Consider the following 57,671-nt stretch of genomic DNA (forward strand, 5'->3'; position numbering starts at 1 on the left):
TATTATCGCAGCGGCCTTGGCAAAAAATAATAAAGTTGTTCAGTTTACTTATTTGCCATTGAGTCGTCACTTGGATGTGTTCCACAGTCGAGAATTTGATGGTATTACCACCTTAGGCGAAAATGAGAAAGAGTGGGGGTTATGTTTATCAAAGCCTTATATTATTTATCAAAACGTAGTGGTTACTCTGGTTAGTTCAAACTTAAATATTAACCAACTTTCTGATTTATCGAAACTAAAAGTAGCTGCTTTTCAAAACGCCACTCGATTTTTAGGCGAAAAATACAAGGCTGTATTTGAGCATTCGGTAGATTATGTTGAGTTAGCTGAGCAATCAAACCAATTAGAGTTGCTCTTGTCAGGTAAAGTTGATGCGCTGATCATCGATATTAATATTTTTAAATTTTTATTAGCAAATAAACGTAGAGAAAATCCCACCAGCCAAATTTATAATAAAGATTTTTTAACTTATTTCTTTTTTGAGCCTAAGGCCTATAAAGCGGGGTTTAAAAGTAAGCAACTTTGTCAGCAATTTGATCAAGGGATCAGTGCTATTATTGCTGATGGTAGCTATCAAAATATTATTGATAGCTACCTAGCGTTATAGCAAGGTGTGAATATTATTTTTTATTAGCGATAAAAATTGCACGTTGCGGCGCAGGATAACCTTCAATTGTTTTACTATGATCATTGGGGTCTAAAAAGTCTGATAATGACTCAGTATCAATCCAGTCGGTTTTACGTTGCTCTTCTAAGGCGGTTATATCGGTATTAACTACGCGAATATTGGTAAAACCACAACGTTCAAGCCAAGCACACATGGCTTTTGCGCTAGGTAAAAACCAAACATTACGCATTTTAGCATAACGTTCACCGGGCACTAATACGGTATTTTCATCACCATCAACAATTAAGGTTTCTAATACTAATTCCCCCCCTGGTGCTAGCTGTGCTTTTAATTGGTAGAGAAAGTCAATTGGTGAGCGTCGATGATATAAAACACCCATGGCAAACACAGTATCAAACGATGCTAATTCAGGTAACTGCTCAACACCTAAGGGTAATAAGTTAACCGTTTCATCTTGAATAAAATGTTGCACAGCGCTAAATTGCATTAAAAACAGTTGTGTAGGATCTATTCCTACCACAAATTTAGCCCCTGCACCGCGCATTCGCCATAAATGATAGCCACTACCGCAGCCAATATCTAATACATATCGACCGGATAAGTCACTGATGTGTTTTGCTAATCTATCCCATTTAAAATCGCTACGCCATTCGGTATCTATGTGTAAACCATGAATATGATATGGACCTTTACGCCATGGTTTGAATTTTTTTAGCAAGCTCTCTAAACGTTTATGTTCGCCTTCATTAAAATCAGCTTTTGTACCAACCGTAACGCTGTTGGTTAAGTCAATAGATGGTGAAGAGGCATGAGGGAGAGCCTCTAAGGTTTTTTGCCAATGTTTATAGTCACCATGTAAATTATTTTTGTGCCAGTGATCCAATTGTGCAGGCAGGGTATTTAACCAATGGCTTAAACGGTTTACGGCTATTTGTTGGTAAAACTTACTGAAATTATTCATAAAATTTCTATATTTAGGAGTTGAAAGCTTAGGTTGCTACTATTTTATGGCAATAAATGAAATAAAATTAAAACATTGAAACCAAGGCGAAACGTGGCTGAAGCCTGCACCGGTTAAGCGAGCAACATGTTGCTCTACCGTGTCAGTCAACATAACATTCTCTAATGCGGTACGTTTTTGTGCGACTTCTAATTCACTATAGCCATTAGCGCGTTTAAAATCATGATGTAAATCAGTTAAGTTTTCATCAATAACTCGGTCGCCATGAGATATTTTTTCAGAGATAACTAAAATACCACCAGAGTTGATACCGTTGGCGATGTCGCGAATTAAGGTTTGTCTATCAGCTTTATCAATAAACTGCAGAGTAAAGTTCAGCACAACCATTGATGCATTTTCAATTGTTACTTCTTGAATATTGGCTTCAACAATATCAACAGGAGTATCGCCCTTAAATGCGTTAATGTGCATTTTACAACGTTCAACCATAGCGGGTGAATTATCCACAGAAATAATTTGGCACTGTTTGGCAGTTATGCTTTTACGCATAGCCAAGGTTGCAGCGCCTAACGAACAACCCAAATCATATATTTTGGTGTTCGGCTTGACAAAGCGTTGGCTAAGACGACCAATAGTATCAATAATCGTATTATAACCAGGCACGGATCGTGAAATCATATCAGGGAAAACTTCCACCACCTGGGCGTCAAAAGCAAAATCTTTTACTTGAGCTTTTGGGTTTGAATAAATTAAATCAGTATCAGAGCTGTGCATAATAAATAATGCTTATTAGTGATTGTTTAGGTAAGTTTGCTTATTTTAACCGAAATTGCAGCAGATAAATAACTCTATTTTGTATAAATCGTGACTCTAAGCTAAATTTTAATCAATAAAAATAATCACACCCAGTTAGGGTGACTTTCATGGCTAATTCTATATAATAAGCCGCATTTCTTGCTAGCTAGCATTACCAGCTAGCACCAGTTTATAACTTATTTAAGTATCAAGGCAAAATACATGCGTAGTCTTTATTGTGGTGAGGTTAATGAATCTCATATTGGTCAAGAAGTCACTCTTTGTGGTTGGGTAAATCGTCGTCGTGATTTAGGTGCGGTGATCTTTTTGGATCTTCGTGATCGTGAAGGGCTAGTTCAAGTAGTTTATGATCCTGACTTACCCGAAGTGTTGGCAGTAGCTAATACCTTACGCAATGAATTTTGTGTGCAGTTAAAAGGTAAAGTGCGCGCTCGTCCTGAAGGTCAAGTTAACAAAGATATGAAAACTGGCGCGATTGAGGTACTAGGTTTAGAGCTGACAATCTTAAATAAATCAGCACCCTTGCCACTTGACTCTAATCAAGTGAACTCTGAAGAACAACGTTTAAAATATCGTTACCTTGATTTACGCCGTACAGAAATGACTGAACGCATGCGTTTTCGCGCTAAAGTTACATCAAAAGTACGTAGTTCATTAGAGTCATTAGGCTTTTTAGATATTGAAACACCTATGCTTACGGCAGCAACTCCCGAAGGCGCGCGTGATTATTTGGTGCCAAGTCGTACCCATAAAAATAAATTTTTTGCCTTACCACAGTCACCTCAGTTATTTAAACAGTTGTTGATGATGTCGGGCATGGATCGTTATTATCAAATTGTTAAATGTTTCCGTGATGAAGATTTACGTGCTGATAGACAACCTGAATTTACTCAAATTGATATTGAAACTTCTTTTATGTCAAGCGAACAGGTGATGGCCGTTACTGAAACCATGATCCGCGAGCTATTTAAAGAAATGCTTGATGTTGATTTGGGCGAGTTCCCACGCATGCCATTTTCTGAAGCTATGGCAAAATATGGCTCAGACAAACCTGATCTACGTAACCCGCTAGAATTGGTTGATGTTGCTGATTTATTAAAAGAGGTCGAGTTTAAAGTATTCTCTGGCCCTGCTAATGATGAAAATGGCCGTGTTGCGGTTATTTGTGCACCGGGCGGTGCAGCGGCTTATTCACGTAAAGGTTTAGATGAATTAACTAAATTTGTTGGTATTTATGGCGCCAAAGGCATGCCATGGTTAAAAGTTAATGACATTGATAAAGGTTTAGAAGGCTTACAATCACCTATCTTGAAGTTCTTGTCTGAAGATGTAGTCAATGCACTGTTAACACGTGTTAATGCTAAATCTGGTGATATTATTTTCTTTGGTAGCGATACTCAAACTGTAGTTACCGAAGCGTTAGGCGCACTGCGTTTAAAACTAGGTGAAGACTTAGATTTGCTTGAAGGTGACTGGAAACCATTGTGGGTTGTTGATTTCCCAATGTTTGAAGAAATTGATGGTCGTATGCATGCCTTGCATCATCCTTTCACTGCACCAACTAATTTAACCCCAGAGCAACTTGAAGCAAACCCTATTGGCGCATTATCTGATGCTTACGATATGGTGCTAAATGGTTGTGAATTAGGTGGTGGTTCAGTACGTATTCATGACCAAGCGATGCAATCTGCCGCGTTTAGAATTTTAGGTATTGGTGAAGAAGAGGCACAAGAGAAGTTTGGTTTCTTACTTGAAGCGCTACAATATGGTGCGCCACCACATGCAGGTTTAGCCTTTGGTTTAGACAGACTAGTGATGTTAATGACAGGGGCTAGTTCAATTCGTGAGGTGATGGCTTTCCCTAAAACCACAACGGCGGCTTGCCCATTAACAAATGCACCGGGTAATGCTAACCCTGATCAATTAACAGAACTAAGCATTTCGCCAATAGTTGACGACAAAGAGCAACAGGCCTAGATGCTAGTGAGCCATAGGATTAATAGTGAGAACATTAGCTTGTTAATCGCCACAATTTATTGGTTAGATTAATGGCTATTATTCTTGGTATTGATCCCGGCTCTCGTTTTACTGGCTATGGCGTTATTAGTCAGCAAGGTCGCAGCTTTACTTATCTTGGTAGTGGCTGCATTAAAGCGCTAAGCCAAGGTGACAATCTTGGCTCACGTTTGCAAACCATTTTTGCGGGCGTTTCTGAAATCATCTTACAATTCAAGCCGGATATGTTTGCTATTGAGCAAGTGTTTATGGCGAAAAACCCTGATTCTGCGCTAAAGCTAGGCCAAGCTCGCGGCGCAGCTATTGTTGCCGCGACCAATAATGATTTAGTCATTGCTGAGTACTCTGCACGTCAAATAAAGCAAGCGGTCGTGGGAAATGGCGGGGCAGATAAAACACAAGTTCAGCATATGGTTAAAACAATTCTCAAGTTACCGGGAACACCACAAGCGGATGCGGCTGATGCCTTAGCGGTTGCTCTCTGTCATGCCCATAGCCACCAAAGTCTAGCAAAACTTGTCGGCCAAGCACAAAAAACCGTGCGTGGCAGATTAAGATAGCTTGCAGGTTAACTAAAAACAGCGCTTTACTGTATAAATATCTAGTGGTATGCTTTTGCCATACTACTCATTATCTATAGGTTTATGTTGTGATCGGTCGTTTATCTGGCACCTTAGCTGAAAAATTTCCTCCTGAAATCCTGATTGAATGCGCTGGGGTTGGTTATGAAGTAACTATGCCAATGACCAGTATTTATGCACTGCCAGAGCTTAACGAGCAGGCAATCATCTATACCCATTTTGTGGTCAGAGAAGACGCACAACTGTTGTATGGCTTTGCCAACACTACCGAGCGTAAATTATTCCGCTTATTGATCAAAGTGAATGGCGTAGGGCCTAAATTAGCCTTAGCGGTTTTATCGGCCATGTCCGCTGATCAATTTGTTAGCTGTGTTGCACATGACGATGTCTCTGGTATTGTAAAAATTCCAGGAGTCGGGAAAAAAACAGCAGAGCGACTATTAATTGAAATGCGTGATCGATTAAAAGACTGGCAAATAACATCGACTACACCGGCAACCGACGCTATGCCGGTGCAGCTTAATGCCGAGCACACGTTTGTTAACACGGGGGAGGATCCTTTTCGAAATAGTAAAGGTGATGCAATTAACGCTCTTATTTCTCTGGGTTACAAGCAAGTGCAAGCTGATAAAGCCGTTAAACGAGTATTTAGTGAAGGCATGTCTAGTGAAGACCTTATTAGGCTTTCGTTAAAATCGATGTTGTAACAGTAAGTTCGGTAGTTCTCTATCAGGTGCTTACCAACAACCAATTACCAATAACAAAGTATCGATGACAAACTAGCGACAATAGAATTAACAAGAATTAATACATAGGAAAAGCAATGATCGAAGCAGATCGCTTAATTGAACCCGTAGCCACCATTGAAGATGAAGGTGTTGATCGCGCTATTCGTCCTAAAATGTTAGCGGATTATACCGGTCAAGCGCATGTTAAAGCGCAAATGGAAATATTTATTCCTGCAGCAATAAAGCGGGGCGAACCCCTTGATCATCTCCTTATTTTTGGACCACCAGGTTTAGGTAAAACCACACTAGCAAATATTGTTGCCAATGAAATGGGCGTGAATATTCGCACTACCTCTGGGCCTGTATTAGAAAAAGCCGGTGATTTAGCGGCACTGTTAACCAATCTTGAAGAAAATGATATTTTATTTATTGATGAAATACATAGACTAAGCCCAGTTGTTGAGGAGGTGCTCTACCCAGCGATGGAAGATTATCAACTCGACATTATGATTGGTGAAGGACCGGCTGCCCGCTCAATCAAATTAGATTTGCCGCCGTTTACTTTGATTGGCGCTACTACAAGAGCTGGTGCGTTAACATCACCCTTGAGGGATAGATTTGGTATTGTTCAGCGTTTAGAGTTTTATAATGTAGAAGATTTAACATCAATCGTGACGCGTTCAGCTCATTTTCTTAATCTTACTATTGATCAACAAGGGGCTTTTGAAGTGGCACGTCGCTCTCGAGGCACGCCTCGTATTGCGAATAGATTATTACGCCGGGTACGAGATTATGCTGATGTGAAAACGCATGGTTTAGTCAATCAAGCAACGGCCGCAGCTGCCCTTGATATGTTAGAAGTTGATAATGAAGGCTTTGATATCATGGATAGAAAGTTATTACATGCCATTATTGATAAATTTATGGGCGGACCTGTGGGCTTAGATAATGTCGCAGCAGCCATTGGTGAAGAGCGCGAAACCATAGAAGATGTTATTGAACCTTTTTTGATACAACAAGGTTTTTTGCAGCGCACCCCTCGGGGAAGAATTGCTACCGATAGAGCCTATCAACATTTTTCAATAACTCGACCTGAGCCTAAATAAAGTAAACCAAGCTTGAGTAGCAAGCTATTACCGTGTTTTGCGTTGTTGCCAGGCTTTAATGACACTAAAGCGCCACAGCGCTTGAATACCCACATATCCTATTATTGAGAACACTACGGCTAAAATCCCACAGCCCAATAAAAATGCAGGGCCTATGGTGGATAAACTATCAACCACCCATTGCCAGCTGGCTTCAAATAAAAATTCCTGGGCAGGCGCGCCAATTACCCAAGCACCGACTATGTAACAAGCGTAAAAAATAGCAGGCATGGTGAGTGGGTTGGTTAACCACACTAATGCGATTGAAAGTGGAAGATTAGAGTGAACTAAAATGGCGGTGCCAGCAGCTAACACCATTTGAAATGGTACGGGTATAAAAGCAAAAAATAAACCAACCGCAAATGCTTTAGCGACCGAGTGGCGATTCATGTGCCATAAATGTGGATTATGCAATAAACGGCCAAAAATTTTTAAGTGTTTATTCTCTTTAATGCTTTGATGATTTGGCATAAAGCGCTTAATTAGCTTTTTTGGCATATACTGTTACTACTTTAAGTTTGCTTTTCTACCCAATATCAATACAGGAAGTATTTAATTCACTATGGATTGGTGGCTAGCTAGTTTTTTTCTCGGTGCTATATTGTCACTATTTTTACCAATAGTGCCAGATCTTTTTGCGCTATTTTTACTTCTGTTACTCTCGATCAGTTTTTTTTATTATCGTTTGCACGCCACTAAGCCGTTACGTGCTAGTGCTGGACTATTATTAGGCGCAATTTGGATGCTGTTTAATGGCTACAGTTTTCAACACCTTTGGCAAGATAATAATATAAATGCAATAGCACTTTCAACTAAAGCACATTGGGTGCAAGGACAAGTACTTAGTCTACAGTTGCCACAGCAGCCTATTACGCTAGCAAATACCCATAAAGCCATAACGAGTAAAAAAATTGCAGACAAACGTTTACGATTTAACTTTAGGGTGACTCATATTAATCAACACCCCTTAAATAAAGCAGTAGATGTGCGCTTAAGTTGGAAAAATGCCACGCTATTTTTACAACAAGGGCAAATAGCCTACTTGAAAGCCAAAATTAAACCGGCGCATGGTTTAGCTAATATCGGCGGGTTTAATTATCAAACATGGCTTAATAGTAAGAGCATCAGCGCTACTGGTTATGTGCTCAATCATAAAAATAACAAGGTGGTTTCACCAACAAACACTTACCGACAACAACACTTTAATGACTACTCTAGCTTGTTAAGCCAGCATGGGGTAGCACATCCATTAACGCCATTATTATTAGCTTTGGGTTTTGGCTCTCGTACGGCATTGAATCAAGATTTATGGCAGGTATTACAAGCCACAGGTACAGGACATCTTATTGCCATTTCTGGCTTACACATCGGTCTTGTAGCAACGGGGAGCTATGTTTTATTTATGCTGTTTGTACGTTTGTTGCCTTTGTCTATGTTTGCTAAGAGTGGGGCGCTGCAACGTTTTAATGTGCGTTATATGGCAATTGCTTTAAGCTTGTTGGTTGCTGTTAGTTATGGTTATTTGGCGGGTTTTTCACTGCCGACAATTCGTGCTTTGGTGATGGTAAGCCTGTATTCGGCGATGCGATTAATGGCAATAAAATTGTCAATGATGCGTTGGTTGTTGTTAACTTTATGTGTATTAACGTTAACAACACCATTTAGTTTATTCACCGCAAGTTTTTGGTTATCGGTTTATGCGGTTATCATTATTTTTGTTACCCTGTGGCGCTTTAAAAGTGTACTTGCAAGTGGGCCTACATTTTGGCGTTTTTTAAAGGGCTTGGTGATTATACAGTTAAGCTTAACACTGATGTTATTACCGATAAGTGCAGTATTTTTTCAGCAAATCTCCGTGGTGGCTTTATTGGCAAATATCATTGCTGTGCCGTGGATGAGTTTTGTTAGCATTCCATCATGTTTGTTGTCTGTATTGTTATTACCTATATCAGATACGTTATCACAACTACTGGTAGAATTTTGCTTAGTGTCTTTGCAATGGCTTTGGTCTTATTTGGTTTTTTTGTCTGAACAATCTTGGGCGATTATAGCGTTATCAAGTGGGCAAATTCAGCTGTTAGTGATAACAGGTTTGCTCGGTGGCGTTTGGCTATTTCTTCAACCCAGATTACACATTATCTCCTTTTGTTATAAGCATAATAGGCTTATAACACTCTGTTGTAGTGCCATAGTATTGTTGACGACCATGGGGTATAGCGAAAAAACGGATTATAGCGAACAAACGGATAAGGTGAACCTAGCCAATACTAGTGATAAAAACTGGCAATTGATTGCATTTGATGTTGGTCAAGGCTTATCTGTACTGATACAAAAACACAATAAAGCCATTTTATATGATACTGGTGCAGCATACCCCAGTGGCTTTAATATGATAGATGCGGTTGTGTTGCCTTATTTACAACATGCAGGCATAGAAACGCTAGATAAGGTGATCATTAGTCATAGCGATAATGATCATGCTGGCGGATTAAATATTTTGCAGCAATCAATATCAATCAACAGCCTTATTTATAACAATGAATCAGTTAATGATAGTGCTGTGATGTCAGTGAATGCTTGTATGCAAGGAAAAAGCTTTGAGTGGCAGGGGCTAACATTCACTATGCTGTGGCCAGAGAAAAACGTAGCAAAAGAAAATGATGATTCCTGTGTGATATTAATCTCAGACGGTATGCATCAGGTGTTATTAACCGGAGATATTTCACAGCAAGTTGAGGCTAAACTACTGCAACTTTATCCTCATTTACACGCTGATATTTTGCTAGTGCCACACCATGGCTCTAAAACGTCATCCAGTGATACGTTTGTTGCGCAAATTAAACCAAAAATTGCCATTGTTAGCGCTGGTTTTTTAAATCGCTGGCAAATGCCTGTTACCGAGGTAGTAGAGCGCTATAAAAAACATCAAGTTGAATTAGTTAACAGTGCTGTATCAGGTCAGCTGATTGTTAATTTTTCACAAAAAGGACTTGCTTTGCAAAGCTACCATGATGATTTATGGCCATTCTGGTTTGCAAATACTTATTGATAAAGATATTTAGTTGGTTGTTTAGCTAAATCACGTTAAAATCAGGGCATTGTAATAACATCATTATGTAATGAGTCAACTTCTTCATGACCGAATCTTTAACAGCCACCACCTGGCAAAACTTCAAACGTTTGATGCGTTATGCTAAACCTTATAAATTAGGTTTTGTTGGTGCTATTGTTGGTATGTTGGGCTATGCGGCCATTGATGTCTATTTTTTATCTAAGCTGCAACCTTTAATTGATGAAGGATTAGGTGGGGCAAATCCAACGTTTATGCAATGGGCGCCGCTGTTTATTGTGGTGGCCTTTTTATTTCGCGGGATTTTTCATTTTGTTGGTAATTATTGCTTGGCTTGGGTTGGTAACCATGTGGTTACCGATATAAAACAACGACTTTTTGAACACATTATGGGAATGCCAGTGGCATTTCATGATAAAGAATCAACTGGCGGGTTAATTTCTAAACTCACCTATGATACCGAGCAAGTACTTAATTCAGTGAGCAAATCAATTTTGGTTATTGTCCAGCAAGGTGCCCTTGTGATTGGCTTGGTTGGCTTAATGTTTTATATCAGCTGGCAGTTGTCGGTGATTTTTGTACTGATCACGCCATTTATTGCCATTATTGTTAATTTAGTTTCAAAACGTTTTCGTAAAGTTAGTCAAAGTATTCAAGGGGCTATGGGCGAGGTAACTACTGCGGCAGAGCAAACCTTTAATGGCCATAAAGTGGTGTTAACCTTTGGTGGTCAAGAAAAAGAATTTTCGCGCTTTGAAGCCATCAATAAGCACAATCGCCAGCAACGCATGAAGTTGGTAGCTACTAAGGCAGGCAGTGTACCTGTTATTCAAATTATTGCCTCGTTTGCGTTAGCGTTTGTATTTTATGCTGTTAATACCGAAAGCCTAAGAGAAAGTATTTCAGCTGGCAGCTTTGTCAGTGTGATTACTTACATGACAATGTTGTTAAGACCGTTAAAAATGCTCACCAATGTCAATAGTGAATTCCAAAAGGGAATGGCCGCTTGCGTCAGTATTTTTGCGGTATTAGATCAAGACAAAGAAAAGGATACCGGCAGCAAACACTTGAGCAAAGCACGTGGTAAAATTGCCTTTAAGGGCGTAAATTTTGCCTATGATTATCCTATTTCAACAGAGGGTGCCAATGAGCAAAACTGGGTACTAAATGATGTGTCTTTTGAGTTAAAACCCGGTGAAACGCTGGCCTTAGTTGGGCGCTCTGGCAGTGGTAAATCAACCGCAAGTGCTTTATTGCTTAGATTTTATGATGCCAGTGAAGGTGAAGTGTTAATTGATGATGTTAATATTGAACAGTATCACTTAAAAGACTTACGTCAGCAGTTTGCTTATGTGTCGCAGCAAGTGGTGCTGTTTAATGATACCTTAGCGAATAATATTGCCTATTCTAAACCTGAAGCAACAATGGATGAAATTATCGAGGCGGCTAAAAATGCCCATGTAATGGAATTTGCCCAAAGCTTGCCAGAAGGTCTAGATACTAATATTGGTGAAAATGGTGCAATGCTTTCTGGCGGCCAACGACAGCGGGTTGCCATTGCTAGAGCACTATTGTGTGATGCCCCTTTTCTTATTTTGGATGAAGCTACCAGTGCGTTAGATACTGAATCTGAACGCCATATTCAAGATGCCCTGCAATTATTACAGCAAAATCGTACTTCTATTGTAATTGCGCATCGATTATCAACGATTGAAAGTGCGGATAAAATTATCGTGATGGATCAAGGTAAAATTGTTGAACAAGGTACCCACCAATCATTGCTTGAGCAAAAAGGCACGTATGCGCAATTACATAGTTTTCAATTTGAGTCTTAAGTTGTCTGATACGCAACCAAAAACGCCATGGAGACAATGTGCGCTTAATTGAAAAAGTGTGGTTTAAACAACATCGGGCAAAATATTGGCTAGTACCCTTATTACTGCCATTGTCGGGTGTGTTTTATTTACTTAGTGCAACGCGCAGGCTTGCATATAAGTTAGGTTTGTTTAAGTCGATTCAAGTCTCCAAGCCGGTTATTGTGGTAGGTAATATAGGTATTGGTGGTAATGGCAAAACCCCCATAGTTGTCGATTTAGTGCAACGATGTAAAGCTCTCGGCTTTAACCCCGGGGTTATTTCACGCGGTTATGGTGCGCACGCAAAAAGCTACCCTTATATGCTTGATAAATACAGTACCAGTTTAGAAGCAGGGGATGAGCCTTTATTAATTTATCAACGCTGTCAGGTGCCTGTTGCGATAGGGGCTGATCGTATTGCTAATGCGCAATGCTTAATTAAGCAAGGCTGTGATATTATTATTAGCGATGATGGCTTGCAGCATTATCGTTTACATCGTGATATTGAGCTAGTAGTTGTTGATGGTAACCGGCTTTTTGGTAATGGCTTGTTGCTTCCTGCGGGTCCTTTACGTGAAGGTGTTTGGCGATTACCACAAGCCGATTTGGTTGTTTTTAACGGAGGTCAACCTGAAAAACTTAATCAGCTAAACCCAAGTGCTTTGTTAATGACTTTAGCAGCCGTTGAGGTTATTCAGATTCACACCGGTAAGCGAGTTTTACTCGCTGATTTTCTCACAGCACAGCCAACCGTTAATGCGCTTGCTGGTATTGGAGATCCGCAGCGGTTTTTCGATACGCTACACACGCTTGGTTTTACTTTGTCACAGCAGCAAGGTTTTATTGATCATAAAGATTTCGCTCTTGATGATTTTAATCAATTTAAAACCGATTTACCGCTATTAATGACAGAGAAAGATGCGGTAAAATGCCAAGCATTCGCATGCGAACACTGGTGGTATTTACCCGTAAGTGCTCATTTTGGTAAGCAAGATGCAAAAACATTACAGGCAATGTTAAAAGCACTGGCAAAGTGAATAAATCATGTAGGACGGAATTTACCCTGACAAAAATGGGCAATGAATTATCCCGACAAAATGAATAACCAAGGTAGGTTGGAATTTAGGAGAATGTGCGTCCTGCATTCTCTAATAAGCTACATCCATGTAGCGTATTCCGACAAAAACGGGCAATTAATTACCCCCTACAAAGAGCAAACCATGTAGGACGGAATTTACCCTGACAAAAACGGGCAATGAATTATCCCGACAAAATGAGACACCAAGGTAGGGCGGAATTTATTCCGACAAAAAACGGGCAATGAATTACCCCGACAAATTAACTAAAGAAAGATAGAGAATAAATTATGGCTTTTGATATAAAACTGATGGAAATACTAGCGTGCCCTGTGTGTAAAGGTAAACTTGATTATAACAAAGCGCAACAAGAGCTTATTTGTAAGTTTGACAACTTAGCTTATGCAATTGATAGTGATATTCCAGTGTTGTTAGAAAACGAAGCGCGTCATATTTCTGTTGATGACCCTGCAACATCTAATATACAGGAAGGTTAATTATGACGGTTGCCACAGATACCCCTAGAGCAGATTCAGCTGAGTTTATTGTTGTTATTCCTGCTCGGTTTCAATCATCTCGGTTACCTGGGAAGGTGTTGGCTGATATTGGTGGCAAACCCATGATCCAGTGGGTGGTAGAAAAGGCGCAATTAAGTGGTGCCAGAAAAGTTATCGTAGCAACAGATAATGATGACGTTGAACAAGTAGTCCAAAGTTTTGGTGGTGAGGTCTGCAAAACACGTAGTGATCACCAATCAGGCACAGAGCGTTTAGCTGAGGTGATGGAGCAATATCAATTTAGCGACAATGAAATTATTGTGAATGTTCAAGGTGATGAGCCTTTTATCCCACCGGAAAATATTGCCCAAGTGGCTGATAATTTAGCCAATCAACAATCATCTCATGTGAATAAAGTGTCACGCATGTCCACGCTGGCAATCAACATTGGCTCAGCTGAAGAAGCATTTAACCCTAATGCAGTGAAAGTCATTACCGATAAAGACGGTTATGCCCTGTATTTTAGTCGAGCCACTATTCCTTATGACAGAGAAAGGTTTTTAGGCAAAGATAGCATCGAAACCATAGGCGATTTTTATTTACGCCACGTTGGCATTTATGCCTATCGAGCGGGCTTTATTAAGGACTATGTTAATTGGCCAACGAGTCAAGTAGAGCAAATTGAAGCACTTGAGCAATTAAGAGTGCTCTATCAAGGTGAACAAATTCATGTGGCAGTAGCCAAATCAAATGTGCCAGTTGAAGGGGTTGATACACCCGAAGATCTTGAAAAAGCAAGACAATATGCGGCCAAGCTCAACGAATAGAACCTCAAGAAAGAACGTGCACTTACTCGGTGTTAGCTAGTGCATCTTTGGTCGATTGTAAAAAGTTAGCACTGTATTCTACTAAGCTGTGTACTGTGCTTGGTAGTTGATCTATATCGATAGCATCAATTAAGTTTTTCACTTCTAAACCAAGCTCGGTATCACCTTCAATTTTCAATCTACGCTGAAAAAACAAGGTGTCTGGGTCTTGCTTGCGCCCAGCAATTAATACTAAATCGTCGCCTGTGGCACTAAAACTAACATCTTCATGCTGATTGTTGGTCGCCATTTCTGCTTGTGAGGCCATAATCAGCTGGTCTTCGTCAAAACTTAACCACCACGTTAGTCCTAAGTCAGTAATTGCAATTTTCAGCCATTTGTCTTGCAAAAATTCAAAATCACCGTCTTCAAGCGCTTCTCTAAACACTGAAGTTAACGCGGGAAGTAACACTGCTTTTTGTGCTTTAAAAGGTAATAAACGCAAACTGGGGCGTAATATTTTTGGCATGGTTTCAATCATGCGAGCACGCCAATGTAATGGTAGCTTTTCCATTGACGTCATTTTAATAGCAGTACGAGGCAGTGAGGGTAAATTTAGCACGATATTGGCCCATCTATATAAGAATAGGCGATAGTTTAACAGCCAATAGTAAAACTTTGCTGAACTAGATCAAATTTTCTTTAATACATATCAATAAACTTTTACGGAGAAAGCTCTAGACTATTGGCCAAGTTTATTATGTCGTACAATTTGGAGTTTTTTGTGGAGCTATTATGCCCAGCGGGGAATTTACCCGCCTTGAAAACCGCTATAGATAATGGTGCCGATGCCGTGTATATCGGCTTAAAAGATGATACTAATGCCCGCCATTTTGCCGGACTAAATTTTAATGATGGTAAATTAGCGAAGGGGGCCGATTATGTCCACGAACGGGGAAAGAAATTACACGTAGCAATTAATACGTTTGCCCATGCCAGCGGCGAAGAACGTTGGCAAAAAGCGGTAGACAATGCCGTAGCTATTGGCACTGACGCATTAATTATTTCTGATTTAGGGGTGCTTGATTATGCGGCTAATAAATACCCTGATGTTGAGCGTCATGTATCAGTGCAGGCTTCTACCACTAACCTTGAGGCCATTAAATTTTTCAAAGATAATTTTGACGTCGATCGTGTGGTGTTGCCGCGAGTATTATCGGTACAGCAAGTAAGGCAATTAGCTAAATCAAGCCCAGTACCATTAGAAGTTTTTGCTTTTGGTAGCCTTTGTATTATGGCTGAAGGTCGCTGTTATTTATCATCCTATATGACGGGTGAGTCACCTAATACTATGGGTGCGTGTTCTCCGGCAAAGTATGTACGCTGGCAAGAAACAGAGCAAGGCTTAGAGTCACGTTTGAATAACGTGCTAATCGATCGATATCAACCGGATGAAAATGCGGGTTACCCTACCTTATGTAAAGGTCGCTTTGATGTTGATGGTGATGTTTATCATGCCTTAGAGGAGCCTACCAGCCTAAATACCCTAGAGTTGATTCCTGATTTAATTGCTATGGGTATTGTTTCAGTAAAAATTGAAGGACGTCAACGTAGCCCTGCTTATGTTGAACAAGTTGCAAAAACGTGGCGCATGGCATTAGACAGATACCAACAATCACCAGACAATTTTCAAGTGGAAGGTAGTTGGATGCAAACCTTGGCAAACCTGTCGGAAGGCTCGCAAACAACCTTAGGTGCATATCACAGAAAGTGGCAGTAATTGGTATGCATTTTGTGCTGTATTGCCCCGTTTATTGATTAGAAGTGCTCATTAACTCTTCGGGAAAGCATGTGAACACTTAAACGGTGGCGTGAATGGTGAAATACCAGATGTACACAGTAACGACTAACGTCAACCAGGTGCTTCTTTCACTCAATGTAACCGTACAACTTAAAACTGACAATCTATACAATAATTGATAGTTAAAGATTTAGGAAAAATTATGAAATTCTCTCTTGGCCCTAATATGTTTTTTTGGCCGAAAAATGACGTTGAACAGTTTTACAATCAAGCAAAAGAGTCTAGTGCAGATATTATTTATTTGGGTGAAACGGTTTGTTCTAAGCGCCGTGAGTTAAAAGCGAAAGACTGGTTAGCGTTAGGTCGTGAATTAGCCAATGACACAGATAAAGAAATTGTTATTTCAACCATGACCTTATTAGAGTCGCCAGCTGAAATCATCACTATGAAAAAACTGTGTGAAAACGGTGACTTACTCATTGAAGCCAATGACTTAAGTGCTGTGCAAATTATGCACGATTTAAAAATGCCGTTTGTCGCAGGCCCGGCGATTAACTGCTATAACTTATCAACGATAAAAGTGCTCCTTAAGCAAGGAATGACGCGTTGGTTAATGCCTGTTGAGCTTTCAGGTGATTGGTTAAACACTATTTTGACTCAAGCTGTTGATGAAAATATTCGAGATAAGTTTGAATGCGAAGTGTTTTCATGGGGATATTTACCATTAGCATACTCTGCTCGTTGCTTTACTGCGCGCTCTGAGGATAGACCTAAAGATGATTGTCAATATTGCTGTATTAACTATCCACAAGGTCGAAAAATGAACTCTCGTGAAGGCGAACAAGTTTTTGTGCTAAATGGCATTCAAACTATGTCCGCTTACCAGTATAATCTCATTAACGAAGTTAATCAGCTAAAAGAGATGGGTGTCGATATTGTTCGTATCAGCAGTGATAATGAACAAGCCTTTGGTCAACTTGACAAATTTAAACAACAATTAGTGTCACCTGTGAAATACCCGTTAGATCAAGAACACGAATGTAACGGTTTCTGGCACAAAATTGCTGGTATGTCAGTTGCTTAAACGCTGCCTGTAACAGCTGAACAATATTAAGCGCTTAAAAGAGAACCTTATGTATACCTTAAATTTAAACCAAATGAGCCAGAATGAGTTTTTAACAAAATACTGGCAAAAAAAGCCGGTAGTGATCCGCCAAGGTTTTAAAAACTTTGTAGACCCTATCGAACCCGATGAGTTTGCGGGTATTGCCATGGAAGAAAACGTGCAGTCGCGCTTGGTTTATAAAAAAGACGGTCAATGGCAAGCTGAATTTGGCCCATTTGAACGTTATGAACACTTAGGTGAACGTGATTGGTCTTTGGTGATACAAGCGCTTGATAATTTTTCAGAAGAAGCCGCAGCACTTATTGAACCGTTTCGATTTTTACCACACTGGCGCTTAGATGATTTAATGACAAGCTTTGCTACTCCAGGCGGAGGCGTAGGGCCTCATATTGATAATTATGATGTGTTTATTTGCCAAGGCTCAGGAAAACGCCATTGGCGCGTGGGTGATAGAGGGCAGCATGCAGAATTGATTGCCCATGAAGCCTTATTACATGTAGAGCCATTTGACGCCATTATTGATGCTGAACTTGAAACAGGCGATATTTTATATATACCACCGGGTTTCCCGCATGAAGGTGTAGCGCTTGAGCCATCTATGAGCTTTTCTGTTGGTTTTCGGGCTAATTCAGCTATTAGTTTGTTAAGTGGTTTTGCGGATCATTTAATTGATAATGAGTTAGGCGGACAGTTACTTGAAGATCCCCACAGACAAGCAATCGCTAATAGTGGTGAAATTAGTCATCAAGACTATCAAAGCATAAAAGCCCAGTTGCAAAACTTACTTGATGACGACAACACCTTCAAACACTTCGTCGGAAACTTCTTAACCAGTGCTAAGCATGAGTTAGATTTAATGCCCAGTGATGAACCTTTTGAGCGAGATGAAGTGAGTGAGTTACTTGCTATACATGCCATTAAACGTTTAGGTGGGCTAAGAGCATTCTACTTTGATGATACGATTGATGAGGGCATTTGCTATATCAATGGCGAACAGCTGATGTTTGCTAAAGAAATAGCTCCAGTTGTTAAATTATTATGCAATCAGCTTGTTATTATGCCGAATGATTTAGCACCTTGGCGTGACAATGAACAATTCCTCGATCTTATGATCAAATTATTGGATCAAGGCTTTTGGTTTTGGACTGAGGCATAAGAGGCATAATAGTTAATCTGCTTCATATATACCCAAACGAGCACCTTGAGGTGGCTTAGGTATATGTCTGAAAATTGTTCTGATAAGGAAAAACATGCGTTTAGATAAATTTATCTGTAAAAGCACTGAACTAACGCGAAACGAAGCTAAAAAACTCCTTAAAAGTGGTGATGTTCGTGTTAACGGTGAAGTTGCTAAAAACGCAGCAATGCAGGTACATGAGAATAATACGATTACCGTTGATGGCCAAGCCTTAACACCAAGAACGTCACGGTATTTTATGCTTCATAAAATGGTCGACTCTATTTGCTCTAATGTTGATGAAGTGTATCCGTCGGTTTTACATTTTCTCGACGTTGACAAAGCGTTTGATTTGCATATTGCTGGCAGGCTTGATGCTGATACTACAGGCTTAGTGTTAATTACAGATGATGGCCGGTGGTCACATAATGTGATATCACCGAAAAAAGACTGCAGTAAAACTTATCGAGTATGGCTGAGAAATGCCATTAATGATGATAAAGCGGATGAGTTAATTGCGCAATTTAAGCAAGGTCTGCAATTGCAAGGAGAGAGTTCATTAACTCGTCCTGCCATCTTAGAAAAAGTGACTGATGACCAAGTTTTGCTAACCATTACTGAGGGCAAATATCACCAAGTAAAACGAATGTTCGCTGCAGTAGGCAATAAAGTGGTTGGCTTACACCGTGAACAAATTGGTGGTATTGAACTTGGCGACTTAGCTCCCGGACAATGGCGCAGTTTAACCGAACAAGAAGTCGCTTTGTTTGACCCTACCCCTAATAAATAAAGGATAGGGTGCGCTTGTCGCAACTTAGTCCTTTATTTATTGTGCAAGCCCGTTGTTGATCTGTACCCTTTATACAGTTAAAAACCAGTTTGGTTCAGGCTTATATCATTTGTATGAAAATGGATTTAACCACTTTTTACTCGTTAATCAGTTGAGGGCTTTAATGTTAAGCTATTGATGGAATAAGATATTTATCGTACTGTAGATTTTTATAAATTTATGAAAGAAGGGTAATCTTCGTGGGAAAACATGAAGTGTATCCTGCTTTAAGTGTTGAAAAGAGTATCGAGGCTCAAATGAAATTTTGGTTAATCATAATTGTTATTATGTATTTTACATGGACTTCTATCGATTTACGTTCAGGTAGCTCATTTGAAAGTGTCTTAGCTCCTTTAATATTTGGTTTTTCTGCATTCATTGCAGCGTTTAGGATTTTTTATCAATTAGGTCTGTTTGGTGGTGGAAGTTCAAGCAGCAGTAGTGGCTCAGGTGGTTTTTTTGGTGGCAGTGACGGTGGGGGATCTGGCGGCGATTGTGGTGGAGAGTAATCAGCAAAAATTGAAAAAGTGACAAAGCCACCCATGATAACTCTTGTAGCTGAATTCTAGGAGAGTGTCTGCCGTCACGTTAGGGAAATATACTATGGCTGCTATGGCAGGCCTGATTAAATTGATTATTGTTCAGTTTGAAGGATGCTGCTTATTATTAAAAATAATATATCGCTTGATCCAATAAATGTATGTTTGAATAGTTCTTTTGGCAAATCTATGTGTGATCATAAATTCGTAGATGCTATTTAAAAATAAAGATTGAGGCATAGTAAAAAAAGACTTGAGTGCTGTGTTTGTGTACAGTATACCAGAAAATAAAAATGTGTCTTTGATAGACGGAATAATTCCGTAATGCACGCAAAGCTTAAATAGTTTATATATTGTAAAAGCTTTTGATATTTAATACGAAACAGGATGTTTTAATAAAAATCATGATAGACGGAAAATATCCGTGTTTAAACACGGAATTATTCTCTCTATTAAGCTGTTATGTCACTTTGAAGTATGCTCAAATCTATACTCAGAATTTATTGTTGGTTAAAAAACAAACTGGTGCTACTGTAGTTTGTGTGTATAAAACACGCCTTTCAGAAAAGTTGCTAAACTAATAATCAACTCTGTTTGGTGATATTTAAAATAATTAAAAAGGAAATTATTATGAAAAATTTGATCTTATTGATTGCTGCTGTGTTTGTTTTTCAAGGGTGTGCCGTTGGTGGAAAAGGTGGAAGAGATGGTGGTGACGCTTCTGTTGAAGTAGGGGATGTAAAACCGGATATAGATACATGTGTTGGAACAACTGTCGAATGTAATAAGGACAGCAAGGACAATTAGGAGAAAGGAAATGAAATTTATTACTATATTTATAATTGTATTAATTTTGTCTGGTTGTTCTGTTGGTGGGAATTCTAGAAATGGTGATGGTGGGAATGCGAGTACATCAATTCCTATTACTGTCCAAAAAGTTGATTACGGTCAAATCTGTTATTCCCAAGCCGGCGGCTGCCCAATGTATCAACCACTTGTAGTGGGTTCACTGTGTTACTGTCAAACACCATATGGAAATGCACCTGGTAAAGTGGGACAGTGACATAACACATATGAGCCTATCTCCCGTCAATAGACAATAGTGTTCTTTTAGCTGCCGCTAGGCAGCTAGTTGTTTTCAATCAGTAAATTCGTCTTCTTCGTTATGTCAGCTAGCCATTAAACACCCGTTTACGGCAAACACATATTGAGGCTCTCTTGTTGTGATCTCATCACTGCCTGCTTTCATTATCACTTTTGGAAGCAGGGGCACTAGACATTCATCGGTTAACCTTTTGCTGGCACTATTCAAGTATCATGACTACTTATTGCTAAACAGGTTTCAGTTAGTTTCATAAATTAAATAAGCCACCCATAATTACTTTCAGCAAAAACTAACCGTTAACCGGCAATTCTTTTATTATAAATATTAACGCGATGATGAGAAAAGTGGCTTAGTGAGCTGCTTTATTCCCCTTGACCAAGCTTTCTCTGACGTTAAGGTGAATTCTAGATGAGTGTCTGCCGTCACGCTTGGGAAACGTTGTTTTTTGATGTGTTGTCTTTTTGTTTTTTGTTTGTTTGTTTTTATCGCTAACTAGAATTAGGCACTGTTCAAACAGGCTTGAGCATTTGCAATGCCATGGGTGCGCTTTAAGCCAACATGTTCGCTAAATTCACTTAAGTGCGCTGCGGTTCCTACAGCGCCAGTGAAAATAGATTCAAATTGTGTGGTGAGTTTTAACCAACTGTCATCACTAATATGTAGTCTTGTGAGTATATTGCCTGCATTAGGGTTAATAGCACCACGTTTATCACTGCGTATTACTTTTCCTGTTTCATCTACTAGGGTTAAATAGTCTTTTAAACTAAAGGTAATACCCTGAGTTTTGTCTTGGTGTTCGTTACCAGTAAAAGGGCGTAATTGTTTAGGTTGTTTACCGTTAATGGCCGCTTTGATGCGTAATTGAATACTGGTGAAACTTGATTGCTCGGGTGTAGGCGCAATAGTTGCTCGTACGGGGTTTAAATCAACATAAGCCATACAAGATAATAAGGCGCCTTCATCAAGCAGGGCTTGAGATTTAAAACGACCTTCCCAAAAGTGCCCTGTACATTTATCTTCTTTATTGGCTTGTCTGGCAATAGGCTCATTTAAACTACGCATAAACCAGCTGATATCAATTAAACGTTGTTTGTATATTTGTGTAGTTGCTTCTACCATCGCTAGCTGATATTTATCAAGGGGTTGGTTGTTTTGGTATTGCCGTGTGAGGTGAGTGCCTTTAAATAAGCGATGCCAGCGCTGTAGCACATCCAAGACTGACCAACGTTTTACTTGCTCGCTATCCACATGCAGTACCAAATGCAGGTGATTATGCATAATAGCATGGGCACAAATATCAATAGCAAAGACTTGCGTGAGTTGAAACAGGCGTTTTTCAATCCAACTACGTCGGTGTTCAAAGCTGATGCCGGTTGTTGTATCTACACCGCATAAGAAGGCTTTGCGCACGGTGCGGCTGCAAATATGATAATACTGGGTATCGAGTAAACAAATTTGTTGTGAGCGGGGTTCAGGCATCATAGCGTCCATACTTGATTGAGGTACATAAAGTGTAGTTTATGTTGGGGAAGTTGCAAAAGTTATTATGGGTGGCCTGATAAGTTGGCCCTAGTTTGGCATACTGGCGGGATCGGTCAATAGTTAAAAAAGATCCTTCGAAAATAATTAGCCTTGGTGAATAGTTACATTAATACTAAATTATCTCCCTAAATCAGCAATAATTCATATCCCCTCAAGGTAAAAAATAAAATCACCAAAAACGTAAACGTTTTTGATTGTTAAAAGAAAATAATCCAGTTAAAGTGATTTTATTAAAAAACAATTAAAAAACGAGTTATTCTACAGGTCGTTAGGTGAATCAAGGAGTGTTCAAAAATGGATATCTTTCAAACCAATGTAAATATTCCTGAGAAGCAACCTTATGAAGGTAATGCGACTCAGAAGCAAAAGCAAAAATTGTGGGAACTTGGCTTCAGAGAACAAAATATTATCGATGATCTTGGTAAGGCTCAAGCCAGTAACTTGATTGATCAAGTGATTATATTGCAAGAAAAATATCAAGTACTGTCATTTCACAAGAAGAAACTTAAGTTATGGTTACCTGTTTTAATATTATCAATTCTGCTCCCTATTTTTGCTGCCAATGAGGCATTATTCGCAATGTGTTTAATTTTATTAGTAGGTTCAGGTTACAGCACTTTAAAACATGGTTTAAAATTTACTAAAGCAAAATTCACCTAATAAATAAAGGATAGGTTGCGCTTGCCGCAACTTAATCCTGTTGTTGAAAATCAATAAAACTGAAGTGAATTTTTTTGTTTAAGGTATGTTTAGCGGTAGTTTTCAGGCTTAGCCTATTTTTTATTTACTTCATTAAATTTAGCTAATTGCTCTTCAGTAGCAGGCAGTTGATGTTTTTCTTTCCATTCACTGTATGGTATGCCGTATATTTGCTCTCTGGCAGTGTCAATATCAACACTGACACCTAGTTTTTCTGCCTCGGCGACGGTCCATTTACTAAAGCAGTTACGACAAAAGCCAGCAAGGTTCATGAGTTCGATGTTTTGTACATCTTTTCGATTGTCTAAATGCGCTAATAAACGGCGAAATACGGCGGCTTGAATTTCAATTTCTTTATTCATAATTATCTTCTTTGTTGTGCTATTGTTGGTTGTTAATATGGTTGCAATCACCTGTCAGTATTTGAATTATTTCCCGTCCATTAAAGGCTTATTTAATGGCTTGGCTAACGGCTTCATCGGCTGGTTTACTTGGGTCGAAACGCCTTATTTGTACAATCATGCCGATATAAGGATGATCAAAATAATGGATTTCACCCGTGATTACACGTCTATTTTGATTGAAATTAATTAGTTTTCTTGATGACTGTTTTAGTTGCTCAGTCACTTGGTTAACGGGTGCTTGATTAAATATATTAAAGTCAGCGGTAATATAAAGGTAATGATCTAAGTGAACCTTAAAGAAACCATCTAAATACCAAGGTTGTAATGGTTTTTTGGGTGGTTCTGCAAACGCTAAGGTGTTTTCTTCATGGGGCAGCGTAGCCGCTTGTGGTGTAATAAGATCATCAATGGTTTGGTTGTCAATTTTTTCAATAATAGCAGCAAGGGCATCATCAGGTATAGACGCGTTATCTTGTTGAGTTAGGTATTGTGTTTTAGATAAAAGCTTATTGATAACTATTTGTTTATCATTGCTTTGTACTTGTGATGCTTGAACATTAGCCTCAATCGATAGATTATCATTGCTTGTCAGCTTGCTGAGATCGCCATCATGGTTATTTGCTAACGCCAAAGTGTGGGGCACCTGTGTTTGTTCAAGATCTTTTTGGTAAGTAGCCAAAGCTTGTTGGTATTTATCTTGAAAGTGCTCACCAGCAAACATCTTAAGAGGGATCGCTTTACTTTCAGTGATCCCCACCTGACGCCAGCCAAAATGTAATAACGGTTGAAATTCTTTACTCCAGCGTATGCTTTGGTAGATATCTTTCAGTAATAATGAGTTATCAGCAATTAAATAGGGCGAACTTTCATTATGTGCTCCTGCTGCTGATAATTTTGCGGGTAAAGCGTCGATAGTAAAAGCATCTAGATTGAAATCAACGAGGTGTTGTTTATCAAATAAAGCGTCAATATCATTTTGCGCGATTATGCATAAATTATCGGTTGAGAAAATAGCTTTATCGAGCGCGTCATTTTCAAAATCTAAATCTAAATCTAAATCAAAATTATAACTTGTAGCGTGCTCTAGCTCTGCTGTAACAGCGTGTTCACTTACCGTATTGTTACTAGCGCTTATTAATTCATTTTCTTTGCTTGTTTGACTCGTACCAATAGCCTCGGTAATGGCGGTTACCTGCTCATTAATATTAGGTGAGGTAAAGCTTGTAATTTGTGTTATTTGAGCTAAATTTTCAGCAAATTGAGCACTGATAACTGGCATAGCCTCAAATTGTGGCTTAGGTTGGTTATACTCAGCACAAGAGGGCAGTAATTGTTTTAACTGTGTTAAATCTGGCTGCAAATAAGGCGTTAACAAGTCAAAATACTTTGTGTAGTTTGGCAATGTTTCTGGTGTGATATTATCCGGGAATTTTTCTTTTAGTGTGTTTTTATCACCGAGTTGTTTGAATAAAATCACTTCAACTTCGAACCAACGCTCCGTGCTAACTTGTCCAGCAGCAAAAGCATTGTTTATTGTAAATAGTGAGCTACTCAAAATAATCAGTGAAGAGAAAAAAGCTGAATTAAATTTCATTAACCGTCCAATTGCCTTGTATAGGATTTAATAAGTTATTTGTGCAGTAACGCGCTTGTTCGTTACTGCTTGGTTGTTGTTAGCTCATTGAGTAGTGTGGCGACTAAGCTAAATCGTGCTTGTTCACCTTCACTTGAATGGCTAAATTTAAGTTTGTTTGGTGGTACCATCTTATACATTGTTGGTTGTTTTTGCACTAAGCTAATGAGTCGCATGTGATCCACGCTGGTATCATCATTAAACTCGATAGAGCCGCCTTTTTCGCTAATATCTATACGTGCAATACCAATAGCTTGCGCTTTTAAACGAACTTTAGCAATATTGACTAAGTTTTTTGTTGCTTGTGGTAGTAAACCAAAGCGGTCAATTAACTCGACTTGAATATCGTCTAACTGTGTTTTGTTTTTACAGCTGGCGATGCGTTTATAAAGACTTAAGCGAAGACTAACATCAAAAATGTAATCGTCGGGAATTAAAGCGGGTAGTCTTAATTCTATTTCTGTTTGCTTGGCAGTGACTTGACTGAGCGATAATTGCTTGCCTTCTTTCAACGCGGCAACTGCGTGGTCAAGCATTTCCATATATAAGCTAAAGCCCACTTGGCTCATTGACCCTGATTGATCTTCACCGAGCAGTTCACCGGCACCACGAATTTCTAAGTCATGAGTTGCTAAGGTAAAACCAGCCCCTAAGTCTTCTAAGGATGCGATGGCCTCTAAACGCTTTTTCGCATCTTTAGTCATGCGTTTTTCGTGAGGCGTTAATAAATAAGCGTAGGCTTGATGGTGAGAGCGTCCAACACGTCCTCGTAATTGATGCAACTGGGCTAAACCTAAATGATCGGCTCTGTCCATGATAATGGTGTTAGCACTGGGCACATCAATGCCGGTTTCAATTATGGTGGTACAAACTATCACATTGAAGCGCTGATGGTAGAAGTCACTCATAATGCGTTCGAGTTCACGTTCACGCATTTGCCCATGTGCAGTTACCACCCGGGCTTCGGGCACTAATGCCTGAATATCAGCAGCGGTTTTTTCTATAGTATCAACGTGATTATGCAAATAATAAACCTGACCACCACGTAAGGTTTCTCGCAAAATAGCTTCGCGAATTAATGCGTCATCGTGTTGTCTAACAAAGGTTTTAACGGCTAATCTTTTCGCCGGTGGTGTGGCGATTATCGATAAATCACGCATACCGCCCATTGCCATATTAAGCGTTCTAGGTATTGGAGTAGCCGTTAAAGTAAGAATATCGACATTACTGCGTAACTTTTTGATCTTCTCTTTTTGTTTAACACCAAACCTATGCTCTTCATCAACAACCAGTAAGCCTAAGTTTTTATATTTGATACTATTTTGTAATAGTTTGTGGGTGCCAATTAAAATATCAACCTGGCCTGACTCGACTTGGTTGATGATTTCTTTTTGCTCTTTAGCACTTTTAAAACGAGATAACATTTCGATTGAAACGGGCCAATTGGCAAACCTATCGCGAAAGTTTTCATAATGTTGCTGCGCTAACAAGGTGGTAGGCACTAATATAGCGACTTGCTTACTATCATTAACCGCAATAAAAGCGGCGCGCATAGCTACTTCAGTTTTGCCAAAACCAACATCACCACATACTAGTCTATCCATGGTTTTTGGAGATAACATATCGCTGACTACGGCATTGATGGCCTGTTGTTGATCAAAGGTTTCTTCGAAGCCAAAACTATCACTAAAGGATAAATAATCGTCTTTATCTCGTTTAAAAGTATAGCCATGATTACTGGCTCGTTTAGCATAAATATCAAGTAGTTCGGCAGCAACATCTCTGACTTTTTCTGCTGCTTTTTGTTTTGCTTTACTCCAGGTATCGGTACCTAGTTTGTGCAACGGTGCGTGATCAGCATCGGCGCCTGAGTAGCGGCTGATTAAATGTAATGAGGCAACCGGTACATATAGTTTTGCGTCGTTTGCATAGCTTAACATCAAAAATTCCGTTGTGATCCCGCCTGTTTCTAATGTTTGTAACCCTAAATAGCGACCAATACCATGTTCGATGTGCACCACAGCTTGACCAATAGATAGTTCAGCCAAGTTTTTAAAGATAGCATCAGTTTCAATATCTTGAGATTGATTACGTCGTCTTGATTGGCGAACATGATCTCCCAATAGTTCTGCTTCTGTAATTAAAGCGATAGCATTCTTTTTAGCACTGCCTTTAGCTTGGAATGTAAAACCTTGGTTAAGGGCGTTTACGCTTATTCCTAGTGGTTCGTCAGTCTCAATAAACTCGGCAATAGAATTAAAAACTTTGGGCTTAATATTATCACGAGCTAGTAACTCTAATACGCTTTCACGACGTCCTTGGCTTTCAGCAATAAATAACACTTTATTGGGCGTATCTTTTGAATTAATAAAATGGTTTATTAATTCAAAAGGCTGCTTGAGTTTGTGATCTATGGTGAGATCAGGAAGGGCAGTTACGTCAAAATATATAGCGCTCGATTTTTTCTTTTTTTCCAACGCGAGTATTTCATCGTTAGCGACTACTTGTTCTGTTTCTTGGTTCGGGACTATTGTGACTCGAGCAAATGGTTTTAATGCGGCATAAAGTGATTCTTGGCTTAAAAATAATTGCTGAGGCGGAAGTAATGGCCGTGTTGGGTCATAACGTCTATTGTCATAACGATATTCAATATCTTGCCAGTATTGTTGTAATGACGTATCTAAATCACCCGAAATTGCAATAAGTGTGTTTGGTGCTAAATAGTCGCATAAGGTATTGGTGTTTTGGTTTTCCGACTGAATATTTTCAAAGAACAGCGGTAAGTAATACTCTATGCCAGGTGGCAAAATGCCATTGCTCACTTGATGATAAATAGATTCTTTATCAATAGAGCTTTTAAAAAGTTCTCTATATTGGCTTCTAAATAAACTAATGGCTGCTTTATCGGTTGGAAATTCATGTGCAGGTAATAAATTAATGTTATCGACTTGCGCATTAGAACGTTGGTTTTCAGGATCAAATAAGCGAATATCATCGATTTCGTCGTCAAAAAAGTCGAGACGAAATGGTGTATTACTTCCCATGGGAAAGAGATCTAAGATTGCCCCTCGCGCTGAAAACTCACCATGCTCCATCACCTGATTAACACATCGATAACCACTGGCTTCTAGGTCTTGCTTAAGTTTAGTTAACTCTTTTTTATCCCCTTTATTAATCATCAGACTGTTAGCTTCAATGTATTGTTTGGGCGCTAGGCGCTGAGCTAACGTTGTCACCGGGACAATCACAATACCTTTTTTTAGCCTAGGTAGTTGATACAGTGTGGCTAGGCGTTGTGAAATAATGTCTTGATGAGGAGAAAAAGTGTCATAAGGCAAGGTTTCCCAGTCAGGAAATAAGTAAATAGGTAAGTCATCATCATCGGTGCGTAAACTGTGCAACTCTTGTGATAGCTTTAACGCAGAAGGTGTGTCGTGGGTAATTAATACAATTGGAGCATCACTTGAGCGCGCACCATGATATAAGGCCATACTCGCACTAGAGCCTGGTAAATTATGCCAGGTTTTTTTATCAACGGTAGTTGTTTTATTTTTAGCCAGTGTGGGCGTTAGTAAACAGCTTGTTTTGCTCATAGTGTAATTAAAATGGTAATTCGAAAATAATGACTGCACATTCTAACTATTTTTCGGTAATTTTAAATGAATTTGACAAAAATAAATTTTATATCTAAACCTATAAGTGACCGTTTGATGAAATGGTTACTACATTAATGGAATCAATTACAAGGAATGAATATGAAAGTTTTATCACTTAAAGCACTATCCTGTGCATTATTAACCTCTACTTTACTTCTTAATGGCAATCTTGCTGTAGCTGAAACTAAAACAGGGACTGACGCTAAACCAGTTACTGAGGCAGTAGTTAAACAGCAAGTGGTTCATTTGAACAAATCAACTATCGATGATTTATTGACCTTAAAAGGAATTGGTCATAAAAAAGCACAGGCGATCTTAACCTATCGCCAACAAGTGGGTGATTTTAAATCGGTAGCCGACTTAGCTAAGGTGAAAGGTATAGGCAATAAAGTACTTATTGATAATAAAGCACGGCTTAAGATTTAATGGAAGTATAAGCTTTTAACTTAAAAGTCAGCAGCTTGCTGACTTTTTTATTTGAAAAGCTAAAGTATAAAACAAACTCTTTTATTCTATTTGGTTATATAAAATTGATTTCTTATATGGAATAACTTGTCTGATTATGGCATTCTTGCTCTATTAATTTTCATCAACATTTGTATTGGCAATGAATTTAACCCATTTAAAAAAATTAGAAGCAGAATCTATTCACATTTTTCGTGAAGTCGCAGCAGAATTTGACAACCCTGTAATGCTTTACTCTGTAGGTAAAGATTCGGCAGTATTATTACACTTAGCTCGAAAAGCCTTTGCGCCAGGTAAAATCCCTTTTCCGTTATTGCATGTTGATACAAATTGGAAATTTAAAGAGATGATCGCATTTCGTGATCAAATGGCAAAAGACTATGGTTTTGAATTGCTAGTTCATCAAAATCCTGAAGGTATTGCAATGGGCATGGGTCCATTCACTCACGGTAGTGCTAAACATACAGACGTGATGAAAACCCAAGGCTTAAAGCAGGCGCTTAATAAATACGGTTTTGATGCGGCATTTGGTGGCGCTAGACGTGATGAAGAAAAGTCGAGAGCAAAAGAGCGTGTATATTCTTTTCGCGATAAAAATCATCGCTGGGACCCTAAAAGTCAACGACCAGAGTTATGGAACATTTACAATAGTAAAGTTAACCAAGGTGAAAGCATTCGTGTTTTTCCATTGTCTAATTGGACTGAGCTTGATATTTGGCAGTATATCTATTTAGAAAGCATTCCTATTGTCCCGCTATATTTGTCTCAAAAGCGTCCTGTGGTTGAGCGTGATGGCACCTTGATCATGGTTGACGATGATCGTATGAAGATTGCTGAAGATGAAGAAGTACAAATGTTAGATGTTCGCTTTAGAACGCTAGGTTGTTACCCATTAACAGGCGCGGTGGAATCTAAAGCAACGACCTTGCCTGAAATTATTCAAGAAATGCTCTTAACAAAAACGTCTGAACGCCAAGGTCGTGTCATTGATCACGATAGTGCAGGTTCAATGGAAAAGAAAAAAATGGAAGGTTATTTCTAAACAATTCTTCTGTTTTAACAATGACCTTTACCTAACCAAATTATAGATTTTGAGAGAACATTATGAGTCACCAGTCAGGCTTAATTGAAGATGATATTCAAGCTTATTTAAAGCAACATGAAAACAAAGAATTAGTGCGCTTTTTAACGTGCGGTAGCGTAGATGATGGTAAAAGTACCTTGATTGGACGTTTATTGCATGATTCAAAAATGATTTTTGAAGATCAGTTAGCCGCAATTGAAAAAGATTCAAAAAAATCAGGCACTACTGGTGAAGCGGTAGATCTAGCCTTACTTGTAGATGGCTTGCAATCTGAACGCGAGCAAGGCATTACTATTGATGTAGCCTACCGGTATTTCTCGACAGAAAAACGCAAGTTTATTATTGCTGACACTCCCGGTCATGAACAGTATACCCGCAACATGGCAACGGGCGCTTCAACTTGTGATTTGGCCATTATTCTAATTGATGCCCGTTACGGGGTTCAAGTGCAAACTCGACGTCATTCTTTTATTTGTTCGTTATTAGGGCTTAAACATATTATCGTTGCGGTTAATAAAATGGACTTGGTTGACTACTCGCAAGAGCGTTATCAAGAAATTAAAAAAGAGTACCGTGAATTTGCACAATCGCTCAATTTTAGTGACGTACGTTTTGTACCAATGTCAGCTTTAAATGGTGATAATGTTGTTGAAGAAAGTAACAACATGCCTTGGTACCCGGGCGCTACCTTAATGAAATTGTTAAATACTATCGATGTTGATCAACAGGATGAATTTACCCAATTTCGTTTTCAAGTTCAGTATGTAAACCGCCCTAATCTTGATTTTCGTGGCTTTGCCGGCACTATTGCTTCTGGGCACGTTTTGGTTGGCGATACTATTGTTGCTTTGCCATCGGGTAAAGAAAGTGTAGTCAAAGAGATTGTGACCTTTGATGGTAATCTTGAGCGTGCTGATAAAGGTATGGCTGTCACTTTAACCCTTGAAGACGAAATTGATATTAGCCGTGGTGAAATGATTGTTAAGAAAGGGTGTTTACCTATTTCTTCGAAAGAGTTTAATGCCACAGTGGTATGGATGCATGAAAACGAGTTAGAGCCAGGACGTGAATATTTAATTAAGCACGGCAGCAAAACAACTACGGGTCATGCTCAAACTATTGTTAGTAAGTATGATGTTAATACCATGGAAACCGAGTCAAGTACGCAGTTAGCGGTGAATGATATTGGTTTAGTTGATTTTGTTGTTGAAGAAGCGTTGCATTTTGATGCCTATCAAGACAATCAAGGCACCGGTGCTTTTATCATTATTGATAAATTAAGTAACATCACAGTTGGCGCAGGTATGATCACTCATGTGCTTGACCAACAAGAGCATGAATACTCAGCATTTGAGCTTGAGTTTAATACCTTGGTTCGCAAGCATTTTCCTCATTGGGGTGCTAGAGACATAACCAAGTCATAGCACAAGATATTACCGGTTAATCGGTAATATCTACTGATGACGTTTAAGGACAATGATGACAATACAACAGTGGTTGATGATAGCGGTTTTTATCGCCACGTTTGTGGGGTTGTTAAAATATCAACGCTTACCAGAACGAATTTTTTCACTCACGGTACTTGCTTGTTTAGCCTTGTCGTTTGTCAGTGTTGACGATATTCTCACCAATGCGGTTAACCCGGGTTTGGTCACCTTACTTTTATTGGTAATTTGTTCTTTTTCGTTTGAAAGAACCAGTATTTTACGTCGCTTGAGCAACAGTGTTTTTAACGGCTCTAAATTCAGGTCTATGCTGAGGCTTTTTATTGGCACAGCTTTCGCCTCGGCATTAATGAGTAATACCGCTGTGGTGGCAACGCTGATTAACAGTGTTAAAAATAATAAGCTGATGAATGCTGGTAAACTGTTACTGCCGCTATCTTATGCTGCCATTTTAGGTGGCACGTTGACCTTAGTTGGCACTTCAACGAATCTTATTGTTAATAGTTTATTGCTTGAGCATGGTGCTGAAGGTTTTAGTTTTTTTGATTTTTCAGCCATTGGGTTAATGGCGTTATTCTTTTGTTTGTTAATTATCGTACTCCGCGCTCGCACCTTACCTCATATGGAGCAAAGAGCGTTATCTACGCAAGATTACCTATTAGAAGCTGAAGTTGCCGACGATTCAAAACTGATCAATAAAAGTATTGAAGAAAATGGCTTAAGAAATTTAGATTCCTTATTTTTGGCAGAAATTGTGCGTAAAGGTCGTTTAATTTCACCTGTGACCCCTGAAGAGAATCTGCAAGCAGGCGACAAGCTTATTTTTAGCGGTGACATATCTAAGGTGCTAATATTACAGCAATTTGATGGACTGACCCTGTTTGCTGAGCAAGATGATTTGTTACGTGATAATTTAACCGAAGTATTAATAAAGTCTGACTCGGCTATTACGGGGAAAACCTTAAAAAAAGCAGGTTTTCGCGCGCGATTTGATGCTGCTGTCGTTGCTGTTCGTCGTGAAGGTTGTGCCTTATCGGGTAAGTTAGGTGATATTGTGCTAAAGCCGGGTGATTTTTTAGTGCTGGCTGTTGGACAAGACTTTGCTAGTAGAACCAACTTATCAAAAAACTTTTTTATTTTGTCAGGCCATCAAGCCGTTAATATGCTTAGTGGCTGGCGTGACTATGGCACCATTTGGGGGTTTTTACTTGCTATTGCCGTATCAGTATTAACGCCAGTTTCCTTATTGAGTTGTTTGTTTGTTTATGTCGCGGCGCTTATTTTTAGTGGTGCGCTCACTGTGAACGAAATTAAACGACGTTTCCCGTTAGAAATTTGGATGATAGTGCTTGGCGCATTAACGTTAGCTAGTGCAGTAGAAAATACTGGACTAGCGTCAATAATAGCCAGCTCTATTGAGCAGTTGCTTGATGGGCGCAGCGTCTATCTTGCCTTTATTGCTATTTTTATTATCACCTTGTTAATGACCGAATTAATCACTAATAGTGCTGCTGCCGCACTAACGTTTCCAATTGCTTATAACATTGCCATAGGTCTAGGGGTTGACCCTATACCTTTTGTTATGGCGGTGGCGTTTGCTGCTAGTGGTTCTTTTATTAGCCCTTACGGTTACCAAACCAATGTGATGGTTTATAATGCCGGTAATTACCAACTAACTGACTTTGTAAAGTTTGGTTTGCCAGTGTCAGTCGTTTATAGCGTAACCGTTTTAATAATGATCCCTTTAGTCTTTCCTTTTTAGACTAACGCCTAATAACATGCAAACAGCATAAAGAGTGCAAGATGAAAACAGAAAATACGGTGTGGCATCAACAGCATGTCGCTAAAGAACAACGAGCAATGCTTAAAAATCAACAACCTTGTTTACTTTGGTATACCGGCTTAAGTGGCTCGGGAAAATCTACTGTTGCCAACGCGGTTGATGCATTATTATTTAGTTTAGGTTGTCATAGTTATTTACTTGATGGCGACAATGTTCGTCATGGGTTGAATGGTGATTTGGGCTTTAATGATCAAGACCGTATTGAGAATATCCGCCGTATTAGCGAAGTTTCAAAATTATTTATAGATGCTGGACTTATTGTCTCTACCGCTTTTATTTCACCTTTTTCACAAGACAGAGCGAGTGCAAGAGCAAAACTTGCGCCAGGTGAATTTATCGAAGTGTACATAGATACCCCCATAAGTATTTGTGAGCAACGCGATCCAAAAGGTTTATACAAAAAAGCACGTGCGGGCGAAATTAAAGATTTTACTGGTATCGATTCAACTTATGATGTGCCTGAAAAACCAGAAATCCACGTGAAAACAGCTGACTTATCGGTAGCACAATGTGCCGAGCAAATTGTTAACTACTTAGCTGAACAAGGCTTTATTACCTTTAATAAGAATCAAGAGTAATACTATGCATTATGATGTTTTTAATGGTGATGCAGACGGTATTATTGCATTAGTGCAACTACGTTTATCGAACAACAAGCCGCACCCGAAAGACACAAGGTTAATTACCGGTGTAAAGCGTGATATCAGCCTGTTAAAGCAAGTTGATGTTAGTTTGGCGACTTCGGTAACGGTTTTAGATATATCACTTGAGAAAAACAGCGAAGCGTTAACTGCTTTACTGAATAAAAACATTAACGTTTTTTATGTGGATCACCATAGAGCTGGAAAACTGCCACAATCAAGTAATTTAACCAGTTTAATTGATACCGATGCGAATACTTGTACTAGCTTGTTGGTCAATAATTACCTTGAAGGAGAATTTGCACCGTGGGCTATAGCAGCAGCGTTTGGCGATAATATGCAAACATCTGCTGAAAAACTGGCTGAGCAATACCAGTTATCGGTTGCACAACAAGCATTACTAAAAGAGCTTGGTATTTATATTAATTACAATGGTTATGGTCGTAATGTTGAAGATTTACACTTCCATCCAGCGCAGTTACTGGAAAAACTATCGCAATACGCAAACCCTTTTGCACTGATAAATGAAACAGGCTCTATATTTCATCAACTTAAAGCAGCTTACCTCGCTGATATGGCGAAAGCGAAAGGCTCAGAGGTTCTTGTCAACAATAAACAATTAACGGCAGTACAGTTAGCCGATGAGCCTTGGGCAAGACGAGTAAGTGGTGTTTTTGGCAATGAGCTAGCCAATGCGGCACCTAATAAAGCCCATGTAGTTGTAACCCAGAATGAAAGTGATGATGAGCAAGCGCCTACTTTTACCATAAGTTTAAGAGCACCCTTGCATAATAAGCAAGGCGCTGGCGAGATCTGCACTCGTTTCCCAACAGGCGGAGGAAGAGCTGCTGCAGCGGGAATAAATACCTTACCAGCAGAAATGCTTGGCGATTTTTTTGATACCGTGGCAAAATATTACTCATAGTTTACATTTTTCATATTTTAAAGAGACTTTTTAAAGGAATAACATGAGTTTATTAATAACCGGTGGAACAGGGTATATTGGTAGTCACACTGTAGTTGAACTACTCACCTTAGCAGAAACTCAAGATATTGTGATTGTTGATGATTTATCAAATTCATCGACTAAAGTCCTTGAAAAAATGGAACAAATCACCAATAAAACAGTGACCTTTATTAAAGCAGATATTTGTGATTATGAGACAATGAATGCTGTTTTCTCTCAGCATACCATTGATTCAGTTATTCATTTTGCCGGGCACAAAGCGGTTGGTGAGTCTAATGAAAAGCCCTTAAGTTATTATCATAATAATGTTGCAGGCACACTCACCTTGTTGCAAGTTATGGCGGAGCATCAGGTTAAAAAATTAGTTTTTAGCTCTTCAGCAACTGTTTATGGCGATAATGTTTCTCCGCTAAATGAAACAATGCCAACGTCAGCGACTAACCCCTATGGCCAAACAAAATTGATGGTTGAACATATTTTGTTTGACCTCGCTAACAGTGATAGCGATTGGTCAATTGCCTGTTTACGATATTTTAACCCAATTGGTGCTCATCACTCTGGATTAATCGGTGAAAATCCAAATGGTATTCCTAATAATTTATTACCTTACGTTGCACAAGTTGCAGTTGGGCGGCTAGCACAATTACAAGTGTTTGGTGATGATTATGATACGGTTGATGGTACTGGGGTTCGAGATTATATTCATGTGGTAGATTTGGCTCAAGGTCATATAAAAGCGTTGCAGAACTTAGATAAAATATCAGGATGCAAAGCAATTAATTTAGGAACGGGTAATGGTACCTCGGTACTTGAAATTGTTAATGCGTTTAAAACGATAAGTGGTCAGGATATTCCTTATCAAATAGTTCCAAGACGCGAAGGCGATTTGGCGACAGTATACGCTAATGCGGATCTAGCTCATCAACTACTGGGGTGGCAAGCAACGAGAGATTTACACACTATGATTGAAGACACTTGGCGTTGGCAATCACAGAACCCTCAAGGTTTTTAGTTAAGAGGGAGTACCATCATAGTTTGCTAATTACAAATACAACTACAACTACTGACTTGATATATTAGCCTGTTAATTGGCTCTGTTCATCAGCCCAAGCTAACGCTTGATTATAATGAATAACCGCTTGCTCTTTATCAAGTTTTAGCTTTTCCATTACTAAATTGGTCTTATCCCATTGTGCGTGTTCAATAAACTCAACTAATTTTATAATGGCTGCCATGGTGCCTTTACGCGTTAGTAAAGGATCTTTTATTTCTGCTGCTAATGGTAGTTTAGCCAGTACACTCTCAAGTTCTTCATCTAAAATGGCATCGATCATTGATAGCAAGCCAGTTAAAAAAGCAATAGAATCATCTACCTTTGAGTTCATGTCATGGGCAACCAATTCACAAAATTTAGCACGAGTCATCGCAAGTTTTATTAATTCTGAGGGTTTATCTGGGTTTGCGGTAACGGCAAACATCAAACCGAGGAAGCGTTTTAGCTCAACTGATCCTAAAATAACTAAGGCTTGTTTTATGGTAGAGACTTCGCTTCTACGTCTAAAAATAGCTGAGTTTGCATAACGTAATAACTTATAGGATAAGGAAACATCACGTTCAAAAACGCTGGTAATACTGGCAAGATCCAACTCTGGTTTTGACGTTTCATATAATAATTCTGCCATAGCCAATTGTGATGGTGTTAAGTTTTTAGTCTTCACCATTTCTGGCTTGGCAAAAAAGAACCCTTGAAAGTACTTAAAGCCTAGTTGTAGCGCCTGTTCATATTCTTGGTAGGTTTCTACTTTTTCAGCAAGTAGTTCAATGTGAGGAAAGTCTTTAATCGCTAGGATCACATCTTTTACTTCATCAAAAGATGTTGCTTGTATATCGATTTTGATTATTTTAATAAAAGGATAAAAATGTAGCCAAACCGCTTGATGCTCGTAATCGTCTAACGCTATGGTATATCCTTTACTGTGTAAATCTTTACATACGCTAAGTAATTTTTTGCCAGGCTTGATGGTTTCTAAAATTTCAACAACCACTTCTTCGTTGGTTAACATTTCAGGATAACCGTCAACTAACGTGTCAAGTGTGAAGTTTATAAAGGCGGGCTTATTACCGGTAAATTCGCTGATACCCATATTAAATTTACTGGCTTCAATCATTTTACTGGTTGCTTCGTCGCCATCAATATCAGGAAAAACATTGGTTAAGCTGTCGCGAAAGAGCAGCTCATAAGCATACAGTTTTTTATTTGCATCTAAAATAGGCTGTCTAGCGGCGTAAAAGTACATAGTGTGAGCGTTATCTTTTTAAATAAAAACAGTTACTAATAAATATACCTGTTCTGCTTGAAGATGCAAGATAGTAGTGGATTTATTCTGATGTTTAATAACCTAAGGTTCTTCTTGGTGCATATAAACACATACGGGGACGGGTTTATTTTTAGTGTTATTCTTGATAGCGTAGCAGGGAAGATATATTAATAGAAAAAATTTAGGAGAATCACTTGGAGTTTGGAACATTAGTTTCGTTAGTTTTATATTTTATTGCTATGTTAGGTATAGGCCTTTACGCCTATAAAAAGTCTACCAGTGACATTTCAGGTTATATGTTGGGAGGGCGAAGTTTGAGCCCTAGTGTCGCAGCGCTTTCGGCTGGCGCATCAGATATGAGTGGCTGGATGTTAATGGGTTTACCCGGCGCCATGTATATTTCTGGGATGAGTAGCTTGTGGATTGCTATAGGTTTAGTCATAGGTGCTTTTTTGAATTATCTTATTGTCGCGCCTCGACTGAGAACCTATACCGAGGTAGCGAATGACTCAATCACGCTGCCTGACTTTTTTGAAAACCGTTTTAACGATAAGTCACGCATGTTAAGAGTGGTTTCTTCTGTTGTTATTGTGGTGTTTTTTACGCTGTACACCTCTAGCGGTGTAGTTGCAGGTGGAAAACTATTTGAAAGTTCGTTTGGTTTAAATTATGAATTGGGTTTATATGTGACGGCAGGTGTTGTCGTTGCTTACACATTATTTGGTGGCTTTTTAGCAGTAAGTCTCACTGATTTTGTGCAAGGTTGTATTATGTTTGTTGCTTTAGTGTTAGTGCCAATCGTAACGATTAGTGAAGTCGGAGGTATTGGTGGATTACAAAGTAGCGTGTCGACGATAAACCCAGAATTATTAGATATTTTTAGTGGCGTCAGCCTGATTAGCATTATTTCTGCCATGGCATGGGGATTGGGTTATTTTGGCCAGCCTCATATTATTGTTCGTTTTATGGCCATTCGAAGTGTTAAAGATATGCCAACAGCGCGGCGTATAGGCATGACTTGGATGATAGTCGCTATTATTGGTGCTATGGCTACAGGGTTGGCAGGAATCGCTTACGTAGCGCAAACAGGTATGAAGCTAGGTGATGCAGAAACGATATTTATTGTTTTATCACAAATATTGTTTAACCCGTTAATTGCTGGATTTTTATTGGCAGCCATTTTAGCCGCCATTATGAGTACTATTTCGTCACAACTGTTAGTTACTTCAAGCTCATTGACAGAAGATTTTTATAAAACATTTTTAAATCAACAAGCGAGTGAATCGCAACAGGTGTTAGTTGGCCGCATTTCTGTATTTTTAGTTGCGTTAGTTGCTATTTACTTAGCTTATGATCGTAATAGCACCATTTTAACCCTGGTGAGTAATGCTTGGGCAGGCTTTGGTGCCGCTTTTGGTCCTGTCGTTATTGCTAGCTTGTACTGGAAAAAAATGACGAGAAATGGGGCATTAGCGGGAATGATAACTGGTGCGGTAACCGTTCTATTTTGGATTTATGCGCCAATAACTATTGGTGGGCAGTCGTTAAGTTCGATAATGTATGAAATTGTGCCTGGTTTTATTTTATGTTCGTTGGTGATCTATATAGTTAGTCTTATGTCGCCGCAAGCGGATACTGATATCTTAGCTAAGCACGATGAAATGTTAACGCATCACAGCTAATGAATATCATTTGGGGGGGAATTCCCCCCATTCATTATACCTTCTTGACTCAATAGGGCGTTTATTTGAAATTTGACAATACATACATTGCTTTGGGCAAACCGTTTTACCAACGAGTATTACCTGCAAAAGTGCCTAAACCTAAACTGTTATTATGGAATAGGGCGCTCTCTGATGATTTATTAATCACTGAAGATTTAGTCAATGACCCACAGCAGCTAGGCGAGTATTTTTCTGGTAATGTCTTACCTGAGGGAGCAGAGCCTATCGCTTTAGCTTATTCAGGTCATCAATTTGGACATTTTAATCCGCAATTAGGAGATGGTCGAGCGCACTTATTAGGAGAAGTCTTAAGTAAGGATAATGTTCGTTTTGACATCCAACTAAAAGGCTCGGGTCAAACGCCATTTTCAAGGCGGGGTGATGGCAAGTGTGCTTTAGCTCCTGCATTACGAGAATATATTATGAGTGAAGCGCTTTACGCGCTAGGTGTGCCAACGAGCCGTTGTTTAGCGGTGGTAAGTACAGGGGAAACCATTCACCGAGGTTTAGCCAAAGCGGGAGCTGTGGTGACGCGCGTAGCCGCAAGTCATATTCGTGTTGGCAGTTTTCAATATTTAGCGGCAAGAGGTGACATCTCATCTGTCAAAGCATTACTTGATTATAGCATTGAACGTCATTTTCCCGAGATTGATAACATACAAGACAGCACCATAGCAGCAACCTTATCCCAAGAGCAGCGAGTGTTAGCATTTTTAGAGCATGTTATAGATAAACAAATAACCCTCATTGTTCAATGGCTACGGATTGGTTTTATCCATGGGGTTATGAACACTGATAATACGGCTATTTGTGGTGACACTATCGACTTTGGGCCTTGCGCCATGATGGGCACTTATAATGCAAAAACAGTGTTTAGCTCTATTGATGAATATGGCCGTTATGCCTTTGGTGAACAAGGTAAAGTTGCGCATTGGAATATGGCACGGCTGGCTGATTGTTTATTGCCTTTGCTTTGCCAGTACCAAACAGTTGCTGATGAAGCATCCCTTAGTTTGAAAGATAAAGAGCAAGCACAGCAACAACTCGCCTTAGCGAAAATAGAAACCATCATTCATCGCTATCCTGACAAATTTGATGAAGCCTATTATACAATGTATGCGAGCAAACTTGGGTTAGCTGAGGTGAATAAAGAAACTAAGGCCTTGGTTGACGAGTTATTAGCTCTTATGCAAAGTAACAGGTTGGACTATACCCAAACCTTTTATTTGTTAACTGAATCATTAACCGATAAGGATAAGGAAAACGCCTTAAGAAATGTGCTAGGAGCATGGGTTGATCAGTGGTTGTCGATAGTTGCTAATGGCCAGCTGGTAGCTCAAACAGTAATGGCAAAAAATAATCCTGTTGTGATCCCTCGAAATCATCATGTCGAGCAAATACTCGCACGCTGTGAAGCTGCACTTGAAAGTAGCCCTACAGCATTGACAGCTCAAGAGAGCATCAATCAAATAGTGACACAATTCCTTACAGTGCTAGGCTCTCCTTATGCTGAAACAGATGCTACAAAGCATTATCAAGACACAGCTGCTGATGGCGATAGGTATTATCAAACGTTTTGTGGTACTTAGTGTTTATACCATTATTACTCATTTTTTTGAGTCGACTGTTGTTGGGGTGATAATAAAAAACCTATCGTTGATGACAGCGATAGGTTTTTTTATTGCATAGCGAGCATGCTTATTGCGTATTTGTGTTAAGTTAAAATCTCAAGGTCTTTATATCGACCAAGCGATATTATTATTAATGGTTTGCTGCCATTTAGTTAAGGATTCGTTTTTGTCGCCAATGACCAGTATGTTGGCCTGTTCGAATCCTATTGATTCTCCGCTTAGCTTGCCATCTGTAAATTTATCAGTAAAAGCCAAATGTTTTTCTTTTGGAACCACAAAGACGGTGACAACATCGGTTACGCCTTTAAAAACCAAGTGCAGGCTTTTCATCCCATCAAAACGGCAATAATCAGCAGAAATCAACTCTCCCATTGAACTATTAAAACTACCTTTAAACGTGGACATTTTTTTATTTAGTGAGGATAAACTGACTCGGGTATTATCGCCATTGGAAAAAACCGCTTGTTCATGGTAAACGTGAGCAAGAGCATAATCACCTAAGTTACTATAACTATTAGAAAACTGCAGGTAGTTCACTACTATACCGGCAATAATTGCAACCGAAGCCGCTAATGCGAGATGAGTACGTGTTTTACGCTTTTCTTGTTGATGGCTTGCTAAACTTTGGCGTAAAAGTAATTTATCAGCAAGATCTTCAGGTACAGTAATTTTCATCGCTTGCTTGAGTTTTTCATCAAATTGGCAAAGATCATCAGCGAATTTCTTTTTAGCCGGATCTGCACTTTTTGCCGCCAAAATAGCCTCATCCTGACTAGAGGGATCTGCAAGTATACTTCGCCTAAACTGCAAATCATCCATCATTTGTGCTTGCGAAGCGCTATTATTGTGAATGTTATCATTCATGGGTAAACCTCATTTTCTCAGGCTCTTTCTCTAAAGCATCTTTTAACTGGTTACGGGCTCTAAATAAACGTGTCATAACAGTGTTTTTATTTAAATTAAGCATACTGGCAATATCTTCACCGCTATAGCCACCAAGTACTTGTAATACTAGCGGCTCAGAATATTCAGGCGGTAGTTGGGCTATTTTATCTCTCAGCCACTGATTTTCAATGGATTGCTCCGTTGTTGTCGACTCAGTGTCGATAATTGTAGCTTCTTCGTATTCGCTCATATCAAAACGTTTGCGCTCAAACCGCCTAGCATTTTCGCGTCTTAAAATGGTAATTAACCATGACTTTGCCGCTTTTTCATCTTTTAATGAATCAAGCGCACGCCATGCTCGTAAAAATGTTTCCTGCACCAAGTCTTCGGCAACCTGTTTATCGCGCGTTAACCAATAACCATATCGATATAGGTCGCTATGCAAGGCCTTTACTAGTGCTTCGTATCTAACTTGTTTTGTTGTCATGTTAGTAGAGACCTGAGCAGGTGCTTTTTTATTTCCAAATATTTTCATTGTGGTGAACTTAGTTTGGATTTAATGTGAAACCTGTGTTGTGTTCACATTGAATACCTGAGTTGTTAACTTGTTGAATAGCCTTTAATAGGTTCTCTCCAAGCCATGAGTCATTACTTGTTTTTTTACCATATAAGTGTTGTTGAATTTCCTCAATAGCACAAGTAAATAGCTGATTATTTACTTGTGTCATTGCGTCAGATAAGGTGGTTATCTCAATATTATCTTGTTGTTGGCTTAAGGTGTTTAACCAGGGTAAAATTAACTTAAGCGCCTGTTCAGCTTGGTTCTTTTTGCATGCAGCCATCAGTTCAAGGTAGTGGTTATTAGCTGATTTCACTGTTTGTTTAGAAGGTTTTGATGCACGCTTCAAATACCAGACATGAGACATCCAAGCAAAGGCAGTTAACAGCCATAATATTAAAAACAGCCATTGCAGGTTACTCGATTTTTCAATAATAATAGGTTTAGCCGCTAGTGCTGAGTTGCTTTCTGAGATGCGTCCTGTGCTATTTTCTATCGCTGCGGGTGTGTTTGTTGCAGTAGCAACCTGCTCTGCATTAGGGTTAGCTTTTACCTTAATGGTTTGTGCTGGCAATATCGCTTGTTGGTATTGATTGGTCACTGTGTTCCACCAAGCTATAGTCATTTTAGGTAACTCATAATCACCTGCACGACTAGCCACGAGTGCAAAGTTTTGCCTTTTTTGGCTAATTAACCGTTCTTTTGTAAAGCTTGAATGAAGTTCTGCTTGATCTGGGTATATTTTTAATCCAGCAGGAGCGTTCATCACAAGTTGGGGCAATTGTGCTTTGCCAAGCCCTGCAGCGGTTAAAGTTATAGTGCGTGTAATTGGTTCGCCCACAAAAAATTCACTTGGTTGTGGTTGCCATTCTTGATGCAGGGTTAATAACTCACTGGGTAACCAGCTATTATTGGCATCAACAGGAAAACGATCAGGAATCGGCCGTACTTTTAGCGCTAATTGCTCACCTAATACATTAACAGGTTTAGTTTCACCAAAGCTTAAAAAGCCTGAGCGGCGTTGTGATTGCACCATGATATCCCCAGAAAACATCGGTGTATCTAGAGTTAGGTCACCACTTTTTTCTGGGGTTATCGCATAAGTGCGCTCGATTATTCGGTAACGCTTGCCGTTAACGATGCCATTACTTTCTTGATCTTTATCTATTTGCTCAATGGTTGCGCCTGGTAAGCTCGGTTCGGTTAAACTGCCGCGTTGCAATTGCACGCCAACATGTAATTTAACGGTTAAGGTAATCAGTTGCTGTACATAAACATCATGAGAGGATAATTCAGCGCTAATAAAGATATCCTGCTGAACAGGCGAGCCTTTACTGCCGGGCTCTATCACTTCAACATTGATCGCTTGTGATTGGTAACCGTTAATAGATAATGATGGTATGGTCAGATTTCCTTTTTTTCTTGGGATCAGTACAATTTGCCAACGGGTAGTTTTGCTGGTGTTAAAATTGACTATGCTCGTTTGCGAGCTTACCTCAGAGCGAGCAATCATAAAATCAGTTAAAAGTGGTGAAGTATCTAGAGCATCACGCTCTACACTGTCATTAGCTACCACTGTTAACACAATAGATTCATTGCTCATCACGGGGTTAGCATCGATACTCGCGCTGACGCTACTTAGGGCTAATGCGCTTGAACTTACGACAAAAGTTAATAGGGTTAATAGTTTAACAATAATTTTTACCACTTTTTCTTAACTCCTTGGCTAGCACCATCTTGTTTGCGTTTTTGATATTCTAATTGCATTTTGTTTCGCAGTAATAAATAGGGATCATCGGTAACCTTGTTCAAAAGTTGGATATGCTTTTGCTCAGTTTCTTTTGCTTGTTGCTCTTTTGCAATTTGTGCCGCTGTTTTTTCTTCACCTTGCTGCTCTTTATCTGACTGCTCGGCTTGGTCTTCAGCTTGCTGGTTTTGTTGTTCCTGCTTTGCAGCTTCGTCTGTTTGTTTAGACCGGTCTTGTTGCTGATTTTCTTGTGTTTGTTCTTGGTCTTGAGGCTCGCTACTGTTATTGTTTTGTTGCTGTTGTGCCTCATCAGACTGTTGTTGGCTTTGTTGATCCTGTGATTGCTGATCTTGAGACTGTTGGTCTTGTTGCTGTTCACCTTGTTGATCTTTTGAGTCCTGAGATTGTTGATCGTTAGATTGCTCGCCTTGTTGTTTTTCTTGCTGTTGCTTAAGTTGCTTTATTTTTTCTAAATTCTCTTTAGCATCTTGTAGATCAGGGTTTTTCTTTAAAGCTTGTTCATAATGCTTAATGGCTTGCTCGTACTGTTGTAATTGTGCCAGTGCATTACCTTGGTTATATAAAGAATTGGCGCTGTTAGCTTGTTCACCTTTTTTGAAAGCATCTAACGCTGCTTGGTAGTTGCCTGCTTTGTAATGAGCGCTGCCTTGCCATTGTGAGTTTTCAAACTGCTTTGCTGCACTTTTAAAATTATCTTGGTTGAAAAGTTGTTGTCCTTGTTGATCTTTGGTTTGCCATAAATTGTTCCATACTCGGGCAAGGCGAGATGCTTTTGGCTGTTCAGCGAGAGACTGCGCTGAATTTTGCATCTCAGCGTTAGAGGCTTCTTCGTTTTGGGCGGCAAAGGTGATAGGGCTAATCACAGACAAAGACAGCAAAAAGAGTAGAGGTAAATAAGTCAGTGGTAACATTAAAATAACACTGCCGCGACGAAAGTATCCTAGCATCAGTGGCAATACAATTAATAATAACCATGCGCCTTGTTCTTGCCATTGGTCACCGGTTTGTTGGCTTTGCTGTTCATTCTTATTGCTTTTGTTTTGCAATGGGTCTTGTGTGATCAGTTTATCAATGTCGCTATCATCATGGGTAATAGTTTGATAATTGCCATGGCCACGTAGGGCTAGTGATTTCAGCTTTTGGCTGGGTAATTTGGGAATTACAATTGCGCCACTTCCGTCTTTTAGTAATTCACCATTTGGCAGGGTAATGGGTGCGCCGCTGTTACTACCAATACCTAATATATTAAGCTGATGACCAAACTCATTTGACCAATCATAAATGTCAGTTAACTCTTCATTGTCAACATCATCGGTGAACCAGTAGATGTTACCGGTTAAATGCCCGGCATTTAGCAGCATTTCATGGGCGAGAGTTAATGCAGCTAATGGGTTTGCACCAGCATTAGGCATAATTTCAGGAGTTAATGAAGGCAACAGCAGCTCTATATTTTTTATATCTTGTGTTAACGGACTAATAACAAACGCATCGCCGGCGTAGGCAATTAAACCAGTATCACCTTCATTGATTTTTTTGAGTAAATCAATGGCTTTAAATCGAGCACGAGTTAAACGGTTGGGTTTCACGTCGGTTGCGTACATCGAATAAGACATATCCATAATCAACACTGATCCCCGCTCTGTTTGATAAACGGGTTGCGGCAGTTTTTGCCACGCTGGACCCGCCAGTGCGACAATAGTGAACAAACCAATCAACAAGGGTTTTATTAAGAATGTATTGCTTGCTAAATTGCTGTTAGTGAGATTTTTATTGCTGTTTTTTGCTCCTTCAACTAATACTGTGCTTAAATGCGAAGGTAAAAACTGTTGCCAAGGTGATTGATAAAAGCGATGCTTTTTGAGCAGCCAAAGCATGGGGAATAAGCCGAGTAATGCTAACAACCAAAGTGGTCTGATAAAATGAAAGTTGTCTATAAATAAAGTAAATGAAGTCATTATTCTCTTAAATACCCTAAATTATTTTCGGCTAAGGTTGGGGAAGTTGATAGCAAGTAAATACAGTGTACTGATAAGTAATGCTAAGCCCAGCGGCCAATAAAATAATGCGGTGAGTGGGCGCATTTGCTGTTGTTCTTGTTCAATAGGCTCAAGTTGGTCAAGTAGCTGGTAAATTTTGCTCATCCCTTGACTATCTCTGGCACGAAAATATTGCCCCCCAGTTTGATCTGCTAATTTTGTTAAGGTTCGCTCATCTAACTCGCTTGACGGGTTAACGCGACGAGAGCCAAAGAGAGATTGCTGAATCATAACATCCGCACCGATACCGATAGCATAAATGGTAATGTCTTTAGCCACAGCTAGTTCAAGCGCTTGCTCAGGTGATATTTTTCCAGCAGTATTTTGTCCATCGGTTAATAATAATAAAACCTTGTTGGATTTTTGCTTAGCATCAAAACGCTTAACAGCTAATGCTATGGCGTCACCTATGGCGGTTTTTCTTCCTACTAAACCTAGCACACTTTCATCAAGCATTTGTTTAACGGTTTTTCTATCAAAGGTCATCGGGGTTTGCATATAGGCATCGTCACCAAACAAGATTAGCCCTAACCGATCGCCAATACGACGTTCAATAAAGTTTCCGAGTACTACTTTTAGCATATCAAGGCGGTTTACGGTATTGCCATTGAGACTCATGTCTTCTATTTGCATGCTGCCTGATAAATCAACCGCGATCATCATTTCACGGCCTTCAGTGGGGATGTCTACTGCATCGCCTAACCACTGTGGTTGACTTAAAGCTAATACGGTTAACAGCCAACATAAGGTTAGAACCATTAACGGGAACTTTTTATTAACATTACTCACTTCTTTCACGTGTGAACTTTCTACAAGTTGCGGCATAATTAATGCGGCACTTGCACGAGTATTTTCTTTTTTAGGAAGCCAGTAAATGAGTAGTGGTACGGGCATTAATAGTAGCAACCAAGGCCAAGCAAAGGTGATCATGGCTTAACTCCTTGGTAGTTTTTTTCATTATTTGTACTTGACTTTATCTCTGCTTTTTTTAAAGGTCTCGGTGGTAAGGCGTAGGTAAGCCAAAGTGTTGCCGCTTGTTGAAGCTTTTCATCTGTTTGTAACTCAGTGTTTGCTTGATACTGGTTTGCAAAAGCATATTCACTTAATTCGGCAAAACGTTGTTGTTTAGTTGCCGGTAGTTTTAACATTAAAAACTGCTGTAATGATTGCCCATACAGTTTGGCAAGCTCAGTACGAGAAAAATAATGCATTGCCGCCCATTTCAACACAGCCATAATGTCATTACTACTAAGGTTTTTCTGTTTATTTAATTGGGCTAAGGCTTGCTTTTTAACCTTGTTTAGCTTGGCGGCGCTTGTTATTTTTATCACCATAAGAGTAACAGCAATAATGATTAAGGCGGCTAATAACCACCAGCCATAAGCAATAGGAAAGTTGGACACTTGCTCGGGCAGATGAATATCTTTTAATGCGAGAGGAGTTGTAGTTTGAGTGGGTAGAGCGTTTACTGGTGACAAAATTGTGCTCCATCTTTTAATTGTTGTTCTAACGTTTGCCCAGCACTATAAGTGATGACTCTTGCGCCCGCTTTGCTCAGTAATTGTGAGCAATGTTCAAACTGTTGTTGGGCTTGTTTTTGATATGACTTAGCTGTGTGGTTATCACCTAATGTTAGCTGTTGGCGTGTGTGTCCATCAGTTAAGGTAACATTAAGTTTGGCTGTGCTTGCTGGCAAAGCTTGCTCGAGTGGATCTGTTATTAAACATACCACTAATTCACAGTGTTGACTTAGTTGCGTTAAATGCCTAAGGGCATCTTGCTGCTGCGCTATGTGTTGTGGAGATGTATGAGTTATTTTTAGCTGTTGAGCATCGGTAATTAAATAGACTAAAGCGCCTGGCTTGGCAACTTGCCTAATACGTGCGCAGTTAGCGCTAAAGTAATTAGCACTAAAGTCATTATTATCTGCTAATGGTGGAATATTCAGGTCGTTATTATCATTGTGCGCCGTGCCATATTGGGCTTGATGCTGTGCATTGTGTATTGCAGTTAGCGCATGTAAATAATGCAACACGCCTTCTTTTCGACTTCTAGGTTTCAGCTCGATATGTTGATGCTGATTAAAAACAATGCCGCCTAAGCGATCACCTCGATTTTTTGCGTGCCAAGCAACTAGCGATGCCAAATGTGCAGCCTGTACCGATTTAAATAACAGTTGAGTACCAAAATGCATACTCGCACTTAAGTCGGTGGCAATATGCACAGGGCGCTCTAATTCTTCACGAAATAGTTTTGTGTGGGTTTTACCCGTTCTAGCTGTTACGCGCCAATCAATGGCACGAATATCATCGCCAGTTTGATAATGACGTACTTCGTCAAATTCCATACCACGGCCTTTACTTCGCGCTAGGTAATTGCCAGACATTTGACCATGAATGTTTTTACGCGCAGATAAGTCAATCAGTGCGGTTTTATTTTGATAATGCAACAACTCTGGCATGGCAAGCTCAATACCATTACTTTGTATGCTAGCCAGTTGGTGTTGATATGTGCCTTGTTTTGATTGCTTATTTTGACTGTTTGTTTTTTGTTTAAACCACATAATGAGTGTAGTGCCTATTACCAAGTCTATTCACGGATCGATAAGCTAAAAACTAAGCTACAGCAACTAAGCTTAATAAGTGATCAAGTAATTGATTGGCCGTTATGCCTTCAGCTTCTGCTTGATAACTAAGAAGTAGTCTATGCCTAAGTACGTTGTGTAATACTGCCTGAATATCTTCAGGGCTGACAAAGTCACGGTTGTGTAGCCAAGCGCGAGCGCGAGCACATCGGTCTAAAGCAATTGTTGCTCGTGGGCTAGCACCAAACGCTAACCAAGACTTTAACTTGTCATCATACTTCTCGGGTTGACGTGTCGCCATAATCAAATCAACCATGTATGTTTCAAGTGCAGGCGCCATATGAATATTAAGTACCTCTTTACGCGCATTAAATATTTCTGCTTGGCTTAATACCCTTAATGGTGTTTTTTCTTGGCTAGAGTCGGCTAGTGCCTCGCCGCGATTGAGTTTTAATATGGCAAGTTCGCTAGCGGCATCAGGGTAGTCAATTTCTAAATGCATCAAAAAGCGATCTAATTGTGCTTCAGGTAATGGGTAAGTGCCTTCTTGCTCAATAGGGTTCTGAGTAGCCATCACCAAAAATAGTTCAGGTAATTGGTAGGTTTTTCTACCCACAGTTACTTGTCCTTCAGCCATAGCCTCTAGTAGCGCAGACTGTACTTTTGCCGGTGCACGGTTAATTTCATCAGCTAACACTAAATTTTGAAATAAAGGGCCTGCTTGAAAGACAAAACTGCCATCTTCAGGACGATAAATATCAGTGCCTGTTAAATCGGCGGGTAATAAGTCAGGGGTAAATTGAATGCGATGAAAATCAGCTTCAAGGCCATCGGCTAAAGCATTAACTGCACGTGTTTTGGCTAAACCTGGCGGGCCTTCAACAATTAAATGACCGTTTGCTAATAAGGCAATAAGTAAATTTTCAACAAAAGCCGGTTGACCAATTATTTGTTGTGATAAATGTTCTTTTAATGTGGAAAAATGTTCAATAGCCATATTTGTTTTTGTCTTTTATCAGTTTTATTTAAGTATGTGAGATTAGCTGTAACGAACTCTAGCACTTTATATAGGGTTATAGTGAAAGAATACAAGGCTATTTTAACTTTGTTGTAACAATTTTTTTTCGATTGACTGAGTAAAGTAAAGGTGATTTTTGCGCTAGGCTTGAATATATGAAAAATTCAATGATTGATATTTTCGTGTAGTTCGTTAGAATCAAGGAAGTACTTAAGAGGTCAGACCTCTTTGTGTTTTATCTTTTTCATTAAATAAAACACCTTAACTGGAGAATAAATTAGATGACGATAAAAATGACCACCTCAAAAGGTGAGCGAATTGCTGTAGTTGCAGGACTTCGAACCCCTTTTGCTAAACAAGCCACTGCCTTTCATGGTGTACCTGCCGTTGATTTAGGTAAACTAGTGGTAAATGAGTTATTACAAAAGCATGATGTTGACCCTGCAATTATTGATCAATGTGTGTTCGGTCAAGTAGTTCAAATGCCTGAAGCACCAAACATTGCCCGTGAAATTGTTTTAGGTACGGGCATGAATGTTCATACTGATGCATACAGTGTTTCTCGTGCTTGTGCCACCAGTTTTCAATCGACGGTTAACGTAGCTGAATCTATCATGAGTGGTTTTGTTGATGTTGGTATCGCTGGTGGTGCTGACTCGTCTTCTGTTGCGCCTATTGGTGTCTCAAAAAAATTCGCTCGAACGCTTGTGGATATCACTAAAACCAAAACCTTAGGTCAAAAAATAGCGCTAATTCGCAAGTTAGGCCTAAAAGACATACTACCTGTTTCTCCTGCTGTAGCGGAATACTCTACGGGTATATCTATGGGGCAAACAGCAGAGCAAATGGCTAAAACCTATAACATCGCTCGAGCAGATCAAGATGCGTTAGCGCATCGCTCTCATACCTTAGCCACTAAAAGCTGGGCAGAAGGTAAGCTTGCAGGTGAAGTGATGTCTGCACATAGTGAACCTTATAAAGGTTTTATCGATAAAGATAATTGTATTCGTGAAAATTCGGTATTGGAAAGTTACGCTAAACTACGTCCTTGCTTTGATAGAAAGCACGGCACAGTAACCGCTGCAAGTAGTACACCGTTAACTGATGGTGGCGCAGCCGTTTTACTTATGCGTGAAGGTCGAGCAAAAGAGCTAGGATATCAACCATTAGGTTATATTCGTAGTTATGGTTTTGCTGCTATTGATGTATGGCAAGATTTATTAATGGGACCAAGTTTCGCAACGCCCATTGCATTAAAACGTGCTGGATTAGAATTAGCAGATTTAGATTTGATTGAAATGCATGAAGCCTTTGCCGCCCAAGCTCTCGCGAATATGAAAATGTTTGCTAGCGATAAGTTCGCCAAGGAGCATCTAGGGCGTGATAAAGCCATTGGTGATATTGATATGACTAAGTTTAATGTCATGGGGGGCTCACTAGCATATGGTCATCCTTTTGCGGCAACGGGGGCGCGATTAATTACGCAAACGTTAAATGAACTAAATCGACGCGGTGGTGGTGTTGGCCTAGCGACAGCATGTGCGGCAGGTGGTTTAGGTGCAGCGATGGTTTTGGAGACAGATTAATGACTGATAATAACGTAGATACAATGAACGAAGTAAACAACAATCAAGCGAACACAAATAGCAGTACTTTTACTTTAGTCCGTCAAGAAAATGGCATTGCACATTTAATTATGGATGTGGTTGAAGATACCATGAATACCCTTAAGGCTGAATTTGCTGAACAAGTAACAGCTGTACTTGCACAAATTAAAGCAGATAACACCATTAAGGGCATAGTTTTATGCAGTGGTAAACAAGATTCGTTTGTTGCTGGTGCAGACATCAATATGATTGATGAGTGTAAAAGCAAAGATGAAGTCATTGCACTTACCCGTAAGGGACAGGTGATTTTTTCACAACTTGAGCAGTTAAATATTCCTATTGTCGCTGCTATCAATGGTGCCTGTCTAGGTGGCGGTTTAGAGTTGGCTATGGCTTGTCATGCCCGTGTTTGTAGTGATAATCCTAAGACTGCATTAGGATTACCTGAAGTACAGTTAGGTTTGCTACCTGGTGGAGGTGGCACACAAAGGTTACCTAAGTTAGTGGGCGTACAAAAAGCCCTAGATATGATGTTAACTGGTAAACAACTCAGAGCTAAGCAAGCGTTAAAAGCAGGTTTGGTTAATGATGTTGTCCCTAATAGTATTTTGCTGGCAACGGCTGAGCAAATGGCACTTGCAGGAAATGTTAAGCAAGCAGTAAAATTCAAATCATCGATACTTAATAAGTTTCTTGAAGGAACATCAGTAGGTCGTAGTATAGTCTATAAACAAGCACAAAAATCAGTGCTAGCTAAAACTAAAGGCAATTACCCTGCACCAGCTAAAATTATTAATTGTGTGAAAACAGGCATGGAGCAAACACCAGCAAAAGGTTATCAAATTGAAGCTGAACATTTTGCTGAATTAGTGTTGAGTCCTGAATCTGCACAATTGCGCAACCTCTTTTTTGCCACCACAGAAATGAAAAAAGAGCAGGGTGTTGCTGATGTTATGCCAGAAAAAATACTTAAAGCAGGCGTTCTTGGTGGTGGCTTAATGGGCGGAGGTATTGCCTTTGTTACTGCCACTAAAGCAGGTATTCCAGCTCGTATAAAAGACATTGGTCATCAAGGTATTAGCCATGCGCTAAAATACAGTTATGACTTACTGAATAAAAAAGTTAAACGTCGTTTTATGCTTAAAAGTCAAATGCAAAAGCAAATGTCGATGATCACAGGCTGTGATGATTATTCTGGTTTTAATGATATTGATATCGTTGTTGAGGCGGTATTTGAGAATTTAGAGTTAAAGCAACAGATGGTAGTTGAAATTGAGCAGCAGGCAAAAGAGTCGACTATTTTTGCTAGTAATACTTCGAGTTTACCTATTGGAAATATTGCGGCAAAAGCCAAGCGTCCAGAGAACGTGATTGGTTTACATTATTTTTCACCAGTAGATAAAATGCCTTTGGTTGAGATTATTCCTCATGAAAATACATCTGATCAGGTTATTTCTACCACGGTTGCTTTTGCCAAAAAGCAAGGTAAAACACCTATTGTTGTTAAAGATAAAGCGGGCTTTTATGTCAATAGAATTTTAGCGCCTTATATGAATGAAGCGGCTATTTTATTACTAGCGGGTGAGCCGATAGATAAGCTGGATAAAGCGTTAGTTAATTTTGGTTTCCCAGTAGGACCGATGCAATTACTGGATGAAGTTGGTATTGATGTAGGCGCGAAAATAGGGCCGATTCTACAAGCTGATTTAGGTGAACGTTTTGCAGCACCAGCGGCATTTTCTAAGTTACTTGATGATGGTCGTTTAGGTAAAAAAGCTGAAAAAGGTTTTTATTTATACGGTAAGCAAGCGAAAAAAGGCAAACAAGTTGATGAAAGTATTTATACCTTGTTGAATCTTACGCCTAAAGGAAGTTTGTCTGCAGATGAAATAGCTAAACGTTGTACTTACATGATGCTTAATGAAGCGGCTCGTTGTGTTGATGAAGGCATTGTGCGTAATGCTCGTGACGGTGACATTGGTGCTATATTTGGTATTGGTTTCCCGCCATTCCTAGGCGGCCCATTACGTTATATTGATAAAATTGGCGCGCAATCGTTAGTTGCACAACTTAGCCAATGGTCGAAGCAACATGGTGAACGGTATGAGCCTTGTGAAGCCTTAGTTACTATGGCTGAAAACGGTACTCGTTACTATTAGAAACAAGTAATGACTGGTTAAAGCGCTGACTGTTAGAAGTTAGCGCTTTTTTTTGTCTTAAGCAAATAGAAGTAAAGCGGGTCCTGTTGTTAGAGGAAATAAAGATCCGGAGTGTGGCAATTATGTTTTTGCTTTACCGGCAAGTTATTGCCGTAAATAATACGATCTAATGGCTAAATATAGCGTGAAGGGCATTGAATTAGTGCCATGATTTAATTATATTAGCGCCGATTTTTTCTTTTAAGCTTTCATTTAACCTATATGTGGTTGTAGTAGGTGTGCTATTTTGTTTTTATTGGTGCTATTTATTTTGTCTTTAAGCGTGTTGTTTGGCGTGTTTTTTTACTGTCAGGCATTGGTTAGTGGTATGGGGCGAAAGCGTTGGACTTTGGCGGGGGCTGTGTTTGGACCGTTGATTTGGCCGATGTTTATTATGAAAAAGCGGATGTACTGTAATCGATTGTTTGGCTTTGAACAGCTTATTTTTAATGCTTAGTGTCTGTGTCTTAACGCTAGAACAACTCGTTTAAGCTTGGGTGTAGAGCTTGACGCCTAAGTGGTTTGCTCAGTATTGATTAATTATAATCACCAGGTATACAGGGTATTGAGCGAAAGCAGATAAGATGAAATTGAGGTAGTGTATAAGTTGAAGGAATAAAGTTGCTAACATCCATGTTAGTAAGCTTTGATAGTGAGTTACGACCACCAAGTGTTGGCAGAGGTTTCTTTTATTTCAATACGAGCAGCAATTGGATTTGCTTTTTTTTGCTTGCTTGTAGAGAATAAATTTTTTAATAAATTAATCATCAATTAGCTCCCAAAAAGTCAGGTTTTTACAGGCGGCGAGTTCCACGTGTATCGCCAACTACTTCAGATGTTTTATCTTGAGATGCACTTAGGCGTCTTGTGCCCCGTGTATCGCCAACTACTTCTAAAGTTATTCCTTGAGATGCACTTAGGCGTCTTGTGCCCCGTGTATCGCCTACTACTTCTAAAGTTATGCCTTGAGATGCACTTAGGCGTCTTGTGCCCCGTGTATCGCCAACTACTTCTAAAGTTATGCCTTGAGATGAGTTAAGACGACGAGTTCCACGTGTATCACCTATAGTCTCGATGTCTAATGAATTAGTGTCAGTAACTGTAGCTGGTGAAACAGACATTGCCATTGATAGAATAATTGAACTTAACATGCACTTTCCTTTTATTTATATTATGGTTTATTAGCAGCTATTATCATGCTTAAACCATGCCAATATTATTGTTTTTTTTATGGCGATAATAATCAAGGAGTCATTGATTTTTAACGTTTATATAAGACCCTAGCCTAAAGTGATTGTCCTTCATTACATTATTGGTGTGTCGTTTTTTTGACGTATACAGTTAGACTGCTGAATTACCGACTGAATGTTGTCGATTTATGGGTGATTTTGTGGGAGAGTAGATATTTTTGAAAATGCTCGGTCGCCAAGGGTTTACTGTATAAATAGCCCTGTAGTTGCTCACAACGTAACCCAGATAAAAAGCTCAGTTGTTGTTCGGTTTCAACCCCTTCGGCAACAACATCCATTCCTAAGTTATGGGCAATAGTCACTATGGTTGCAACCATATTTCTGCCTTGTTCAGACTCTTCAATGTCATCAACAAAGGCTTTATCAATTTTTAAGGTGTTTAAAGGGAATTTTTTCAAATAAGCTAAAGATGAATAACCCGTGCCAAAGTCATCTAGCGATAAATGAACGCCCAACGCGCGGATTTGCAACATGGTATCGATAGCTGTTTGTGGCGAGTCCATTACAGTGCCTTCGGTAATCTCTAATTCTAAGTATTTAGCGGGTAGTTGACTATCCTTTAAAATATTATCTATTTGAGAGACTAGGTTGTTTTGAGTAAACTGTACTGCGGACAGGTTAACGGCGACCCGGCCATCAAATAAACCAGAATCCACCCATTTTTTGGTAGCATAACAGGCTTTTCTTAGAACAATTTCACCAATATCAATAATTTGACCTGTTTCTTCTGAGACTGGAATAAATACGACTGGGCTGATAACCCCTCTGCTTGGGGTTTCAAAGCGAACTAAGGCTTCCATTCCGGCAATTCGTCCGGTGGCTATTTCAATTTTTGGTTGATAATAGACAGAAAAAGAGTCATCTTTTAAACCGTGTCGAATAAGGCTTTCAATTTGCAACCGTTTGACCGCCTTTTTATTCATAGACTCACTAAAGAATTGGTACTTATTACCGCCACTATCTTTGGCATGATACATGGCAGTATCGGCATTTTTTAATAATTCATGACCCGTCACACCATCTTCTGGAAAAAGTACAATGCCTATACTGCTGTAAAGGACAATTTCTTGGTTTTTTATTTTAAAAGGTTGAGCCACCATTTTTAAAATCGCTTTGGCCAATGATGTTATCGTATGAATATCATTTGTCCCTTCTATAATCAGGCTAAATTCATCTCCTCCTAATCGATAAACGCTATCCTGTTTACGCCCGAGTGTAAGCATACGTTTAGCCACTTGGCATAGGATGGCGTCACCGATTTGATGACCCAGAGAGTCATTGATTTTTTTGAAATTATCTAAATCAAATACCAGTAATGCATGAGAAATATTATTTTTCACTAAACGTGCTTGATGGGCTTGAAAGTAAGAGCGGTTGGGTAACCCTGTTAAAGTGTCAGAGCTTGCTAACTTTCTTAATTCGGCCTCGGTTTCTTTGCGTTTGGTAATGTCAGAGAACACCCCAACAAAATGAGAAATATTATGGTTTTCATCATGAATAATATCAATATTCAAGTCAGTTAAATATTTAGTGCCATCGGTGCGTAAACTTTCGATTTCACCATGCCAACTGCCTTTTGATTCTAAATGGTGCTTGATGTCTTGGGTGAAACTTTTGGGGTATTGGCTAAAGTTTAATGCCCGGCCGACCATTTGTTTTCTTGTTTTTCCAGTGATGCGTTGAAACGACTTGTTGACATCAACCGCAATAAATTGGCGATCGTAAATCACAACCGCATCTGATATGTTTTGAATACACCGAGCGAATAATTTTAATCGCTCTTCGGCTTTTTTTATTTGACTAATATCTTTTAGTGTACCTGTCATTCGCGCGGGGCTGTTGTTGTCGTCGCGCTCAACAATTTTTCCACGATCTAAAATCCACACCCAGCGATCATGTTTGTTTTTTACTCGGTAAGTCGCCTCAAAGTGATCGGTTTTTTCGGTGAAATGCTCTTCTAATGCTATTTTAACTCGCTCTAGATCATGGTGGTGAATGTTAGTTTTAACTTGCCCGGCACTATTTTTTTCAATACTTTTATTGCGAGTACCATCTTGAGGGAACTCTAAAATCCCCCAAATATTTGAGCGGTATATCTTGTCTGTGATGATATTCCAATCCCACATTTCATCGCCACTACCCCAGAGAGACAGTTTTAATCGCTCTTCACTTTCTTTAATTTGTGCGTGGTACAGGCGTTTATTTCTATACTGTTGAATAACATACGCTAAAAATAGTAAGGCGAGCACTCCATAGACTAACAACATAGTTGTGGATAACCACCAAGGTGGTAATACAAGTACATTTAATCGACTTGTTTTTGCATTTTCAGGGCTAAGAACATCATAGGCTTGTACTTCAAATACGTACTCACCTGGGTTTAAGTTAGTATAAGTCGCTCGGTTATTATTATTGCCAATATTTATTGCTGCATCGATCCAACCCTTTTCAAGACCAAGTAAACGGTAGCGATATCTTAATTGACTGTGTAATTTAATATTAGGGGTAGTGAATTCAAAGCTAATAGGAGACTGCTTGTATTCAATTTCAAGTTCAGTTAAAGCATCAAGCTGTTTATTTAAGGTAAAAAGACTCTCATTAGGTTCATTTATCGAGCTTTTAGAAGCAATATTAATACGTTTGTTAGCTATAAATAAGTTTGTAAAGATCGGTTGAGAAATATACTGATTAATTTGTAGTAAATCTTCTGGGCTAAAACTGTAAAAGCCATTTGGGCTTCCAAAATATAATTTTCCGCTTTTCGATTTTAGTACGGCTCTCTTTGTAAACTCGGGTGTGTTAATTCCGTAATCTGCATCAAAGTTAACAACAATATTTTTATTTGTCAGAATTGCTGTAAGTCCTTTATTTGTAGCAACCCATGCATTTTCCATTGAGTCAAAAGCAATAGAGGCAATGTAGTTGTTTTTTAGTTTATTGTTTTCATTGAAAATACT

General features: G+C 39.3%; 50 protein-coding genes (2 of these 50 running past the window's edge). 30 read left to right on the top strand and 20 right to left on the bottom strand.

Translation table 11 applies throughout. The features are described from left to right. Positions 1-607, top strand: the 3' portion of a protein-coding gene (locus ABXG98_RS13990) for a substrate-binding periplasmic protein (protein WP_353539306.1). The gene continues 164 nt to the left of window position 1, outside the view; 607 of the gene's 771 nt are visible here — the last part of the coding sequence; its start codon lies beyond the left edge, outside the window; the stop codon is at positions 605-607. 13 nt (positions 608-620) lie between these two features. Here the strand turns inward: ABXG98_RS13990 and cmoB are convergent, their stop codons facing one another. Beyond that, positions 621-1,589, bottom strand: a complete 969-nt coding sequence (gene cmoB, locus ABXG98_RS13995; RefSeq protein ID WP_353539307.1) for a tRNA 5-methoxyuridine(34)/uridine 5-oxyacetic acid(34) synthase CmoB — start codon at positions 1,587-1,589, stop codon at positions 621-623. A 39-nt stretch (positions 1,590-1,628) separates the two neighbouring features. Next, positions 1,629-2,363 (bottom strand): carboxy-S-adenosyl-L-methionine synthase CmoA, encoded by a 735-nt coding sequence (cmoA, locus tag ABXG98_RS14000; RefSeq protein ID WP_353539308.1) that lies wholly within the window; start codon positions 2,361-2,363, stop codon positions 1,629-1,631. A gap of 243 nt (positions 2,364-2,606) precedes the next feature. On the opposite strand from cmoA, the gene aspS reads away from it, so the two are divergent. The 4 genes from aspS to ruvB all read left to right on the top strand — a co-directional run bounded on the left by aspS (position 2,607) and on the right by ruvB (position 6,836). Then, complete coding sequence (aspS, locus tag ABXG98_RS14005; RefSeq protein ID WP_353539309.1) at positions 2,607-4,382, top strand: aspartate--tRNA ligase; 1,776 nt, start codon at positions 2,607-2,609, stop codon at positions 4,380-4,382. Positions 4,383-4,453: 71 nt separating this feature from the next. Next, on the top strand, positions 4,454-4,981 hold the full coding sequence (ruvC, locus tag ABXG98_RS14010) for a crossover junction endodeoxyribonuclease RuvC (RefSeq protein ID WP_353539310.1): 528 nt from the start codon (positions 4,454-4,456) through the stop codon (positions 4,979-4,981). Between the two features lie 89 nt (positions 4,982-5,070). Further along, positions 5,071-5,709, top strand: coding sequence for a Holliday junction branch migration protein RuvA (gene ruvA, locus ABXG98_RS14015; RefSeq protein ID WP_353539311.1), 639 nt, complete (start codon positions 5,071-5,073; stop codon positions 5,707-5,709). Positions 5,710-5,825: 116 nt separating this feature from the next. Next, positions 5,826-6,836 (top strand): Holliday junction branch migration DNA helicase RuvB, encoded by a 1,011-nt coding sequence (gene ruvB / locus ABXG98_RS14020; RefSeq protein WP_353539312.1) that lies wholly within the window; start codon positions 5,826-5,828, stop codon positions 6,834-6,836. Positions 6,837-6,863: 27 nt separating this feature from the next. On the opposite strand, the gene ABXG98_RS14025 is transcribed toward ruvB, so the two are convergent. Next, positions 6,864-7,373, bottom strand: a complete 510-nt coding sequence (locus tag ABXG98_RS14025) for a DUF2062 domain-containing protein (RefSeq protein ID WP_353539313.1) — start codon at positions 7,371-7,373, stop codon at positions 6,864-6,866. A 64-nt stretch (positions 7,374-7,437) separates the two neighbouring features. Here ABXG98_RS14025 and ABXG98_RS14030 point away from each other — a divergent pair, with 64 nt between their 5' ends. The 5 genes from ABXG98_RS14030 (at position 7,438) to kdsB (ending at position 14,201) form a co-directional block, all read left to right on the top strand. Beyond that, a complete protein-coding gene (locus ABXG98_RS14030; protein WP_353539314.1) occupies positions 7,438-9,924 on the top strand; it encodes a DNA internalization-related competence protein ComEC/Rec2 in 2,487 nt (828 codons plus the stop codon). Between the two features lie 86 nt (positions 9,925-10,010). Beyond that, a complete protein-coding gene (msbA, locus tag ABXG98_RS14035) occupies positions 10,011-11,780 on the top strand; it encodes a lipid A export permease/ATP-binding protein MsbA (RefSeq protein WP_353539315.1) in 1,770 nt (589 codons plus the stop codon). Between the two features lie 38 nt (positions 11,781-11,818). Continuing rightward, positions 11,819-12,838, top strand: coding sequence for a tetraacyldisaccharide 4'-kinase (lpxK, locus tag ABXG98_RS14040; RefSeq protein WP_353539316.1), 1,020 nt, complete (start codon positions 11,819-11,821; stop codon positions 12,836-12,838). Positions 12,839-13,167: 329 nt separating this feature from the next. Further along, positions 13,168-13,374 carry a Trm112 family protein gene (locus ABXG98_RS14045; RefSeq protein ID WP_353539317.1) on the top strand — a complete coding sequence of 69 codons (207 nt, stop codon included), beginning with the start codon at positions 13,168-13,170 and terminating at the stop codon, positions 13,372-13,374. 2 nt (positions 13,375-13,376) lie between these two features. Further along, entirely contained in the window at positions 13,377-14,201 is an 825-nt protein-coding gene (gene kdsB / locus ABXG98_RS14050) for a 3-deoxy-manno-octulosonate cytidylyltransferase (RefSeq protein ID WP_353539318.1), read from the top strand. Positions 14,202-14,223: 22 nt separating this feature from the next. Here kdsB and ubiT read toward each other — a convergent pair whose 3' ends face one another. Beyond that, on the bottom strand, positions 14,224-14,802 hold the full coding sequence (gene ubiT, locus ABXG98_RS14055) for a ubiquinone anaerobic biosynthesis accessory factor UbiT (RefSeq protein ID WP_353539319.1): 579 nt from the start codon (positions 14,800-14,802) through the stop codon (positions 14,224-14,226). A 162-nt stretch (positions 14,803-14,964) separates the two neighbouring features. Between ubiT and ubiU the strand changes: the two genes are divergently transcribed. The 5 genes from ubiU (at position 14,965) to ABXG98_RS14080 (ending at position 19,622) form a co-directional block, all read left to right on the top strand. Beyond that, positions 14,965-15,960: a ubiquinone anaerobic biosynthesis protein UbiU gene (gene ubiU, locus ABXG98_RS14060; protein ID WP_353539403.1), complete on the top strand. Its 996-nt coding sequence runs from the start codon at positions 14,965-14,967 to the stop codon at positions 15,958-15,960. Between the two features lie 223 nt (positions 15,961-16,183). After that, complete coding sequence (locus ABXG98_RS14065) at positions 16,184-17,065, top strand: U32 family peptidase (protein WP_353539320.1); 882 nt, start codon at positions 16,184-16,186, stop codon at positions 17,063-17,065. A 49-nt stretch (positions 17,066-17,114) separates the two neighbouring features. Continuing rightward, entirely contained in the window at positions 17,115-18,263 is a 1,149-nt protein-coding gene (locus ABXG98_RS14070; protein ID WP_353539321.1) for a ribosomal protein uL16 3-hydroxylase, read from the top strand. Between the two features lie 94 nt (positions 18,264-18,357). After that, positions 18,358-19,074, top strand: a complete 717-nt coding sequence (gene rsuA / locus ABXG98_RS14075) for a 16S rRNA pseudouridine(516) synthase RsuA (RefSeq protein ID WP_353539322.1) — start codon at positions 18,358-18,360, stop codon at positions 19,072-19,074. 239 nt (positions 19,075-19,313) lie between these two features. Beyond that, on the top strand, positions 19,314-19,622 hold the full coding sequence (locus ABXG98_RS14080; RefSeq protein WP_353539323.1) for a hypothetical protein: 309 nt from the start codon (positions 19,314-19,316) through the stop codon (positions 19,620-19,622). 132 nt (positions 19,623-19,754) lie between these two features. Here the strand turns inward: ABXG98_RS14080 and ABXG98_RS14085 are convergent, their stop codons facing one another. Next, on the bottom strand, positions 19,755-19,892 hold the full coding sequence (locus ABXG98_RS14085) for a phage integrase N-terminal SAM-like domain-containing protein (RefSeq protein ID WP_353539324.1): 138 nt from the start codon (positions 19,890-19,892) through the stop codon (positions 19,755-19,757). A 390-nt stretch (positions 19,893-20,282) separates the two neighbouring features. Between ABXG98_RS14085 and ABXG98_RS14090 the strand changes: the two genes are divergently transcribed. Together ABXG98_RS14090 and ABXG98_RS14095 are read left to right on the top strand one after the other, a co-directional pair. Then, positions 20,283-20,459, top strand: coding sequence for a hypothetical protein (locus ABXG98_RS14090; RefSeq protein WP_353539325.1), 177 nt, complete (start codon positions 20,283-20,285; stop codon positions 20,457-20,459). 10 nt (positions 20,460-20,469) lie between these two features. Beyond that, the gene (locus tag ABXG98_RS14095; RefSeq protein ID WP_353539326.1) at positions 20,470-20,715 is read left to right on the top strand and encodes a hypothetical protein; all 246 of its coding nucleotides are present in this window, start codon (positions 20,470-20,472) and stop codon (positions 20,713-20,715) included. Positions 20,716-21,255: 540 nt separating this feature from the next. Here the strand turns inward: ABXG98_RS14095 and ABXG98_RS14100 are convergent. Next, a complete protein-coding gene (locus tag ABXG98_RS14100) occupies positions 21,256-22,236 on the bottom strand; it encodes a transposase (protein WP_353539404.1) in 981 nt (326 codons plus the stop codon). A gap of 357 nt (positions 22,237-22,593) precedes the next feature. Between ABXG98_RS14100 and ABXG98_RS14105 the strand changes: the two genes are divergently transcribed. Next, complete coding sequence (locus ABXG98_RS14105; RefSeq protein WP_353539327.1) at positions 22,594-22,959, top strand: hypothetical protein; 366 nt, start codon at positions 22,594-22,596, stop codon at positions 22,957-22,959. Positions 22,960-23,072: 113 nt separating this feature from the next. Here ABXG98_RS14105 and ABXG98_RS14110 read toward each other — a convergent pair whose 3' ends face one another. The 3 genes from ABXG98_RS14110 to mfd form a co-directional block, all read right to left on the bottom strand. Beyond that, positions 23,073-23,360: a DUF1244 domain-containing protein gene (locus ABXG98_RS14110; protein WP_353539328.1), complete on the bottom strand. Its 288-nt coding sequence runs from the start codon at positions 23,358-23,360 to the stop codon at positions 23,073-23,075. A gap of 88 nt (positions 23,361-23,448) precedes the next feature. Beyond that, complete coding sequence (locus tag ABXG98_RS14115; RefSeq protein ID WP_353539329.1) at positions 23,449-24,996, bottom strand: CsiV family protein; 1,548 nt, start codon at positions 24,994-24,996, stop codon at positions 23,449-23,451. A 62-nt stretch (positions 24,997-25,058) separates the two neighbouring features. Beyond that, complete coding sequence (gene mfd, locus ABXG98_RS14120) at positions 25,059-28,628, bottom strand: transcription-repair coupling factor (RefSeq protein ID WP_353539330.1); 3,570 nt, start codon at positions 28,626-28,628, stop codon at positions 25,059-25,061. 162 nt (positions 28,629-28,790) lie between these two features. On the opposite strand from mfd, the gene ABXG98_RS14125 reads away from it, so the two are divergent. The 7 genes from ABXG98_RS14125 to galE all read left to right on the top strand — a co-directional run bounded on the left by ABXG98_RS14125 (position 28,791) and on the right by galE (position 36,148). Continuing rightward, complete coding sequence (locus ABXG98_RS14125) at positions 28,791-29,117, top strand: ComEA family DNA-binding protein (RefSeq protein WP_353539331.1); 327 nt, start codon at positions 28,791-28,793, stop codon at positions 29,115-29,117. A gap of 181 nt (positions 29,118-29,298) precedes the next feature. Further along, positions 29,299-30,198, top strand: a complete 900-nt coding sequence (cysD, locus tag ABXG98_RS14130) for a sulfate adenylyltransferase subunit CysD (protein ID WP_353539332.1) — start codon at positions 29,299-29,301, stop codon at positions 30,196-30,198. A gap of 62 nt (positions 30,199-30,260) precedes the next feature. Next, positions 30,261-31,664: a sulfate adenylyltransferase subunit CysN gene (cysN, locus tag ABXG98_RS14135; RefSeq protein ID WP_353539333.1), complete on the top strand. Its 1,404-nt coding sequence runs from the start codon at positions 30,261-30,263 to the stop codon at positions 31,662-31,664. A gap of 55 nt (positions 31,665-31,719) precedes the next feature. After that, positions 31,720-33,447: an SLC13 family permease gene (locus tag ABXG98_RS14140; protein WP_353539334.1), complete on the top strand. Its 1,728-nt coding sequence runs from the start codon at positions 31,720-31,722 to the stop codon at positions 33,445-33,447. A gap of 41 nt (positions 33,448-33,488) precedes the next feature. Then, positions 33,489-34,106: an adenylyl-sulfate kinase gene (gene cysC / locus ABXG98_RS14145; RefSeq protein WP_353539335.1), complete on the top strand. Its 618-nt coding sequence runs from the start codon at positions 33,489-33,491 to the stop codon at positions 34,104-34,106. Between the two features lie 4 nt (positions 34,107-34,110). Beyond that, positions 34,111-35,094, top strand: a complete 984-nt coding sequence (locus ABXG98_RS14150) for a DHH family phosphoesterase (protein ID WP_353539336.1) — start codon at positions 34,111-34,113, stop codon at positions 35,092-35,094. 43 nt (positions 35,095-35,137) lie between these two features. Next, complete coding sequence (galE, locus tag ABXG98_RS14155; protein WP_353539337.1) at positions 35,138-36,148, top strand: UDP-glucose 4-epimerase GalE; 1,011 nt, start codon at positions 35,138-35,140, stop codon at positions 36,146-36,148. Positions 36,149-36,212: 64 nt separating this feature from the next. On the opposite strand, the gene ABXG98_RS14160 is transcribed toward galE, so the two are convergent. Further along, positions 36,213-37,433 carry an EAL and HDOD domain-containing protein gene (locus ABXG98_RS14160; protein WP_353539338.1) on the bottom strand — a complete coding sequence of 407 codons (1,221 nt, stop codon included), beginning with the start codon at positions 37,431-37,433 and terminating at the stop codon, positions 36,213-36,215. 215 nt (positions 37,434-37,648) lie between these two features. On the opposite strand from ABXG98_RS14160, the gene putP reads away from it, so the two are divergent. After that, positions 37,649-39,136, top strand: coding sequence for a sodium/proline symporter PutP (gene putP / locus ABXG98_RS14165; protein WP_353539339.1), 1,488 nt, complete (start codon positions 37,649-37,651; stop codon positions 39,134-39,136). 65 nt (positions 39,137-39,201) lie between these two features. After that, positions 39,202-40,767 carry a protein adenylyltransferase SelO gene (locus tag ABXG98_RS14170; protein ID WP_353539340.1) on the top strand — a complete coding sequence of 522 codons (1,566 nt, stop codon included), beginning with the start codon at positions 39,202-39,204 and terminating at the stop codon, positions 40,765-40,767. Positions 40,768-40,914: 147 nt separating this feature from the next. Here ABXG98_RS14170 and ABXG98_RS14175 read toward each other — a convergent pair whose 3' ends face one another. From ABXG98_RS14175 to ABXG98_RS14210, 8 genes are read right to left on the bottom strand one after another with little or no spacing between them, the layout of a single operon-like run. Next, positions 40,915-41,673 (bottom strand): DUF3379 family protein, encoded by a 759-nt coding sequence (locus ABXG98_RS14175; protein ID WP_353539341.1) that lies wholly within the window; start codon positions 41,671-41,673, stop codon positions 40,915-40,917. Next, the gene (locus tag ABXG98_RS14180; protein WP_353539342.1) at positions 41,666-42,229 is read right to left on the bottom strand and encodes a sigma-70 family RNA polymerase sigma factor; all 564 of its coding nucleotides are present in this window, start codon (positions 42,227-42,229) and stop codon (positions 41,666-41,668) included. Before ABXG98_RS14180 ends, ABXG98_RS14175 begins: the two co-directional genes overlap by 8 nt. A gap of 10 nt (positions 42,230-42,239) precedes the next feature. Beyond that, positions 42,240-43,961 (bottom strand): BatD family protein, encoded by a 1,722-nt coding sequence (locus ABXG98_RS14185; protein WP_353539343.1) that lies wholly within the window; start codon positions 43,959-43,961, stop codon positions 42,240-42,242. Continuing rightward, positions 43,955-45,976, bottom strand: coding sequence for a VWA domain-containing protein (locus ABXG98_RS14190; protein ID WP_353539344.1), 2,022 nt, complete (start codon positions 45,974-45,976; stop codon positions 43,955-43,957). The genes ABXG98_RS14185 and ABXG98_RS14190 overlap by 7 nt, the downstream gene beginning before the upstream one ends. Positions 45,977-45,997: 21 nt before the next feature. Next, positions 45,998-46,987 carry a vWA domain-containing protein gene (locus ABXG98_RS14195; RefSeq protein ID WP_353539345.1) on the bottom strand — a complete coding sequence of 330 codons (990 nt, stop codon included), beginning with the start codon at positions 46,985-46,987 and terminating at the stop codon, positions 45,998-46,000. Beyond that, positions 46,984-47,535: a DUF4381 domain-containing protein gene (locus ABXG98_RS14200; RefSeq protein WP_353539346.1), complete on the bottom strand. Its 552-nt coding sequence runs from the start codon at positions 47,533-47,535 to the stop codon at positions 46,984-46,986. The genes ABXG98_RS14195 and ABXG98_RS14200 overlap by 4 nt, the downstream gene beginning before the upstream one ends. Further along, the gene (locus tag ABXG98_RS14205; protein ID WP_353539347.1) at positions 47,523-48,620 is read right to left on the bottom strand and encodes a DUF58 domain-containing protein; all 1,098 of its coding nucleotides are present in this window, start codon (positions 48,618-48,620) and stop codon (positions 47,523-47,525) included. The genes ABXG98_RS14200 and ABXG98_RS14205 overlap by 13 nt, the downstream gene beginning before the upstream one ends. Before the next feature lie 52 nt (positions 48,621-48,672). Further along, a complete protein-coding gene (locus ABXG98_RS14210; RefSeq protein ID WP_353539348.1) occupies positions 48,673-49,638 on the bottom strand; it encodes an AAA family ATPase in 966 nt (321 codons plus the stop codon). Positions 49,639-49,940: 302 nt separating this feature from the next. Here ABXG98_RS14210 and fadI point away from each other — a divergent pair, with 302 nt between their 5' ends. The 3 genes from fadI (at position 49,941) to ABXG98_RS14225 (ending at position 53,921) form a co-directional block, all read left to right on the top strand. After that, positions 49,941-51,245, top strand: coding sequence for an acetyl-CoA C-acyltransferase FadI (gene fadI / locus ABXG98_RS14215; protein ID WP_353539349.1), 1,305 nt, complete (start codon positions 49,941-49,943; stop codon positions 51,243-51,245). Positions 51,246-51,268: 23 nt separating this feature from the next. Next, entirely contained in the window at positions 51,269-53,425 is a 2,157-nt protein-coding gene (gene fadJ, locus ABXG98_RS14220; protein WP_353539405.1) for a fatty acid oxidation complex subunit alpha FadJ, read from the top strand. Between the two features lie 310 nt (positions 53,426-53,735). After that, positions 53,736-53,921, top strand: coding sequence for a hypothetical protein (locus tag ABXG98_RS14225; RefSeq protein ID WP_353539350.1), 186 nt, complete (start codon positions 53,736-53,738; stop codon positions 53,919-53,921). A gap of 337 nt (positions 53,922-54,258) precedes the next feature. On the opposite strand, the gene ABXG98_RS14230 is transcribed toward ABXG98_RS14225, so the two are convergent. Both ABXG98_RS14230 and ABXG98_RS14235 read right to left on the bottom strand, forming a co-directional pair. Next, a complete protein-coding gene (locus ABXG98_RS14230) occupies positions 54,259-54,615 on the bottom strand; it encodes a hypothetical protein (RefSeq protein WP_353539351.1) in 357 nt (118 codons plus the stop codon). A gap of 203 nt (positions 54,616-54,818) precedes the next feature. Beyond that, a protein-coding gene (locus tag ABXG98_RS14235) for an EAL domain-containing protein (protein WP_353539352.1) crosses the window boundary here: on the bottom strand, positions 54,819-57,671 show its 3' portion. The gene runs 1,860 nt beyond the window's last position; 2,853 of the gene's 4,713 nt are visible here — the last part of the coding sequence; the start codon falls outside the window, past its right edge; it ends in the stop codon at positions 54,819-54,821.

It is taken from the genome of Colwellia sp. KU-HH00111 (assembly GCF_040362745.1).
Classification (GTDB): Bacteria; Pseudomonadota; Gammaproteobacteria; order Enterobacterales; family Alteromonadaceae; genus Colwellia.

What these genes read in the sequence shown, in the direction of transcription:
- ABXG98_RS14085 (WP_353539324.1), bottom strand. Translation starts at nt 19,892, where the DNA reads ATGCCTCAATCTTTATTTTTAAATAGCATCTACGAATTTATGATCACA.
- ABXG98_RS14095 (WP_353539326.1), top strand. Translation starts at nt 20,470, where the DNA reads ATGAAATTTATTACTATATTTATAATTGTATTAATTTTGTCTGGTTGT.
- ABXG98_RS14090 (WP_353539325.1), top strand. Translation starts at nt 20,283, where the DNA reads ATGAAAAATTTGATCTTATTGATTGCTGCTGTGTTTGTTTTTCAAGGG.
- msbA (WP_353539315.1), top strand. Translation starts at nt 10,011, where the DNA reads ATGACCGAATCTTTAACAGCCACCACCTGGCAAAACTTCAAACGTTTG.
- cmoA (WP_353539308.1), bottom strand. Translation starts at nt 2,363, where the DNA reads ATGCACAGCTCTGATACTGATTTAATTTATTCAAACCCAAAAGCTCAA.
- ABXG98_RS14025 (WP_353539313.1), bottom strand. Translation starts at nt 7,373, where the DNA reads ATGCCAAAAAAGCTAATTAAGCGCTTTATGCCAAATCATCAAAGCATT.
- ABXG98_RS14195 (WP_353539345.1), bottom strand. Translation starts at nt 46,987, where the DNA reads ATGATCACCTTTGCTTGGCCTTGGTTGCTACTATTAATGCCCGTACCA.
- ABXG98_RS14105 (WP_353539327.1), top strand. Translation starts at nt 22,594, where the DNA reads ATGGATATCTTTCAAACCAATGTAAATATTCCTGAGAAGCAACCTTAT.
- ABXG98_RS14160 (WP_353539338.1), bottom strand. Translation starts at nt 37,433, where the DNA reads ATGTACTTTTACGCCGCTAGACAGCCTATTTTAGATGCAAATAAAAAA.
- ABXG98_RS14070 (WP_353539321.1), top strand. Translation starts at nt 17,115, where the DNA reads ATGTATACCTTAAATTTAAACCAAATGAGCCAGAATGAGTTTTTAACA.
- ABXG98_RS14150 (WP_353539336.1), top strand. Translation starts at nt 34,111, where the DNA reads ATGCATTATGATGTTTTTAATGGTGATGCAGACGGTATTATTGCATTA.
- galE (WP_353539337.1), top strand. Translation starts at nt 35,138, where the DNA reads ATGAGTTTATTAATAACCGGTGGAACAGGGTATATTGGTAGTCACACT.
- ABXG98_RS14230 (WP_353539351.1), bottom strand. Translation starts at nt 54,615, where the DNA reads ATGTTAAGTTCAATTATTCTATCAATGGCAATGTCTGTTTCACCAGCT.
- ABXG98_RS14175 (WP_353539341.1), bottom strand. Translation starts at nt 41,673, where the DNA reads ATGAATGATAACATTCACAATAATAGCGCTTCGCAAGCACAAATGATG.
- ruvC (WP_353539310.1), top strand. Translation starts at nt 4,454, where the DNA reads ATGGCTATTATTCTTGGTATTGATCCCGGCTCTCGTTTTACTGGCTAT.
- ruvB (WP_353539312.1), top strand. Translation starts at nt 5,826, where the DNA reads ATGATCGAAGCAGATCGCTTAATTGAACCCGTAGCCACCATTGAAGAT.
- mfd (WP_353539330.1), bottom strand. Translation starts at nt 28,628, where the DNA reads ATGAGCAAAACAAGCTGTTTACTAACGCCCACACTGGCTAAAAATAAA.
- ABXG98_RS14180 (WP_353539342.1), bottom strand. Translation starts at nt 42,229, where the DNA reads ATGAAAATATTTGGAAATAAAAAAGCACCTGCTCAGGTCTCTACTAAC.
- aspS (WP_353539309.1), top strand. Translation starts at nt 2,607, where the DNA reads ATGCGTAGTCTTTATTGTGGTGAGGTTAATGAATCTCATATTGGTCAA.
- ABXG98_RS14190 (WP_353539344.1), bottom strand. Translation starts at nt 45,976, where the DNA reads ATGACTTCATTTACTTTATTTATAGACAACTTTCATTTTATCAGACCA.
- ABXG98_RS14140 (WP_353539334.1), top strand. Translation starts at nt 31,720, where the DNA reads ATGACAATACAACAGTGGTTGATGATAGCGGTTTTTATCGCCACGTTT.
- cysN (WP_353539333.1), top strand. Translation starts at nt 30,261, where the DNA reads ATGAGTCACCAGTCAGGCTTAATTGAAGATGATATTCAAGCTTATTTA.
- fadI (WP_353539349.1), top strand. Translation starts at nt 49,941, where the DNA reads ATGACGATAAAAATGACCACCTCAAAAGGTGAGCGAATTGCTGTAGTT.
- ABXG98_RS14100 (WP_353539404.1), bottom strand. Translation starts at nt 22,236, where the DNA reads ATGCCTGAACCCCGCTCACAACAAATTTGTTTACTCGATACCCAGTAT.
- ABXG98_RS14125 (WP_353539331.1), top strand. Translation starts at nt 28,791, where the DNA reads ATGAAAGTTTTATCACTTAAAGCACTATCCTGTGCATTATTAACCTCT.
- rsuA (WP_353539322.1), top strand. Translation starts at nt 18,358, where the DNA reads ATGCGTTTAGATAAATTTATCTGTAAAAGCACTGAACTAACGCGAAAC.
- cmoB (WP_353539307.1), bottom strand. Translation starts at nt 1,589, where the DNA reads ATGAATAATTTCAGTAAGTTTTACCAACAAATAGCCGTAAACCGTTTA.
- ABXG98_RS14210 (WP_353539348.1), bottom strand. Translation starts at nt 49,638, where the DNA reads ATGGCTATTGAACATTTTTCCACATTAAAAGAACATTTATCACAACAA.
- ABXG98_RS14065 (WP_353539320.1), top strand. Translation starts at nt 16,184, where the DNA reads ATGAAATTCTCTCTTGGCCCTAATATGTTTTTTTGGCCGAAAAATGAC.
- ABXG98_RS14115 (WP_353539329.1), bottom strand. Translation starts at nt 24,996, where the DNA reads ATGAAATTTAATTCAGCTTTTTTCTCTTCACTGATTATTTTGAGTAGC.
- kdsB (WP_353539318.1), top strand. Translation starts at nt 13,377, where the DNA reads ATGACGGTTGCCACAGATACCCCTAGAGCAGATTCAGCTGAGTTTATT.
- fadJ (WP_353539405.1), top strand. Translation starts at nt 51,269, where the DNA reads ATGAACGAAGTAAACAACAATCAAGCGAACACAAATAGCAGTACTTTT.
- ABXG98_RS14110 (WP_353539328.1), bottom strand. Translation starts at nt 23,360, where the DNA reads ATGAATAAAGAAATTGAAATTCAAGCCGCCGTATTTCGCCGTTTATTA.
- ABXG98_RS14030 (WP_353539314.1), top strand. Translation starts at nt 7,438, where the DNA reads ATGGATTGGTGGCTAGCTAGTTTTTTTCTCGGTGCTATATTGTCACTA.
- cysD (WP_353539332.1), top strand. Translation starts at nt 29,299, where the DNA reads ATGAATTTAACCCATTTAAAAAAATTAGAAGCAGAATCTATTCACATT.
- ABXG98_RS14205 (WP_353539347.1), bottom strand. Translation starts at nt 48,620, where the DNA reads ATGTGGTTTAAACAAAAAACAAACAGTCAAAATAAGCAATCAAAACAA.
- cysC (WP_353539335.1), top strand. Translation starts at nt 33,489, where the DNA reads ATGAAAACAGAAAATACGGTGTGGCATCAACAGCATGTCGCTAAAGAA.
- ABXG98_RS14045 (WP_353539317.1), top strand. Translation starts at nt 13,168, where the DNA reads ATGGCTTTTGATATAAAACTGATGGAAATACTAGCGTGCCCTGTGTGT.